The organism is Vibrio sp. MED222 (assembly GCF_000153005.1).
GTDB classification, from domain to species: Bacteria; Pseudomonadota; Gammaproteobacteria; order Enterobacterales; family Vibrionaceae; genus Vibrio; species Vibrio tasmaniensis_A.
Genome location: NZ_CH902608.1, coordinates 474,930 through 517,014, shown reverse-complemented (window position 1 = coordinate 517,014; position 42,085 = coordinate 474,930). Strand labels below are relative to the sequence as shown.

Genomic DNA, 42,085 nt, shown 5'->3' with positions numbered 1-42,085 from the left:
ATCGCTGCTGAAGAAGTAAACGTATACTCTTACCGTCAACCTTTCCTTGTTGAACCTATGTTTGATGAGTTCACAAAAGAGACAGGCATCGAGGTGAATGTTAAGTTTGCTAAGAAAGGTTTAGCAGAGAAGCTAGCTCAAGAGGGCGAATACAGCCCAGCAGATGTGGTATTAACTGTTGATATCAGCCGTCTATCTGAGCTAACTGAAAAAGGTTTAGTTCAAGCTGTAGAAAGTGATGTTCTAGAAAAGAATATCCCAGCTCAGTACCAAGACACAGCTAACGAGTGGTTCGCTCTAACAACTCGTACACGTAGCGTATACTCTTCTCGTGACCGTGTTGGTCGTCTAGGTGAAGATTTCACTTACGCTGATCTAGCTAAGCCAGAATTCAAAGGTAAAATCTGTACACGTAGTGGTAAGCACCCATACAACGTTTCTCTAGTATCTTCGATGATTGCTCACAAAGGTGAAGCTGAAACGAAAGAATGGCTAGAAGGCGTAAAAGCAAACCTAGCACGTAAGCCTCAAGGTAATGACCGTGCACAAGTTAAAGCGATCAAAGAAGGTCTATGTGACGTTTCTCTTGGTAACAGCTACTACCTAGGTAAGATGGTTAACGATAAAGAGCAAAAAGCTTGGGCTGACGCTGTTTACCTTAACTTCCCTAACCAAGAGACAACTGGTACTCACGTAAATATCTCTGGTATGGCAATGGCTAAATTCTCTCCAAATAAAGAGAACGCGGTTAAGCTAATGGAATTCCTATCTGGTGACGTGGCGCAAGGCATGTACGCAGAAGTGAACTACGAATACCCAGTTAAAGCTGATGTTAAACCTTCAGAGCTTGTTGCTTCTTGGGGTGAATTCAAAGCTGATACAATTTCTCTAGACCAGATTGCTGACCACCACGCAGCTGCAATCAAGCTACTAGACGAAGTTAAGTTCGATCTATAATTTTTTACTGTAGGCTTCGGCCCAAGTAAAATGACAGCCTCAAGTCGCCATTTCGGTAACTTGGGGTTGTTTTGTTTTGGAAAATCACTTTTTGATACAAAGCTCCCCGTTAATCCCCAGAGTTATGAGCATCTCACCTTGAAGTCATTACAGTATATGGGTATAAATAACCCCCCATTAAAAGGACATGAGATGTATTTGCAAATGCATTTGTGTTTCATTAAGCCTCGTTGTAGTTAGGCGATGAAAGAAAAGAATTATTTATGGAACACCAGTAGCTGCATCATTGCTGTATTGCTGGTTTTACCGATTTTAGCGATTTTTACGACTGCTGTTGGAGAAACTGATGAGCTATTTTCTCATCTTATGTCCACAGTAATGCCCACCTATACTTATAATACGGTGGTTTTAGTCATAGGAACCTTATTCCTGTCTTTGGCTTTTGGTATTCCGTCAGCTTGGATTATGGCAATGTGCCGTGTTCCAGGAGAGCGCGTTTTACAGTGGGCGTTAGTGCTGCCATTAGCAATGCCAGGCTATATTGTCGGGTATATCTTTACCGATTGGTTCGACTTTGCAGGTCCTGTTCAAATTCTGCTACGAGATTTAACAGGTTGGGGGCCCGGAGAGTACTGGTTCCCAGACATTAGAACCTTGTTCGGAGCTATTATTGTTCTGTCACTTGTTCTCTACCCCTATGTTTATTTGCTATGCCGCGCGGCTTTTATGGAGCAAAACGTCTCCTTATTGCAATCCGCTCGGTTGTTAAAGTGTTCACCTTGGGAAAGCTTTCGTCGTATTTCCTTGCCGCTTGTTCGTCCATCAATGGCGGTCGGGCTATCACTGGTTGCAATGGAAACCATTGGTGACTTTGGTACCGTAAGTTACTTTGCAGTCAATACCTTAACGACTGCGGTTTACGATACTTGGTTAGGTTACTCAAGCTTAACGGCTGCTGCGAAAATATCGGCGATTATGCTGATTATCGTGATCCTACTATTGAGTTCAGAGCGCTATAGCCGTCGCAAACAGAAATTATTCCAGAATCAATTCAGTAGTCGTGAAGATTTTCGTTACGACCTTTCCGGTTGGAAGAAGTGGTTAGCATTGTTTTGGTGTTGGGGGTTGGTGTGTGTCGCATTCTTGTTCCCTCTTGCCCAGTTAATGATTTATGCCTACAAATATTTTGCTCAAAGCTGGACCCCTGAATTTAGAGAGTATGCCGTTAATAGCCTTTATGTTTCGGTAGTTGCTGCAATTATTGGTGTCGTTATTGCTTTGATTGTGAACTTCAATCAACGTGTTAGCCCAAGTAAGAAAAATCAGGCTTATATGCGTATCGCTTCCATGGGCTATGCCGTTCCAGGCACCGTGTTAGCCATTGGTGTGATGGTCCCAGTTTTGTTTATGGATCACTTAGTCAACGATATTGCAAAAGTGATGGAATGGACAGGACCAGGTTTGATCTTCTCTGGTTCTATGTTTGCACTTATCTTTGCCATGGTCGTGCGTTTTTCAGCGGTTGCAATTGGCAGCATTGAAAGTAGCTTGAGTAAAGTTTCTCCTTCATTGGATATGGCATCTAAAACAATGGGCTGCAATACCAACCAGATGTTACGTCATGTTCATTTACCTTTGATTAAACGAGGCGCATTGATCGCCGGATTATTGGTATTTATCGAATCAATGAAAGAGTTAAATGCAGCATTACTGCTACGCCCTTTCAATTTCGAAACATTGGCGACTTATGTTTATAACTATGCCTCAGATGAGCACCTAGAGTTGGCGGCGATGCCTGCTGTATTATTGGTGTTAGTGGGCTTAATTCCTCTGATTATCGTAAACCGTTCCTTGGAGCAGAAACACTAATGAGTTGTGCATTATCAATTAAAGATCTGACTTGTAAGTACGAGTCCCAAACTATTTTGGAATCTCTTTCTTTAGAAGTTGAGCATGGTGAAATTGTTTGTCTGCTTGGTGCCAGTGGTTGTGGTAAGACTACGCTGCTGAAAGCGATTGCCGGCTTGCTTCCATTGAGTAGTGGCGTCATGAGCTTGAACTGTCAAACCATCGACGATGGAGACAACTGGTTACCACCTGAGCAGAGAAACATCGGAATGATCTTTCAAGATTACGCCCTGTTTCCGCACTTGACGGTAAACCAGAATATCTGCTTTGGCCTCAAAGGTCTTTCTGAACAGCAAAAGAAAGAGAAAGTTCAAGAGATGTTGGAGCTAGTTCACTTAGATGAATTCGGTGACCGATACCCACATCAACTTTCTGGTGGTCAACAGCAGCGCGTAGCGATTGCTCGTTCTTTAGCGTACAAGCCGGACTTATTGTTATTGGATGAACCCTTCTCAAATATTGATACTCAAGTTCGCCATGAGTTGATCTCTCAGATTCGTAAAATATTTAAAAAGCAGGGTGTTACTGCTATTTTTGTAACGCACAGCCGTGAAGAAGCATTCGCTTTTTCAGATAAAATGGCGGTAATGAACCATGGTGTGATTGAGCAATATGGTTCTGCATCTGAGTTGTACTTCCACCCATCGAGTAAGTTTGTTGCTGATTTCTTAGGTGGTGGTAGCTACTTGAATGCAAAGCGTATTTCAGATAATGAATTTGAAACGAGCTTGGGTCTGATAGAAGCGAAAGCACAAACTCAGATCGAAGTGGGAGCGGAATGTGCGTTGTTACTAAGACCACAGCATATAGTGGCGAGTCATGATGTCGACAGTAACCTGTCAGTGTTGGAACAACAATTTATGGGCGACCACTGTCGCTATGTGATTGAAGCTAACGGTCAGAAACTGTTAGCAACGTCTTCTGAGGCTCTAGGTGTTGGTATGCCAGTCACCGTCAAAGTAGATACCAAAGGTGTGTTGGCGTTTTAATGATACGCAGTAAGTATCGTTCTGCCGAAAAGTAAAATGCATTCGTAAAAAAGCCCAGCACTTTGATACAGAGTACTGGGCAAGAGTTCTTCACCTATAGGCTTTAACAAGGCAGTGGTTTGTTAAGTCCCATTCAAAACTGCTGCACTCTATAAGTCTATAGAGAGAGGAAGTCTTTCACTTTTTGAAGAACACGTTCTGCAGTGTCTTTATCTTCCATTTCTGCGAAGATTCGTAGTAACGGCTCTGTTCCTGAGAAACGAGCGATCACCCAGCCGCCATTCTTGAAGTACACCTTGGCACCATCTTCATAGCTAACTTTTTCAATTTCGTATTCAAATTCAGGCAGTTGTTTCTCTACGTAAATCTTGGTGTAGAGCGCTTCTTTCTCTGAAGGCTTAAACTGGCAATCTCCTTCTGCCGTGTAGGCATAGCCATACTTAGAGTAGATTTCATCAAGTAACTCAGATAATTTTTTACCTGTTACACTGATCATCTCAACCAGTAAGCTTGAAGCAAATACGCCATCCTTACCTTTGATATGACCTCGAATGGTTAAACCTCCCGAACTTTCACCACCAATCAGTGAATCATCTGCTTCCATTTGAGAGCTGATATGCTTAAAGCCTACAGGAACCTCAAAGCTCTTCTCACCATGATCTGCCGCTACTTTGTCGAGTAGATGCGTGGTGGCGATGTTACGAACAACAGAGCCCTTCCAGCCTTTGTATTCCAGTAAGTAGTAGTAAAGTAGGAGTAGCACTTCGTTAGGGTGAATGAAGTGACCTTTCTCATCAATGATGCCTAAACGGTCGGCATCGCCATCAGTACCAATACCAATGTCATATCCTTCTGCTGCCACCAAGTGCTTCAAGCGATAGAGCGTAGCGGCATTCGGAGAAGGCATTAGACCCCCGAAATCTGGGTTCTTACCATCGTTGATTACGTCGACATCACAGCGACCGTTGATCAGTACGGTTTGCAGAGCATTTTTCGCAACACCAAACATTGGATCAATCAGTACGCGCAGGTTGGCTTTCTTAATCGAATCGATATCGATGAAGTTGATGATTGAATCAACAAAGTCGTTCATCGGGTTGATGATCTCGATTTCTTTGTCGTTTAACGCTTGTTCAAAATCGACTCGTATAACATCTTCGTTGGTCAGTGTTGCGATTTGCTGTTCGATCTTCTCTGTGATGATCTCGTCAGCATCGCGTCCACCTTCAATGAAGATCTTTATGCCGTTATAGTCCGCTGGGTTGTGAGAAGCGGTAATACACGCAGAGTAAATACATCCCATCTCTTTTGCTTGGAACATCACGATAGGTGTTGGAACGAACTTATCAATGAAGCTTACTTTGATGTTGTTCGCCGCAAGTACTTCTGCAAACCAGCATGCCGCTTTATCTGAAAGGAAGCGACGGTCATAGCCAATAACGAAGCCATTCTTGGCTGCATCTTCATTATTGATGATGTTAGCGAGCGCTTGCGCTACAAGGCGAACATTGTCTCTGGTGAACTCTTCACCAATGAAAGCGCGCCAGCCACCTGTACCAAATTTAATCATTAGAAAATCCTTTTAGTCTCATTGCCTCAAGTCGATAAAGACTTGAGGCAAGAGCTGTTCGTTAAATTAAGTGACTAGCCTAGAACAACGACAACATCGTTCACGCTGCCTTCTGCTTGTACTGGGATTGCACCTTCAACTGACTCACCGTTGATAGTGATAGAGGTAACCCCTTTGCTTACTGCATTCGGGTTTTGCACTGTGATGTTGTAAGTCGCGCCACGCCATTGACGAGTAACCTCGAATTCCGGCCAATCAGTCGGGATACAAGGATCGACTGTTAATCCTTCAAAGCCTGTGCGAACACCAAGAATAAAGTTGGTTACCGCGAAGTAAGCCCAACCAGAGGTACCCGTTAACCAAGGGTGGTTTGCACGACCATGGTCTTGATGATCTTTACCCATGATGAACTGCACGTACGAGTATGGTTCTGCGTAACGTGTTTCAATCATGTCGTTTTGGTTGTACGGGTTCAGTGCGTCGTAGAACTTCATCGCACGGTCACCACGACCTAGCTTCGCTTCTGCTACCCAAGCCCATGGGTTCGGGTGAGAGAAGATTGCGCCATTCTCTTTTACGCCTTGATAAACGCGAGTCACAAAGCCGATATCATCGTTTGGTGTTGCGAATGAAGGAGAATTTAGGTGCAACCCGTATTCAGAGAATAGGTTCTCATCAACAGCGTCCATCGCTTTCTCGCCACGCTCTTGAGAAACCGCGCCAGATAGAACCGCTAGCGTGTTTGACTCAAGGTGTACACGACCTTCAGCTTGTTGAGCGGTACCGATCTTGTCGCCATTTTTTGTTAGACCACGGATGTACCAGCCACCTTCGTCATCCCATAGGTGTGTTTCACACGCTTCACGTACGTTCGCGGCCATTTCTGTGTATTTAGCAACGTCAGCATCGTTATTACGGAACTTAGCAAGATCTAGGAATTCTTGTAGAGCCCAGAAGTGCAAGAATGAAACCATTGAAGATTCACCGCCACCAAGGTTTAAACAGTCATTCCAGTCTGCACGAAGACCCTTACAGATACCGGTTTGCCCCACGTATTCTGCAGAGAAGTTCAGTGCCGCTTTCATGTGTTCATAAACGGTCGCTTCGCCACCGTCTGCGTATGGAATTACTTCATCAAAGAAGTCGTGTTCACCGGTTTCCATTACATACTTGATGATAGTCGGAACGATCCATAAGTGATCATCAGAACAGGTGTCTTCAATGCCGTGGATCTTGTCGTCATCTGACGGTGTTGGAACAACCGTTGGTGATTTTGAAGGTTCAACGTCTGCTTTTTCTGGATCGAACCAGTCTGGATCGAACAAGTGTAGACCATAGCCCGCTTTCACTTGGCCGCGAAGCAGGTCGATAATACGTTTCTTGGTCATTTGTGGGTTGGCATGAGGTACTGAGATTGCGTCTTGCGCAGTATCACGGTAACCAAGGCCAGTACGACCACCCACTTCAATGAAGGATGCAAAGCGAGACCAAACAACACAGGTTTCCGCTTGGTATAGCGTCCATGTGTTGATCATGGTGTCTAAGCCTTCGTTTGGAGACTTAACTTGGAATTTGTTGCAACGCTCGTCCCAGTGATCTTTGATGCCTTGGAAAGCGGCATCGACGTTGGCTGTGTCTTGGTACTTTTCACGTAGGCGCTCGCCGTTTCCTTTACCGATACCGAGTACATAAGCAAAGCGAACTTCTTCACCCGGCTGAATCGTAAATTGCTTGTGCAGAGAACCACAGTGGTTGTAACAGGTTTGAGCGCTGTTAGAACATTTACCGTTCTCAACGGCAATTGGGTTCGCTTCATCACGGTACATGCCAAGGAAGTTATCACGTTGGCCGTCGTAGCTGTCTGGTGAGAAAGTTGAAGCTAGGTAGTAGAAACCTTCAAAGTCGTTAGTGTTGTAGTACAGGTCGTATTCAAGAACACCTTCTTGGTAAGACGTCCCCGCAGAGTACAAAGACATCTGATGGTTCTGGTTATCCGATTGAATATGGCTGAACGAGAACTCAACAAATGAGAAAGTACTGATGGTTCTTGGTTTGTCAGTGTTGTTTTTCAGCACGACGTCCCAAACTTCCGCATCTTCACCCTTAGGAACGAATAACGTTTTGGTTGCTGTAATACCACTGTATTCACACTTGAATTTTGAGTATGACAGGCCGTGACGAACTTCGTAGTTCGCTTCATCTAGGTTCTTTGCCACTGGCTGCCAAGAGATAGACCAGTAATCGCCCGTCTCATCATCACGCAGGTAAACATAGTGTCCTGGACGGTCGAAGGTGCCGTTTGGACGGAATTTAGTAACACGGTTGTATTCCGGAGAATTGTAGAACGAGTAGCCGCCAGCATTGTGCGAAATTACGGTACAAAACTTTTCAGTACCTAGGTAGTTGGTCCAAGGTGCTGGTACATCAGGGCGAGTGATGACGTATTCGCGATTATCGTTATCGAAATAGCCGTATTTCATTGTCATTTCCTTTTTAACAAACTGCATCTATGCAGCTAATTTTTAAATAATGATGCTGAGTCGAATCTGACTGAGCACCTTAATCAGGGAAGCAAGCACTCGACTTGAGTGTGCTTTGGCTTCGTTTTATTCAGCTTTCCAAGGGTTGCGATAATCAACATTGAGTCTGTCGAGTAATGGCAGGTGACCCTTTAGGCGAGATAGGTAATCTAGCCAGTTTCGGTTGTTTTTATGTGTCCAACATCCTTCAGCTAAAGCGCTAATTCTTGGAAATACCATGTAATCCATGCGCTTTTGATTGGTAACGATCTCACACCATAGAGCACACTGAATTCCGCGGATCCGCTTACGAATTGGATCGGTGTCGGATATCTCAGCGAGGGCTTCGTAGGTATAAGCTTGTTCTAAGGGGATAACGGCAGCCCAATCTACGCCCGGTTCTTCCGGTGCATAATCTTGGGTCATGTCGAGATAGGTAAACTGTGCTGGTTGCAGCACCACATCAAAGCCTTGGCGAGCGCAATTGATAGCAGCTTCTTCACTGAGCCATGAATAGATGATGGTCTCTTTGCTCACCTTGTCGCCGTGCTGTGCTTCTTCCCAGCCCACCATGCGCTTACCGAGTTGTTTGAGTTTGTTTTCGGCATAACGGAATAGGTGGCCTTGTAAATCTTTGCTGTCTTGATATTGATGTTCTTTCATCAGAGCTTGAGCAGCAGGGCTGTTGGTCCACACACCGGGTGGTACTTCGTCTGCGCCCATGTGGATCAATTCGCTAGGGAAAAGCTCTGCAACTTCTTCAATAACGGCATCTAGGAACTGATAAGTACCTGGCAAGCCTGGATTTAGTACGTTGTCGTTGTAGTGCTGAATACTCTTGTATTGTGTGGTGTCTGCTTGCTCAACTAGCATGTCAGGCAGTGACTTTATTGCGGCGCGGCAGTGTCCCGGGATATCGATCTCTGGGATCACCGTGATGCTACGCTGCTCTGCGTATTCAATGACTTCACGAACCTGTTGTTGCGTGTAGAAACCGCCATAGTTATCCGCAATGTGGGTGTATTGCGGTTCTAATGCATGATCAGGACCGCGCCATGCGCCGACTTCAGTTAGCTGAGGTAGGCTCTTGATCTCGATTCTCCAACCTTCATCATCGGTTAGGTGCCAATGAAAAACGTTGAATTTGTAGTGCGCTAGTTGATTGATTAAGCGCTTCACTTGCTCTACTGAATGGAAGTGGCGCGCGCAATCCAACATCATGCCTCGGTACTTAAAGCGAGGGTGATCGGCGATTTTGCAGCATGGAATAGAAAAATTTTCGACATCCAGTTGTTGAACCAATTGAATCAGACTTGCCACGGCGTGTGTAAACCCAGACTGGCTACCTGATTCAACAATTATTTGTTGTTCAGTAATGCGGAGTTTGTATTCTGCTTCGTCTAATGTTGGATTGCTGCGAAATAGAATGTCGCCGCTTTCGTTTTTTGAAAGTTCAGTTGAAAGCTCATTCGAAAGAGATATTTCAAAGGTAGAAAGTAACTCTTGCTGCAACCAAGAGACGGCTTTATCTGCAAGGTGAGATTGAACCTCAACCTTGCATTCACAGCTTAGCGCGAAGCTACCTTGCTTGAGTTCGATCTGATTTGGTTGAGGAATCAATGCAATTTCAGCAGCGTTAACTTCAGGCATTTGATTACGTTCACGGTACGGCGAAGCCAGTACTATGGGTGATATCGCGACAGGCAGTACCGATGTTTCTCCATCATGATGTGATTGGATAAAGGCATCATTAAGGCCATCAGAATAGAAGCGGAATGGGGCGCTTTGAATACTGAATTCAAGGTAGTAATGGTTATTGGCCTTTAACACGGGCGCACTTGGTTTGAACGTGCAATAGCTTCCAACTTGAGTCAGTTCACCTTGCGATAGACTCTCAGGAAGGATGAATCGGTCAAATGCAAAATGCAGAGACCAATCTTTTACGTCGAGGTCACTTAAATTATGTACCGTAAGGCCAAATCGGCAGTTATTTTTTTGTTCAGAAAGAACAGCTAAGTCGATGCGATAATTCATATAACTTCCCTGCTAAGCCTGTTGATACAAGTTGTGTTGTGACTTGCCGGCAAACATCAATGCGCCTTCGATAGCGTCAAATTGAGGTTTAACGATCCATTGTTGTACTGGTGGTGATAGCCAGTTGAGAATACGCTCAGCGATACTTCCCATTAAGCACACCTTGTCAGCGCCTTTTCGATGCAGCGCTAATACAAACATTTCGATATCGGCTGCAGTCTGCTTAAGCATCTCTATAGCCAGTTCATCGCCTTCATTTGCCAGTTGAAAAATGACGGGTGAGAATTGACCGTAATCCTTTGGAATCGCGCCTTTTGACCACGCCACAATCGCATCCACATCATTATTAAATTGATTCATAACATGTTGAGTTAATGGGGTTTTACTGCGAATACCATCTTCAGCGAGTAGGACTTGCTGAATTAAACGAAGGCCCATCACTGCGCCGCCGCCTTGGTCAGAAATTGGAAATTCACGACCGCCAACCACATGTTGTTCGCCGTTGTTTAGGTAGATACCACATGAACCTGTACCACCAATCATGATCGCGCCATCTTGGCCATTATGTGCACCAATACATGCACCATAGGCGTCTGTATTGAGTGTCATACTTGCGAAAGGGTGTGCTTGTGCCATGAAGTCGAGCCATGCTGACTTCTGTTCAGCACCAGCTAGCGCCAAACCAACATGCATATTAGAAAAATCGTTAGAGTTGAGTTGCCCTTGTTGTGCGGCTTTAGTAATCGCATCAACAATTGAACTCATTGCAACATCGACACCCAAAAGGATGTTGGCACTGCCACTTTTCGCTTCACCAATGAGTTTGCCTTGGTTATCACGAATGCGAGCACGGCAAGATGTACCGCCACCATCAATACCTACGTAGTAAAGCGTCATGATTATTGCTCCTTACACTGTGCTAAATGATTGAACTGTGCTGCAGTCGCCAGTAAGTACCACGCCCCATGAGGGATCCATTGTTCACCCCAGCGCCAGTTTTGAAGCATGTCGTCTTTCTGTGCTGGTGGGTTGAATGCGATGTCTTGTTCGTCTTCGAACCCTGCCGTGATGCCATTGCAAATCCCGCCTTTGGCATTGAAGAAACCAAGTTGTGGTAGATAGTCTGGGTTGTTATGACCGTGGCCATCAAGCATGCACATGTGGTATGGGTTGAGGCCCAAAATCCAGTCAAGGCTATTTTGTGAAAGTTGGATTAGACGCTGCTGAAGGTCATTATCTTTAATGTGCGGTTGAACTAGGTAAGCCATGGTCGCAATTGAGCCAAGACGCGCGTTTTCGCCTTGCCACCAGTAGCCAGTTTCGTTTTGTTGAGCGACGAAGAAGGCATCACGTTTATCACCATCGACAGATTTTACGTATTGTCTTGGGTAGCCAAATGGGTTGATGACTTTGTCGGTAATGTTGATTTCGAACTGACAAGCTTGCTCAACAACCACACGTGCTTGTTCTTTCAACTCAGTGTCAGTTTCATTATCGATGTACTCGCACAGAGCAATTACAGGAAGGCCAGCTTCAGCTGCATGGAAATAGGGGCGAGAGCCATCAGCATTAGCTGACCAAAAGTGCTCAACTGAATCATCAGATTGCTGACGTGCGATCAAGCGACTAGCCCAAGTTCTTGCTTCTAATAGGTATTGATCGTCCTCTGTTACTCGGTACAGTTCATTGGCAGCGAGTAGGGCACAATATTCATCGATGATGTTTTCTTCGCCATCGTTTAGGTACTGCAGGTTATGTTCTTTTAGGTGCCAATAACCGCTAACGGCAGTTTCAAGATAAGTTTGGCTCGAGTAACTGCCCGAGGTTTCAAGTTCAGATGCAGCAGTTAATGCGGCGATAGCAACACCTGCACCTTGTCGGTAGCCCGCTTGCAAGTCCGTTGATTTGTTACCTTCTTGAGTGGCGTATGCGCAGATGTCACGTTGATTGATGTCTTTACTCCACTTGTCGAATACCGTCATGTAAAAGTATCCGTCAGCGTCTTGCATACGCACTAAGAAATCGGCACCGAATAGGGCTTCTTCCACTAAACGAGTCATAGAGAATTTAGGAAAGTCTGAGTTATTGCTAGTCAAGCGCACGCTTTTTAGCATGTTCCAAACGACCATTGGAATTTGTTGTGGGTTAAGGTAGTTACCATAAGACAGGTGGCTAAAATACTTACTTACATCACCTGATGCGTCATACCATCCACCGTGGACATCGACGTATCTGTCAGTGCCCATAATTTGTGCTTGTCGATCTTTTTTGTCGAAACTACCGCCACAGCGTTGTGACTTAAAGTAATGAAGCACATCAGAAAACGTGTGGTTCATTAATAGGTTGCTACCAATCTCAAATACTTCAGAGCGTAGGTTGTCAAAACGTAGGTAGTAGCGACCTGATTCAGTGAATGAACTGAAATCGATAGTGAAGAATTGCCCTTGATGCCAATTTGCTACGCGGCCTTGTTTAACCACATCAAAACTTCCGACAGTGATATGGTTGTCGGCACACACCAAAAGTGCAGTCGTACTTGATAAGCGAGCTTTCTTCGTTTGCAGAATAGCTTGCTTTGGAGCCGTGGATTCGTAGCCAATATGGTTGGTCAATAACAGCATCAATATTCTCCGACAGTCCTAGTTTCTATTGGCTAGGTACTTGAATGTTTTGGATATAAAATGTTTTGTATATAAATAGTTAGGGCCCGCAGACCCTAACTTGGTTTTATTGCTTAGCTTTCGTGTAGGTAACAACGCACAAAGTGGTTATCAGCTAACTGCGTAACCCCTGGTAACTGCTCTTTACACTTGTCCATTGCATGAGTGCAACGGCCTGCAAATGGGCAACCTGCTGAGACTGGTGTCCAAAGAGGGATCTCACCTTTGTTGCCTGCGAGTTGTTCGTGGATCGATTTTTTAGGATCTGGAACCGCAGAAACAAGCAGTTGGGTGTAAGGATGCTGAGGGTTAGCAATCACATCATCGGTATCGCCCCATTCCACCATGTGTCCTACGTACATCACTGAAAGATCTTCAGCAATGTAACGAGCGGTTGCGATATCGTGAGTGATGTAAAGTAGAGACATTTGTTTCTCAAACTTCATTTCTTCCATCAGGTTCAAAACACCAGCACGAATCGATACATCAAGCATCGATGTTGGTTCATCGGCTAATACAACTTCTGCACCAACTGCAATGTTACGGGCTAGGTTGACACGTTGACGCTGACCACCAGAGAGTTGATGAGGGTACTTCTCTGCCGTTGCTTGTGGTGGCACTAAGCCAACTTGCTCTAGAAGATCGTACACACGTTCCTGTAACTCTTTCTTGTTGCCCGGAGATACTTTTTTGTGGATCAACAATGGTCGAGCTATGTGGTGAAAGATGTTATGTGTTGGGTTCAGAGAACCAAACGGGTCTTGCCATACCATCTGCACGCCTTCACGGTAGTGCATAAGATCTTTTCTGCTTGAGATCTCTTGGATATCACGACCTTTGTATTCGATCGTACCGCCCGAAGGTGCGTACATTTTTGCGATCATTTTTGCTGTTGTTGATTTGCCTGAACCTGACTCACCAACCACAGCTAGGCCGCGACTTTTATACATCTTGAATGATACGTCGTTAATCGCACGCATCATTGGGGTTTGAATTGTGGTACTGCTTATTGGGAAGTCTTTTACGACATTCTTGCCTTCTACCAATAATTGACCGAAATCTTTGCTCATAATTGTCTCCAGAATCCTTATTCGCTTTGCTTGCATTTCGGCGGTCGAGCCGCCTTATTCGTTATTCACGCTGAATCAGCGTGCAAGCTATAGCTTCCTTTGTACTATTGGGTCACCGTACAGGTGGCAGTTAGACAAATGTCCCGGGTCGATAGAACGCAGCTTGGTTGGCACCTTGGTACACGTTTCATGTACACGATCACAACGAGCTTGGAAACGACACCCTTCAGGGATCTCTAACAGGTTCAGAGGGTTACCCGGAATGCCTGCTAGTTTTGTCTTTGGCCCTGTTAGTGGAGGGAAAGAACTTCCCAGCCCTTTGGTATAAGGGTGGTAAGGGTTTTCTAGAATATCTTGAGCATTGGCAACCTCGATGAGCTCACCTGAGTACATGATGCCGATACGGTCAGAGAACTCGACCATCAATGACAAGTCATGGGTGATGAACAGAATCGAGAAGCCAAACTCTTCTTTTAGTGCATAGATCTTTTGTAGGATTTCGCGTTGAACAACCACATCAAGTGCGGTCGTTGGCTCATCCATAATGATAAGCTTTGGATTCAATGCTAAAGCGATAGCAATAACCAAGCGCTGACGCATGCCGCCAGAGAATTGGTGAGGGTAGTCACTCAATCGGCTCGGGTGAATATCTACGATTTCAAGTAGACCTTCTGCGCGTTGCTTAGCTTGCTCACGAGTCATGTTGGTGTGACGCATAATTACGTCACAGAACTGCTCTTCCATTGGTAATACAGGATTGAGTGCGTTCATCGCACTCTGGAATACCATCGACATCTCGCTCCAACGGAACGCTTGCATACGGTCATCACTGTATTCAAGGATGTTCTCACCATTGAAGATAACCTCACCACCACTGATGTAAGCGGGCGGCTTATGCAGACGCATAAGAGAGAAAGCAACAGTTGATTTACCACAGCCAGATTCACCAGCTAGGCCGAATACTTCACCTGGAGCAATGTCGAAACTTACGTTGTTACACGCACGTACATCGCCAGACTCTGTGATGTAATCCACGCATAAATTGCGGATAGAAATTAGTGGTTCAGACATGATTATTTATCTCCGCTCCAAAGTGCATTTTGTGGTGGTAGTTCAGGTTCACGTTCTTCTTTGTCTTGTGCTGCTAATTTCTTCCAACGCTTCATGCCTTTGTGAGAACGCAGTTGCGGGTTGGCAATTTCATCGACAGCGAAGTTAAGTAGAGCAAGACCAGTTACAAGTAGTGTCAATGCGATACAAGGAGCCAACAGTTCCCACCAAGCGCCAATCAGCATTGATGAAGAGGTTTGAACGTTGTAAAGCATGATGCCCCAGCTGATTGTGTTCGGGTCACCAAGACCTAGGAACGAAATCGTTGCTTCCATCATGATTGCGTACATCACCGAACCGATGAAGCTCGCGCCAACGATAGAGATAAGGTTTGGAAGAATCTCTACGAAGATAATACGGAATGAAGATTCACCCAGAACTTCAGCGGCTTTTACAAACTCTTTTTCACGCAGTGCTAAGGTCTGGGAACGAACAACACGCGCGCCCCAAGCCCAGGACATAAAGCCGATAACCAAGGTTATGGTGAGTGGCCCTGCCTCACCGATAAAGGCTGCAACTACGAACAGTAATGGGTATTGAGGAATAACCAGCATGATGTTCATTGCGGCTGTCAGAACATCATCGACACGGCCGCCAAAGTAGCCTGCGGAAACACCAATAACCGTTGCTAGTAAACATACGGTAAGACCCGCACCAAAACCTACAGCAAGAGATACGCGTGCGCCGTATACCACTTGTGACCAAACGTCACGACCCATACGAGTTGTTCCCAGTACGTGGTCTGCCTTCTTAGACATTATCAACGTACGACGATCGTCTGCTAGGTTTTGAGCAACCCAGCCATCAGGGTTAGTTTGTGCAGACTTAACCACGAAGCCAGGGTATTCGTGTGGATTACCTGTACGTTTGTCTGGCACATGTTTTGTGATCAATGGAGCCGCAATCGCACCAAGAATAAAAATACTTAGGATGATGACGCCGGTTAAGGCCATCGGGTTACGCCAAATGAGTTTTAGAATATCTTTCATGATTATTTACCACCCTTACGAAGACGAGGGTCAAGAACAACGTAAAGCATGTCTGCAACTAGGTTAAAGAACAGCATGAATAGCGTCATGATAAGCAGTTGACCTTGCAGTACTTGGTAATCACGAGCGTTAATTGCGTTGAAAAGTACGCTGCCAAGGCCTGGGTAGTTAAAGATGATTTCGATAATTAACTGACCACCGATTGCCATACCTAGCGACATAGAAAGTGCTGTCACACTTGGTAGCATCGCGTTACGAGCTGCGTAATTGAATACCACTCGGTTTTCGCTAAGGCCTTTGCCTTTCGCCATGGTGATGTAATCTTCAGCTAGCAGGTTGATCATGTTGTTACGCATGTTTACTAGGAAGCCACCAATTTGAACAATAGATGCACATAGCAAAGGTAAGAAGGCGTGGTAAGCGACATCTTTAATGAATGCCCAGCTTGTCCAATCTGGAATCGTACCCGCGGTATAGGCGTAACCTGTTGGGAACCATTTCAAGCCGATTGCGAAGGTAAACAGCGCAATCATGGCAATAACAACCTGAGGAACGGCTTGTAAAATCAGCATCCCGGGAGTCACAAAGGCATCGTATTTGCTGCCACGTTTCCACGCTGCAAAAATACCTAGGATTGAACCAATAGAGAAAGAAAGAATAACGGCGGTGCCTGCTAAGAATAGCGACCAACCAAATGCTCCACCCAACAGAGTATTTACAGAAAGTGGGTAGAATTGAATTGATGTACCAAGCTCCCAGCTTAGAATGTTCTTCATGTATGCGCCGTATTGAACCAGTAAGCCGCCATCAACGAAGCCTAATAGTTCTTTCATTGCAGCAATACGCTCAGGAGTAACTTGTACAGAAGCGTTCGCAAACATCATGGTAACTGGGTCACCAGGCATTGCTCTTGGAATAATAAAGTTTAACGTCGCTGCAACTAATAGCGCGACAAAATAAAATGACAAACGTCTTAAAAAATAACCCATAACTCACACCTTACTCACCCAGATTGTTTCCCTGTTTCTGGATTCAGGTCGCTCCTAGCGAAATTTGGAACGAAAAATCCCCTGACGACTAGCGCCATACTTTCAATTGATAGTGTGGGGATTTTTATAAGCGGCGTAAGAAGTTACGCCGCAAAGATTGAACGATTACTTATTTAACTGGTTTTAGGTCCAGTACATGAAGTAGACGCTCTGGAATACCAGCCCAAATGTTTGGACGGCCTTTTGGATTTTCTTCGTTCCACCAACCAGTGAATCGAGTTGTGTTGTATTGGTACATGTAAGCACCAGACATCACAGGGATTGTCACTTGGTCTGCAGCGATAATTTGCTGGATACCATGTGCAATATCTAGCTGTTCGTTCTTGTCAGCTGTTTTGTAGAAGCTGTTTAGAAGACCATCTAGCTTGTCATTTTTGTAGAAGTGCATAGCGAAACGAGGCATACCATCACCAGATTGTAGTGATGAGTTGTAAGCACTGTTCCAGTACGTGTATGGATCCGCACCGTGGAAGTAGTTTGTGTATGCTACGTCGTATGTACCTTCAAGCATTGCTTGATTGTAAACAGAGAAGTCAGGTGTACGAGCTTTCGCTTTAATGCCGATTTCGTTTAGTTGCTCTACCGCAAGTTGAACTGTGTTGTTGAAGTCAGTCCAGCCGTTTGGCGATTGAATCATTAGTTCGAAAGATTTGCCTGATGGAGTGTCAACAAAACCATCTTTGTTTACATCTTTGAAGCCAGCGTCAGCAAGAAGCTTCTTCGCGCCTTCAGCGTTGTAAGTGTTGAAGCCTTTGTATTTGTCGTGAGTTTTTTCATCAGACCAAGCTTCAAACGCGTAGCCAAGACCCGATGCGAAATCGTTCACAGTACCGCCACCGTAGAATGCGATGTCGATGATAGTTTGGCGGTCAAGAGCCATAGAGAAAGCACGACGGAATTCAACGTTGCTCAATGCTTCATGCTTCGCAGCATCAGGGTGTTTGAAGTTAACGATGAATGCTTGTGTACCTGCTGGCGGGTACCAGTAGTGGTGTTTAGGGCTTGCTGCAGCGTATGTACGATCGATATCAGGAACGAAAGAAGACGTCCAGTCCATTTCACTGTTTACAACTTTACCTAAGAACTGGTCGTTGTTCGCAATTTGTGGAACACGTAGACAGTCAACATCTAGGTTGTCTGCATCCCAGTAGTTCGGGTTTGCACACTGGATGTACAGTTGCGCTGTAAACGTATCGATTTCTGTAAATGGACCAGAACCTACAGGGTTCTCATTGGTAAACGTTGATGGATCTTTAACGTCTTTCCAGATGTGCTTAGGTACTACAGGTACTTTAGCAATCTCGTAAGGTACGTTTGAGTTTGCTTCTGTTAGTGTGAACTTAACTTGGTTGTCGTTCAGTTTTTCTACAGAAGTTACCCAAGAGTTGATACCAGATTGGTCAAGCTCTGGCTTCTCTTTTACAAGGTTGAAAGAAAAAACAACATCATCAGCAGAGAAAGTTTCTCCATCAGACCATTTAACACCCTTACGAATGTCGAAAACAACGCTCATCAGATCATCTGACATTTTGAAGTTTTCAGCTAGACGGAACACCGGAGTGTTACCGTGCATTTCGTTAAATACTACTAAAGGCTCGTACATGAAGTCAGTTGTAGTATGTAGGTTAGTAGCACCAAGGTACGGGTTAAAGTTACGTACGAATGTAGTGTACTCTTTCGGGTGAACGGTCAGTTCGCTGCGCTCTGCAGCTGTTGCTACTGATGCAAAACCTGTTGTAGCAGTTGCAATAATTGCTGTTGCTATTGCTGTTTTTTTTATATTGGCAAGCATAGCTGTTCCTTACTATTTGCTTTCATTTCACTAATGGATTGAATGTTATCTGTCGCTAATTAGTTAGTAGATACACACTCTAGTTAAAGGCCTACCTCTTCTTCGTTGCTCCAGATTCATCTTTGATTCTGAGAAGTGGTAAGAGTGGCCTGTAGGCCTTTGGCAGGAGTAAGAAAACACCTTATCGATGAATTAATCAAACTCGTTTCCCGTCAAAAACGTTAAAAACACACAGCACCACGTCATTAACGTCAAAATAGCTTGCTTTGGTGGTTTTTTGTGCGTAATTGTTAAGGTGATGTGACTCGCATTTGGTTTTGTGGTGGTAGCTTTTTGTAAGTGGTCACTAACCTTTTCGGCTTTTAATTATAGGGGTTTATCTTACGGTGATGTAATTGTAGATCTCGGTCACTTACCTGTTTTACGTTAAATTTTTCTAGAAAATTAAATCTGCCGTTCTGTTGTGACTCGCTTCTCAAACTGCAACAAAGAGCCGGAGGAATGTGAAATTCAGCCAAGAATAAGGCTCAAAATAGTAACTGAACTGGTGATTGTTTAAGATTGAGTAACGTGTCATTTTGCTTGTTTAATGCCGTAAAAGAAGTGTGTTTGAATCGACGTCATTGTCCTTTGGTCGCGTACGATATTCACAAAAAAGCCCACGCTAGGTGGGCTTCATTATTTACAGTAGCTTGAGCTTACTTCAGAGCTAACTGGTCAGTAGTTTTTGTAGCTTATCCCTTAGGGTCTCAATATGAGTTCTTTCAGGTGTCTGTTCTTTACAGTGCTCAAGTATAAACTCGATAGAGCTCAGTACCGTTCGCCAGCGAGGCGTTTTCGGTAGAGTTTCTACACGTAGATATTTGTCTAGCGTTCTAGTTTGCAGGGTACTGCGGTCTAGGTAGACGCGCCACAAGCCACTCTTCTCTGCGAAGGCAAACTTGGTTTCCCCTGTAACAGACTCCCAGTAGATGATGGCATTGGTCATGACATCGACCAGCACTTCACGCATCAGCTCTTGTTTGTTTTTACCTTCACCGGTTGCTTTATCTGCGAGGCGAGTAAATTCACCGCCAAGTTCTTTCAGTTGTTGAAGTTTATCTTTGTCACCCTCAAAGGCGTAGCTTGAAAGTGCCTCAACCGCCGTTTCAAGGTTATTGACTCGGTTTGAGTTAACCCCACCACCAACATTAAAGATATACATGGTGTCGAGCCCTGAGCCTTCAGGTAGCTTAAGGATATCACTTGGTATTCGCTGACGAGTGTCGTCTATATAGATGTCAATATCACCACAGTAGTGAGCTTGTTCCACCTTAAGGTATTTAGGCGCAATGATCTCATCGGCCATAGAGCGTTTAAGCTGCTCTTGCCCGCGCCTAAATAGTTTTGCTGCAGCTTCGTTGGCAAATCGAATTCGTTGGTCATCACGAATACAGATGATGGCCTCAGGGGCTGATTCTAGCTGCTCTAGCAAGCGCCCTTGAGTTTCTAGCAGGTTCGCTTCAACCATGGCTCTGTGTTTAAGCTCCAGTTGCAATTGATCATTCTCAAGACGTCTTTGCTCAGCTTTACTTGCTGATAAGTGAGCCGTAATTCGCGCCGCCAGCTCTTGTTTGTTGAACGGTTTAGACAAGTAATCGTTGGCACCAGCTTCAAAGCCACGAACACGGTCTTCTGCTTGATTAAGAGCTGTGAGCATGATGATTGGCAACTGTGCATGATCGTATTGCTTACGCAGTGCTTCACACACCTGATAGCCACTCATACCTGGCATCATAATATCGAGCAGAAGTAACTCTGGCTTCTCTTTCTCAATCAGTTCAATGGTTTCTGGGCCGTCACATGCGGTGCGCACTCGATAACCTTCCAATTTCAAGAAACTGTCTAGCACGCGTAAATTTACTGGTTCATCGTCGGCGATAACCAGTAACGGACCGTCTGGATCTTCACTGATAACACTATTTTCTTGTTGGCTGTTATCAATTAAATCTGGCGCTTGGAAGTGCGAATAGCTTCCTGAATCACTGTAGTTATCCAATTCTTCTTGGGTGGCTAAAGGTAGGGTAAAGCTGAACGTCGTGCCAAGCATTGGTTGGCTACTTACGTACAGTGAACCGCCCATCAGTTCAATCAATTGACGACTTATGGACAACCCAAGCCCTGCACCTTGGCGATAGTTACTTGAGTCCTGTCCTGCTTGAATCAGTGGCTCAAAGATGTGTTCTAAGTATTCAGCAGGTATGCCTTGGCCTGTATCAACAACTTGTACACGAATGTTGTCGTCGATAACGCTTGCTGAGATAACAATTTTACCTTCTGATGTGTACTTGATGGCATTGCCCACCAAGTTATACATCACTTGTTCTAATCGTTGAGGATCGGACGAAACCAACCCTAAGTCACTGGGTACTTGGTTAATAATTCGGATTGGCTTATTGCCCAACAGATGATGTGACAATTCTAGTACCAAGCTGGTAGCAGCAGATAAATCAACAGCAGATTTATTTATGTCTAAACTGCCGTAGCGCATTTTGTGGTAATCAAGTAGATCATCGACCAGTGTTGCCAATCTCTGGCCACTATTGATGATGATATCCAACTGGTACTTCTGGTTGGCAGGAATAGGACCGTTTGCACCAGATATTAGCGCTTCAGCGATACCTACCATGCCATGTAATGGCGTTCTCAATTCGTGTGATGTTGTTGCTAAGAATTCATCTTTAAGTTTGTTAGCCAGTTGCAACTCTTCATTTTGTTTTTGAATGGTCTTAAGGTTGTCCTCAAGCTCATCATTTTGGCTCTTAATGAGCAGCATCTTTTCACGAATCGAACGTTGCATTCTTTCGAAGCTTACCGCGAGGCGGCCTATCTCATCTTTTCGTTCGGTATTAATCATGGTTTCATCAAGGTCACCCGCAGAGACTTTCTCTGCTGCCCATGTGAGCTTGAGTAACGGTGATGTGATGAAGTTAGACAGATAATGGGATGCGACAAATACAAGAATAATCGCCGTCAACATCACGATCACAAAGATCTTTTCTAACTGATGAATACGGGCAAACGCTTCTTTTTCTGGAAGCTCGACGACGAGTGCCCAAGTCGCATATTTGAGCTCAATTGGAGTATATGCAGCGATGATCGCTTGATCCTGAGCGTTGTCGAAGGTGCCAACGGCCGTTTCTCCTGCCAGAGCTTTATCAACAACATCTAAACTCAGATTAATCGACTCTTGTGAATGGGCAAGGCTACGTGGCAGATGATCATCGCCGACAAGCAAGGTTTGAATATTCGAACTCTTGTTGAGATCGGCAATAAGCTTAGTAATACCATTGATGGGCAGTCTAAACATGGCGTAACTGTGTAGGTAGCCCTGTTGAACGATAGGTGCGCCTAACCATGCGGTCTGTTTACCATTTTCGTCTTTAAAGTCAGAAACGATAACCGGCGTGTAGTCTTCGTTGGATTTGCGTTTGTCTTTTACGTCCTTTTCCAGGCGTTGAAAGGTTTTGCCGAGGTTTGCATCTTTGTACTTACCTGTCAGCAAGTTGGTGCCGTAGTCATCGCGCTTAAAAACTGAATAAGCGATGTTGCCGTTAATGTCGACCAATAAAATGTCGTCAAAATCAGAACGCTTAAGCAGCTCCAAATAAGAGTTGTGGTAGCGCTTGTGCAATAGGCGATAGCGCTCGCTGCCAATAAAGCTGCTGGATTCAGGGAGAATCGATGTTTTGATTTGATCGCCCGATCCTTGAATGTAGCGTTGCTGCGCATTAGCGCGTGCTTCGTCAATGTCTAACCCTAGGCGTTGGAATGCATTGATCAAACCATAGAATCGTCCGCCACTGGCATTGGCAAGCTCTGAGCGAACAAAACCCATCACTTGGGATTCTTGAGCTTGTAGGTAATCGACAATTTGCTGCTGTTTAGTATCACGGACGGAAACAAGGTGCGAAGTACTTTGTTCCTGAAGATCCTGACTGTGCGATTGGAGGAAAAATATCGCGATAAGTGTTACTGGGGTAATACTAAGGACAAGAAATGCCAGCATTAGGGTATTTTGAAGGCGCTTAAACTTCTGCTTACGATAGAATCTAAACATAAATTGGGTACTACTTTCCTTTGATGTACTGCTTGAAAGGGATGAAAACAAGTACAGAGAATAGAATTAACGGGTTCCAATTTAACGAAATTAACGAGTTTTTTTACTTTGACAAGTAAGTGGTATTTAAAGCGTGTGCAAAAGCTCATTTTTATGGGCTTTTGATAGAAATATGAACAGACAGCGCAGATATTGACCCTGCGCTGTGTTAGATAGGCTATTTGCTTGCGTGATAGATCGCGAATTTGGTGGTCTTATTTAGAGTCGCGCATTTTCCAAAAGCTTGCTCAATAATTGGAATGTATTTTAAAAAACTGTTCGCAACAATAATCATCTCACCAGAACGCTTCATGTGGTTAGGAGCCTGAGCAAGTAAGGTTTCAGTCGCACTGTAGCTTGTATCCAAACCAGAATGGAATGGTGGGTTACTGATGATGAATTGGTAATCTTTTGATGTGTCAGAGTAGACATCTGAGGCGAAGACATTACCTGTTAAACCATTGGCTTCTAGCGTTGCTTGGCTAGACGCCACGGCAAATGCACTGATGTCGCACATTTCCAGTTCGATATCAGGGTGACGAGATGCCATTACCGCGCCCAATACGCCTGCACCACAACCGAAATCCAGTACTTTACCTTTCAGTTTTGGCAGGGTATCAAGTAATAGTTGGCTACCAACATCAAATTGACCATGACTGAAGACGCCTGGAAGACTTTTCACGGTCAGTGATTGCTCACCAATGTTAACCGTGTAGGTTTTAAACCAGTCTTGTAGGTTGAAGGCTGGTGGTTGCTCGAAGCATTGACCCCAGTAGAAAGAACAACGACGCGCTGAATCGTATTTCACGACTTTTCCGTAAGGAGCAAACATCTTCTCGATACTTTTAACACCAGAACGATTTTCGCCAACTACGACAATCTCGGTATCTTTACCTAACTTGGCAAATAACATCGCCAACAGAAATTCCGCTTCCGCTTTGGCCTTTGGCCAGTACAGCATCACTAAGTCGGCTTTGGTCTCTTCGGTAAACTCCGCACCATAAAAACGTTGGATGGTGCTGCAGCCTTCTAATTGACGGTAGTAGCTGTAATTAGAAGTAAACACGGTGACTGATTCACAATGTTTCGCTAATTCAACAGGGAATAAGTCTTCTGCCTCACCTGCAACTAAAACATGTTTGCCTTCAAAGTAGGCGAGTTGACGTTGAGCAATTTGGCTTGGGGCAATATAAGCTGACATAGGACACTCTATTGAATCGTTAGCAAAAAATGAGGGCGGATTTTCGCATAATCCGCCCAAAGCTTGAAGTGTTTAATACGGGTTCGGCAACCAAGTTGCTGAACAGTTGATCAACTCTTGTCTTGCTGGTTTAAAAAGTCTTTAAACTCTTCATCGTAAATATTGAAAAGAACGATAGTAATAGCAAAGATCAGTGGGCCGTAGATAAGACCAATTAGGCCAAAAAGTTGAATACCACCCAACAGTGAGAAGAAGATCATTAGGGTATTCATGCCTGCACTACCTTGCATCAGCAGCGGGCGCAGTAGGTTGTCAATTGAGCCAACAATCGCGACACAGTAAACCGTTAGGAAAATTGCCCACGTGGTATCACCGGTTAGGAATAAGTAGGTTGCGGCTGGGATCCAGATTAGAGCGGTACCGACCACGGGGATGAAAGAGGCAAAGCCCATCATAGTGCCCCAGAACAACCCAGGGAAACCAGCAATCCACATACCTAAACCACCCGCAAAACCTTGCGCTATTGCGGTTAAGAATGAGCCCATAACGGCAGACTTAGAAACTTGCTCAATCTCAGTGAGGAGCTTGTCTTCTTGGCTACGAGATAGCGGAAGAATATGACGAACCACACTGATGATTTTGTCGTGATCTCTTAATAAGAAGAACAGAACAAACAGCATCAAGAAGAAATCCATTAAGAAGTTGGTCGCATCACCAAGGATTTTCGCACTGATACCAACCAGTTTAGAACCAAAACTTGTCGCGAATTCTCCGACTTTCTGTGCGATGGCTTGGGGCTCAATGTTGTCGAAAGGCAGGTAGTTATTCACAAACGACAGCGCTTTGACCACAAGTGGGTGTGCAAACAGAGTCTGAATACCGCCGTGTGTCACCCATTGGTACGTGTTCTGAGAGAACAGAGAGCCTTGCTGAACAATTGCTGCAAATACTGCCAATAAAGGGATAACAATAATGAAAGTCAGGATCACACAAGAAAGTAGAGAGACTACGTTCTCTTTATTCGGTATCTTCTTTTCAAGCCATTCGTGAATTGGAAACATCAGCAACGAGATGATGAATGCCATTACTATGGAATTTACATAAGGCTCGATAAGCAAGTAACAAGCATAAGCCGCCGCAAGTAGGGCAATGATGATCACCCAGTGGCTGGTGTTGATTTTGAGTTTTTCTGACACGTTAATGGTCTCTATATTTGCGTTCTGAGTTTATAATGGCTGCAAAACAGAGAGTTAGCAATGAGGAGTTTTGATAATGGGATGCTGTAATAAAGATAAGAAATGCCAAGACGAAGAACAGCAAATAAAAAAAGAGATCCCTTGGTTCAGAATGTTCCTAGGTACGCTGATGTTGTTGGTTTTTCTTTTCTGGGAACGTTAGACGTTTTTCGTTAGGTTTTCGAATAAATTGACGGGTAATTAAGCGGAAATACTCGAGTTTAATTTAGTCGATGCATTAAAAAGGGCTGCGTTAATGCAGCCCTAAATTCAATCGGTTAGCTACTTATAAAGTGCTTTCGATTATTTGCTTTCAGCAGCAATGATCGCAAGAGATCGGTCAGCAGCTTCTAGTGTTGCATCCAGTTCTTTTGAACCATGAGCAAGAGAAGTAAAGCTTGCTTCGAATGCTGAAGGTGCAAGGTAAACACCGTGATCTAACATTAGATGGAAGAAGCGCTTGAAGCGTTCTACATCACACTTAGTTACATCTTCGTAGCACGTCACCGTTTCTTGGTCTGTGAAGAAGAAACCAAACATACCGCCAACTTGGTGAACTAGCATAGGGATGCCGTGCTTGTCAGCAAGTTGCTTGAAGCCATTTGCCAACTGCTTAGTTTTAGACGCTAGACGCTTTTCGTTGCCTTCTTCTCTTAGAAGATTCAAACATGCGTAGCCAGCAGCCATTGCAACAGGGTTACCTGAAAGCGTACCTGCTTGGTAAACAGGCCCCGTTGGTGCGATGTATTGCATCACGTCTTTACGACCACCAAAAGCACCCACTGGCATGCCGCCGCCAATCACTTTACCAAGACACGTTAGGTCTGGCTTGATGTTGTAGTAAGCCTGAGCACAACCTTCAGCAACGCGGAAACCTGTCATTACTTCATCAAAGATTAGCAATGCACCTTCTTGATCACAGATCTCACGTAGACCTTCGTGGAAGCCTTCTACTGGTGGGATACAGTTCATGTTGCCCGCGACAGGCTCAACGATGATACACGCGATCTCACCTTTGTTTGCTGCGAAGATTTCACGTACTGAATCTAGATTATTGAAAGTTGCAGTTAGCGTTAGTTTCGCAAAATCAGCCGGTACGCCTGGAGAGCTTGGTTGACCTAAAGTCAGTGCGCCAGAACCTGCTTTTACAAGTAGGCTGTCTGCGTGACCGTGGTAACAACCTTCAAACTTAAGGATTTTGTCACGACCAGTAAAGCCACGAGCGAGACGAATCGCACTCATTGTTGCTTCTGTACCTGAGCTCACCATACGCAGCTGTTCCATTGATGGAACCATCTCAGATACAAGTTCAGCCATCTTGATTTCAGTTTCGGTTGGAGCACCAAAGCTAAGGCCGCGTTGAGCTGCTGCAGTAACAGCGTCACGAATAACAACGTGGTTGTGACCAAGGATCATTGGACCCCAAGAGCCAACGTAATCGATATATGCTTTACCATCAGCATCAAAAATAAGTGGGCCATCAGCGCGTTCAACGAAGATAGGAGAACCACCTACGCCATTGAATGCACGAACTGGAGAGTTTACGCCACCAGGAATAGTTTGCTGTGCTTTTTCGTACAGCTCTGCTGATTTGGTCATTGATATATCCTCTTTTGACTGTCGGACCAATTGGCACGCATTGTACCTATCCGGAATCCAACTAGGAATGCCTTCGCTGATATAATCACCCGAATCTGGTTGTTTTGTGTGGTTACGCGTTTTAATTGTCAGATATTAGCGAGTTTACAGCAGTAAAAGGAACGATCCTGTGGTGAATACTTGAACGTTTCAGTCAGGTATTAGATAATCACCAGAATATAAGAAAATACTCAACAACTATGGTCTCGATTTAGATTTGTATCATGTTGTTTTTGACACAGGTAAGAGAGGTTGTCGTGAGCGAAGTAAATATCCCATTGTCCTTTTCTGATGCAGCAGCTACCCGCGTACAAACGCTAATTGCTGAAGAAGAAAACCCAGAGCTAAAACTGCGTGTATACATTACAGGCGGCGGTTGTAGTGGCTTCCAGTACGGCTTCACATTTGATGAAAAAGTAAATGATGGCGACACTACCATTGTAAATAGCGGTGTGACGCTGGTTGTTGACCCAATGAGCCTACAGTACTTAATGGGCGGCATGGTTGATTACACTGAAGGCCTAGAAGGCGCACGTTTCTTTGTGAACAACCCGAACGCGACAACAACATGTGGTTGTGGCGCATCATTTAGCGTTTAGCGTGCACGAAAGGTAGCTTGAACGGAAAGCTACATTAGAAATATTTTAAACGCCGAGCCAATGCTCGGTGTTTTTGTTTGTAAAAAATACACCATACAAAACAGACAGTAAGTCGACTTATTCTAGGCATGTACGCCAAGGTTATTTTGGGTGGTTATACTTAAGCTTTCACTTTATTCATTTGCTTTATAGTAAACGCCATATTTTTTAAACTGTCGATAGCGTCCAACTTCGTTGGGTGTGGGTCTGTTAAAGTTACCTCTGTGCATCAGGATGTTGCATATGACGGTGTTAAGCTAATTAGCGCGCCTTAATCACATCGGACAAAAGGATTTGCTATGCCCACTCTATTTTCTAACTCTCCATTTTTTCAGAAACTGAAGCAGCCGTGGTTGGTTTCTCTGGTTCTAGTTGTACTGTTGTCGATTTGGCTTGGTTTAGGAGTGGGGCAAGCGGAAGAGTCACCAGCAAAAAAAGCGACAGAAATTCCGCTGGCTAAGGTTTCCTTTCAAACATTCACTTCATCCCCCACCTTTAAAACCATAGATCTTTATGGTCGCACAGCTCCCGATAGGCATGCTCGATTGGGAGCGGAAGTCGCGGGCAAGATTGTTAGGTTGAACGTTGTGAAAGGCGATACGGTTAAAGTAGGGCAAGCCATTGCTCAGATAGATAAAGGTGACTTAGAGATTCAGCTAGAGCGAGCTTCGGCTTTATATCGATTGAAGCAGAAAGAATTTAAGGCGGCGCAGTCGCTGAAAAAAAGAGGGCTGCAAGGCGAGATAGCCTACACCACAGCTGAGGCTTCGTTAACTGAAGCGAAGGCTATGAAGCGTAATGCTGAACTGGCTCTAAAAAATACAGTCATCACATCGCCTTTCTCCGGTGTGGTTCAAGATTTGATGGTGGAGATCGGTGATTTCGTTGGTGTTGGCGATCCTGTTGCTGGCGTGATTGACCTCGATCCTTTGGTTATTGAGGCCGATGTCAGTGAGCGTCATATCCAGCATTTGCTAGTCAATCAATCAGCTTTGGTTCGCCTGTTAGGGAGGGAAGAAGCGGAAGGTCGTCTGCGCTATGTTTCTCGAATCTCTTCTGCCTCAACCAATACCTTCCCTATTGAGATTGAAATCGACAACTCAGATGGCCTGTTACCTGCGGGTGTTAGTGCTGAAGTCACCCTTAATCTAGAAACAAGAGACGCTATCAAAGTGACGCCTGCCATGTTGGCACTGGATGAGGCCGGTAATCTTGGGGTCAAAACTTTGGTTTCAATTGACGACTCACCAATCGTGAAATTTGTCGGCATTCAACTGGTGAAAGCTGAGCAAGATGGAGTGTGGCTGACGGGGTTAGGTCAGCGTGTCGATATCATCACTGTGGGGCAAGGTTTTGTTCGTGATGGTGACTCGGTGATTGCTGTTGAGCAAGGTGTTGAACTCTCTAACGTAACTGCAGAGTAGGAGATAACCGATGTATTCAATTATTGATGCAGCCTTGTCTCGCGCTCGAACAATGCTCTCTCTTTTGGCACTCATATTGGTCGCAGGTGTCGTTACCTATATCACGATCCCCAAAGAATCGAGCCCCGACATTACCATCCCGATTATCTACGTTTCTGTTGGGCACCAAGGTATTTCGCCAACCGATGCAGAACGCTTATTGGTTAGACCGATAGAACAAGAGCTGAGGTCGATTGAAGGCGTAAAAGAGATGACCGCAACCGCAGCAGAAGGCCACGCCTCAGTTGTGTTGGAGTTTAATGTTGGCGTTGATCTCACCAAAGCGATGGCTGATGTGCGTGATGCTGTCGATTTAGCCAAACCAAAATTACCAGAAGACAGTGATGAGCCGACCGTGAATGAGGTGACGCTCGCGTCTGAGCAGCCAGTGTTGTCAGTTGTTCTGTTTGGTACCGTTCCTGAGCGCACCATAGTGCAAATTGCTCGAGAGCTTGGGGATAAGCTCGAAAGCTATCGCCAAATTCTAGAGGTCGATATTGCAGGCGATCGCGATGACATTGTTGAGATCATTGTCGATCCGCTGTTGATGGAGAGCTACAGCTTAGATCAAGCGGATATCTATAACCTGATCGCTCTGAACAATCGAGTGGTCGCCGCTGGTTTTGTTGACACTGGCTACGGACGTTTCTCAGTCAAAGTTCCTTCGGTGTTTAACTCTTTAAAAGACGTACTTGAGTTACCTATCAAAGTGGATGGTAAACAGGTCGTAACCTTTGGTGATGTGGCCACGGTTCGTCGAGCGTTTCGAGATCCTGATAGCTTTGCCCGTTTAGATGGTAAATCTGCGGTGGTCTTGGATATCAAGAAGCGTGCGGGTGAAAATATCATCGAAACCGTAGAGTTAGTTAAAGCGGTTATGGCTGGTGCTCAACAACAAGCGGAATGGCCCAATAACTTATTGGTTAAATACACCTGGGATGAATCTAAAGATGTGAAGATCATGCTCAACGATCTTCAAAACAATATCTTGTCCGCCATCATTTTAGTGGTGATCGTTATCATCGCCATTCTTGGTGTTCGAACCGCGTTATTGGTTGGAATTTCAATACCTGGATCATTCCTCACGGGATTGTTGGTGTTGTCTGTGTTTGGTCTAACCGTCAACATTGTGGTTCTGTTCTCTTTGATCATGGCCGTTGGTATGTTGGTCGACGGCGCGATTGTTGTTACCGAGTTTGCCGATAGGCGAATGCAAGAAGGTGAAGGTCGAAAAGAAGCTTACCGAGACGCAGCGAAACGGATGGCGTGGCCGATAACCGCATCGACAGCGACAACCTTAGCTGCATTTGCTCCGTTACTGTTTTGGCCGGATGTGACAGGCGAATTCATGAAGTTTCTGCCACTAACACTGATTGCAACGCTAACCGCTTCATTGATTATGGCGTTGTTGTTTGTACCGGTATTAGGTGGCTTGATTGGCAAACCTCAATACGTATCGCCCAAGAGCCAAGCTCGAATGGTGGCACTGCATAATGGTGATTTTTCACAAGCAACGGGCTTAACCAAGGCGTATTACCACACGCTTTCGATTGCGATTAAGCATCCCTTTAAGATTCTGTTCAGTGCGATATTGCTCGCGGTTGCAGTTGGTTTTACTTACTCCAAAGCGGGCCTAGGTGCAGAGTTCTTCCCTGAGGTTGATCCACCATTCTTTAATGTCAAAGTTCGCTCACATGGTGATCTTTCTATTCAAGAAAAAGATGACATCATGCGCGATATTGAGCAAATGATGCTTAATCATGATGAGTTCGATACTGTTTACACACGCACGGGGGGGGACGACCAGATTGGCTTGATCTCGATTACTCCTGTTGATTGGCAATATCGTCGTAGTGTTAAAGCGATTATTGATGAATTGAAGGTGCAAACCGATCAATACGCTGGTGTTGAGATTGAATATAAGTTTCCAGATGCAGGGCCTCCGGTTGAAAATGATTTAGTGATTGAGCTGTCAGCAACAACACCAGAACAGCTGAATCAGGCTGCAAAAATTGTAAGAAACTGGGCGGATGGTAATCAAGCTCTGACTAACATCAGTGATACAGCAAGCAAAGATGGCATTGATTGGAAAGTGGATATTCGCCGAGACGATGCCGCACGCTTTTCCGCTGATGCGACCTTGGTGGGTAATACCGTTCAATTCGTTACCAATGGTCTCAAGATTGGTGATTACCTGCCTGATGACTCATCAGAAGAGGTCGAGATCTTGGTGCGTTACCCTAATGATAAAAGAGATATCGGACGCTTTGACCAGTTGAGAGTCAAAACACCTGCTGGCTTGGTGCCGATCACCAACTTTGCTCAGATTGTTCCCGACCACAAGCAAGATACGATTAAACGCCTCGATGGTAAGCGCGTAGTGAACATCATGGCGGATATGGAAGAGGGCTATAACCTTGCCCTCGAACTGCCAAAGATTGAGCAAGCGTTAAGTGAATTGGGGCTACCTAATAGCGTAGAATTTCGTATCCGTGGTCAAAATGAAGAGCAAGAAAACTCTTCTGCCTTCTTACAAAGTGCATTCATGGTTGCACTGGCGGTAATGGCGTTGATTTTGATTACTCAGTTTAATAGTTTCTATCAAGCATTCCTGATTCTTAGTGCGGTGCTGTTCTCTACGGTTGGTGTGTTTGTTGGTCTGCTTATCTTCCAACGTCCGTTTGGTATCGTGATGTCCGGTATTGGAGTGATTGCACTGGCAGGTATAGTGGTGAACAACAATATCGTGCTGATTGATACCTATAATCAGTTAATCAAAAGAGGCTTAGATAAGCGCGATGCAATTCTGAGAACCGGTGTTCAGCGTTTAAGACCAGTGATGCTTACTACGGTCACTACCATATTAGGTTTGATGCCGATGGTGTTAGAAATGAACATCGATCTGATTAATCAAAAAATAGAGTTTGGCGCGCCGAGTACGCAATGGTGGTCGCAACTCGCTACGGCGATTGCGGGAGGTTTGGCATTTGCGACAGTACTAACCTTGGTGCTGACGCCTTGTTTGCTGATGCTAGGGCGAGATAAGAAGCCTGAAAAATAGTAGATACAGTGGTTCGATGAACATAAAAAAGAGCGCCTTGGTGGGCGCTCTTTTCGTTGGTTTATAGGGCTCTTAACCTAATTGGTATCTAGTTGCCTAATTAGTCGCTAGCAACTGGCCGTATCGCTCAAGGTTATTCAGTCGAATCTCTGAGTTGGCAATAAAGGTTGCTTTTGCTTTACCGGTTAACGACTTAGATTGCGGTAATTTCACGGTTCGCGCATTTTTATGTACGCCATTGACCAAGAATTCATAGTGTAAGTGCGGGCCAGTCACACGGCCTGTACCGCCCAAAGTACCAATGGTTTGGCCTTGTTTTACGCGCTGACCTGTTTTCACCATACGTCGCTTCATATGCAGGTATTTAGTGATATAGGTGTTGCTGTGGCGAATGAACACGTAGTTACCATTGAATTGGTTGTAACCCGATTTCTGAACAATACCGTCACCGGCTGCCCAGATAGGTGTGCCAACAGGGGCTGCGTAGTCGGTGCCTCGGTGAGCTCGAACCTTACCGGTTACTGGGTGTTTTCTACGAGGGTTAAAGTTCGATGTTACACGGCGAAAATCAATCGGTGAGCGCAAGAAGGCTTTCTTCATAGCACGACCATTTTCATCGAAGTAGTTGCCGCTTCTATCATCTAATACCGCGGTAAATGAATCACCTTGGTTTTTGAATACTGCCGCCATGATCTTGCCGCGACCAATCACTTCGCCTTCAACGACTTTCTCTTGGTACAAAATCTTAAAGCTGTCGTTGTTGCGAATATCCAACGCAAAGTCGATATCCCAACCGAAGATGCCCGCCAGTTCCATAATTTGGTTTGCAGTTAGGCCTGCATTGACGCCGGCGTTCCAGAAGTTAGACGTGATGTTGGCTTCGGCATAGTTGTATTGGTAGGCCACTTCCTTTTTGTCGAAGCTAGAGGAGAATGAATCGCCAGACTTAGTGATTTTGAAGCTTTCAAACGCACTAAGTTGTCGCTTCAACTGAATAAGGTCGTTGTTTTCATCAAAGCCGAATTGTAATACGTCGCCAGGTCTTAGATTGGACAGCTGCTTTTTAATATCGTTGTTGGTATTGAGTAGAGTGATCAGTAAACGGTATGAAAGGCCAATACGTTCAAATAAAACAGAGGTGCTTTCGCCAGAGCGAACGGTGTATTTCTCCCATTTGAGTACTGCCGTCGGTGGTGCGTCACTTGAGCTAACAAGTGCTGATGCACTGATCGTCAGTGGGTAGTGTTTTCCAACGACTAAAGCTCCCGTATCGTCACGTAAGCTGTTGACGTCGGGGAGTAAGAAAATAGCGATAAAAATTACGGCACTAAAAAATGCGATAAATGCCCGGTGCAAAATGGGAAGGCGTGCAAAAATAGACAACATGTTCCGGTTCGTTCTGTAAATATTATGAAAATAGACGACGGAATAGTGTAACTGGTTTCAAAATACATCGCTATTCAAGTAAGATGTCTAATTATTATATTTTTGCCAAATCTGTGGGAGTGAACAAGAATGGCGAGTATTGAAGCTGCACTAGCCGAGATCAAACGTGGCGTAGAAGAACTGATTCCAGAAGACGAACTGATTGCGAAACTAAAAGAAGGTCGTCCTTTACGCATTAAACTGGGTGCCGATCCAACCGCTCCAGATATCCACCTAGGCCATACGGTTATCTTTAACAAGCTTCGTGCTTTCCAAGAGCTTGGTCATGAAGTGACGTTCCTTATCGGTGATTTCACAGCAATGGTTGGTGATCCATCAGGTAAGAACTCAACACGTCCACCGCTAAGCCGTGAAGACGTATTGAAGAATGCTGAAACTTACAAAGAGCAAGTATTCAAGATTCTAGATCCTGCGAAAACGCAAATTCGTTTCAACTCTGAGTGGTTATCTGAGCTTGGTGCAGAAGGCATGATTCGTCTTGCTTCTAACCAAACTGTTGCTCGTATGCTTGAGCGTGATGACTTTAAAAAGCGTTACGCTGGTGGTCAACCGATCGCAATCCACGAATTCATGTACCCACTTCTTCAAGGTCACGACTCTGTTGCACTAGAGAGCGATGTTGAGCTTGGCGGTACTGACCAGAAGTTTAACCTTCTTATGGGTCGTGAACTGCAAAAAGCAGCAGGTCAAAAACCACAAGCGGTACTGATGATGCCACTACTTGTTGGTCTAGACGGCGTTAAGAAGATGTCTAAGTCTGCGCACAACTACATCGGTATCAGCGAAGCACCAAGCGAGATGTTTGGTAAGATTATGTCTATCTCTGACGATTTAATGTGGAGCTACTACGAGCTACTGTCTTTCCGTCCTCTTGAAGAAGTTGCGGAACTGAAAGCTGGCGTTGAGGCGGGCAAAAACCCTCGTGACGTGAAAGTACTTCTTGCTAAAGAGATCATTGCTCGTTTCCACAGCGAAGCCGATGCTGAAGCGGCTGAGCAAGAGTTCGTTAACCGTTTTGCTAAGAACCAAGTTCCTGATGAAATGCCTGAATTTGAATTCGAAGCCGGCCTACCGATTGCGAACGTTCTAAAAGAAGCGGGTCTTGTAAACTCGACTTCTGATGCGATGCGTATGATCAAGCAAGGCGCTGCTAAGCTTGAAGGCGAGAAGATTGAAGACAGCAAGTTTGTACCTGAAGCAGGTACTGCAGTTTACCAAGTAGGTAAGCGTAAGTTTGCTCGTATTACTATTAAGTAATAACACACATCAATAATTGAACAAAAGGCATCCACGGATGCCTTTTTTATTGACACAAAGTTGACGAAGTTTTTGAACGTGCATTGCTACACTATGCGCGCTGTCATATTGACAGTAATTTTGGAGATTTTTATGAACAATACCGACCATCCTCCTAGTTTGAATGGAGAAGAATAACCTGTCTCGGTATTGATCTATTATCCTGCCGTTCGGGTAGGGTATCTTTGTTTTCCCCCTCATTCTTTTCCACACTCTAGATTCTAACAAGTAGACACATCAGTGCTTTAAGCTCTTGGTGCGCTTAGTTGTATGTTCTTGATGTATATAGCTATACGCTCTTGGTGTACACCGCTTTATACTCTCGGGGTACTCTCTATAGGCTACTTGTTTTGATGGTCGTTACCTTTGCCAATCGGGAGATTCGCCATGACGGTAATGAACAACACTTTTTTATCTATTGAAGCTCTGTACTCAGAGCAAGACATCCAAGCTGTATCGAATGCTTTTCAACAGTACGGACGTGAGCAACAAATTAACCTTTTAAACCGAATGCCACTTGAAGATGCGGTGTTAGTGCTTGGGCAATGCTCTCTTAGTACGATTCAGACTTTACTTAGTGAGCTAGAAGAGCAGGGCTTTGAGAAGCGCTCTCGACATCTAGCTCACCAATTAGGGCTGATCTACTCAGAGGTTGAACCACAACAGGGTTACCTTTCAACTGGAGTGCTTAGCCATGTTAGGCAGCGTATCGGTTGGATTATTGCCTTAGCACTGCTGGGCATTGTCTCTGGGCTTATCATTGCTCAGTATGAAGACATTCTTAGCCAGCTAGTACTTCTGGCGATCTATATGCCGGTAATCGCTGCCGCGGGTGGCAACACAGGAACACAAGCTGCGACTTTGGTCATTAGGGCCTTAGCCACAGGGGAATTGAAGAAACGCCAGTGGGCCAACGTTCTATGGAAAGAGCTTAGAGTTGCTATCTGTTTAGCTCTTGCGATCGCCTTAGTGATGATTGGCCGAATCTTATTATTCAGTGACAACCAGTCAACGGGGGGTTACGACATTAATATGATTGCTTACGCGATTGCTGTTGCTCTGTTTATTCAAGTGACCATATCAACTGTACTCGGCGGCGGGTTACCGATAGTCGCTCGATTCTTCAAACTTGATCCTGCTGTGTTAGTGAGCCCTGTACTGGCTTCGATAGTGGATATCTCTGGAATGTGGATCTACTTCACTGTGGTTAATTCATTCTTAGGGATCGCTTAGCGTTTATAAAAATAGCTAAAAACACCTTAGAGAAAAAAATGGCGCTGAAGATTCAAGATCTTCAGCGCCATTTTATTGCTTAAGTAGAAGCTTAAACAGAGTTGAACATTACTTAGATTTGCTCTGTGTTTGACTGAATTCAACTACATCTGTGTAGAAAGCTCGTTCAAACTGGGTGATGGGTGCTTCTACTGGTTTTTCTGGATCTGGTGTGTCAGGAAAGTAATCACGGACAAACTGTACAAATAGAGAGTTCGGTTTTCCCGCTTTATCTAAACCAAAGCCTGCCATGTTGTAGCTCCCATACAAAGAACCACTTTTGGCAATAATGTTGCCTTGGATTGGTGCTTTTCTCATGCTTTGACGGTATTTGAGCGTGCCATCAGTGCCAGATGTAGGCATAGCCTCAATCAGGTTGAGCTGTTTATCGTTCTCCCAGATATAACGAAGTACCTGAGCCATGGTTTGCGAGGTCATGCGGTTATTTCTGGATAGCCCTGAACCATCGACCAACTGTGCTTGGCTTAGGTCAATATTGGCTTTGGTCAGTAATATCTGCTTTATCGCTTCAGTGCCGTTATTAAAGCTGCCCGGTTGAACATAAAATGTCGCACCCAGTGTTTTGGTTAGGTTGTCTGCTATTAGATTGTCTGATTTCTTGAGCATGATATTAATCAGTTCGGGAAGTTTCTCTGAGCTGTGACTTGCGATTAACGTGCTTTTGCCTGCTTTAGCTTTTTTGCCAACGACCACATTGCCTTTTACTTCAATTCTCAGTTCTTTAAGAATCGATGTAACGACTTGATAGGTGTAAAGTTCTGGACTTTGAATCGCGAACTTGAGCGGCAGTGGTTTCTTACGTTCAACTAAGCAACCAGAGAGCTTGTAAGTGTTATCTGGGGTAGTAATAAGCTCCAAGTCGCATTGCGTTGCCTTTTGGCCAGAGCGAGTTACCGTGGCTGCTGAGGTTGTCACGTCTATCGGATAGTGAGCTGGGATATATACGCGTGTTGTACCGTTATCTTTTGTATAAATAGAGGCTTGTGCGCAGTTACTGTCTAAGGTCATTGCACTAGAGGGAGCGCTGTAACAAACGCCTAAAATGTCCCAAGGCCAACCAACCGCTCGTTGATAGCCAGTAAAAGCTGAGTTATCGAGGTATAAGTTGCCCTTGATTGTTTTAGATTGCGATTTAGCATATTGATCTAAAAGATTTTTTAGATGCTCTCTTTGTAGTGTAGGGTCACCACTGAATGCGATCACGACATCTTTATTAGAACGCGCAATGCTGGTCGTGTAGTTAAAATTATCTCCTAACTCCAATTTGGCTGCCAAAGCGGTGACTAGCTTTAACGTACTGGCGGGAGGGTAAAAGCCATCGCTATTGGTGTTCAACTCACTCGAATCATCACTCAATGACTTCAGTATCAAGCTTGTGCTACTGCCATCGGGCAGTTTATCTAGAGGGAGGTATTCGAAAGCACTAATTGAATAGCTACACAGTGACAAACCACATAGGAGTAAGCGGGATAGAAGGCGCATAGAAGGTTTTCTTGGATGACTGATGTTTTCAGTATACAGATATAAAAAACGCCCGCTATAGAGCGGGCGTTTTGATTCTCAATTAACTAATTAATCAATTAGATAATCAGAATTAGAAGTCGTAACGTAGACCTAGAGCTAGCTCGTCTTCAGCTTGTGCTGAAGTTGCAGCAAGGTTGCCGCCAGCAGTACCGAACTGGTCACCCGCTGAGATTAGGTTGAAGTTGTACGATACATAGCCACGGAAGTTAGGCTTGAAGTAGTACGTTGCATCAACAGCGATATTGTCAGCAGACGTTTCACCATTAGTTTCAGCGTTGTTGTATGTAGATGAGAATACTGTTTGACCTAGAGTGTAAGCCGCTGCTACTTCGTAACCAGTGTAATCACCGTCGTTCTTAGCAACTTGACCATCTGTAAATACACCAGCGAAGTATAGGTCGCCCATAGTGTAAGAACCAGAAAGCATGTATTCGTCTTGTGCGTTGTTACCAGAGTATTGACTTGCGTAACCTGCACCTAGTTTAACACCAGTTTCACCGATTGCGTAGATACCAGATAGAGAGTAACCATCAGCACTGTTGTCGCTGTAAGAAGCAACAGCATCGCCTTCGCCTGCTGGAGTACCGTCAGCTTTTAGTTCTGTACGGTCAGCAAAACGGTAGCTTGCTTTAACGCTTAGGTCTTGGAATTGACCTTTGTAAGAAAGCATGTTGTCAGCACGGTCAGCAGCATTGATTTTCATTGCTGCAGAGTTACCGTGGTAAGCCATGATATCGGTAAAGTCAGTGATTACGCCTAGAGCGCCGTCGTTTTTACCGTAAGTTACTTCACCAAATGTACCGCCAAGTCCAGCGTAAGCGTAACGGTTAGTTAAGCTGTCGCTGTTTTTGTCAGTGCCTGCGCCGTTTTCAGCCGTTGTGAACTCGCCTTCGTAGAAACCAACACCGTATAGGCCATCTTGGATTTCAACTTGACCTAGGAAGTTAAGACGGATACGAGAGTTGTCTTGAGCGTTACCATCTTTCATAGATAGACGAGCTTCCGCACGGCCACCCATTTCTAGAGAAGTACCGTCTTGGTTGTATAGTTCTGAAGCGTTAGCACCAGTAGCAAGAGCTGCAGCAGATACAGCAAGCGCGATCATAGTCTTGTTCATGTTATTAATTCCTAATTACTGTCCATAAAGGTATTTATCAAGGATTTGAATCCTTTTTGTATATTGCTCGTATTAATCAAGCTTCATAATCATGCTTAGAACAAAAGCGTGAAACTTGCCAGAGCAATCCGTGGGGTACTTTTTACCCCTAAAGTTCCACCATCAGGTAGTAAAATGATATCAATAAAAATTATGAACACTGTTTTATTGAGTTTGCGTGTGTTTAAGTATTTGTTTTTATATGATTTTTATAAAAGTGTGATCTGTGTTTATTTGGTTTATTTTTGTTTTTTTTAGATATTTCATCGCTAACTTATTGATGGTGAGGTTATTATTCATTTTTGTGATGTCTGTAATTTAGACCTAGATAAAGCTTTTATAACGCAAAGTGGAATAAAGGTGATTTAGCCATAAAGTTTGTTTACACTAAGCCAAATCGTTTTGTTTCTATCACCCAATAAGTATGTTGGGTGGATTTATGTTGGCCAAAGAAAGCTTTGGCATAGAGGTAAAAAATGGAAAAGGTTCCAATGACAGTACGTGGCGCTCAGCAGCTACGTGACGAATTAGATCGCCTACTTAAGCTACGTCCTATTATTTCAGCAGCTATTGGTGAAGCTCGTGAACTCGGTGACTTGAAAGAGAATGCTGAATACCACGCCGCTCGTGAAGAGCAGGGTATCTGTGAAGCTCAAATTCGAGATATTGAATATAAGCTATCACTGGCTCAGATCATCGATGTAACGCAGATGGATAACACAGGTAAGATTATCTTTGGCACGACAGTGACTTTGATTGACGTAGATACGGATGAAGAATTCCGCTACCAAATCGTTTCTGAAGATGAAGCCGATATCAAAACGGGTCGCATTTCTGTGAAATCCCCAATTGCACGTGGCCTTATCGGTAAGATGGAAGGCGATGAAGTACTGATCTCTACCCCAGGTGGTGATAAAGACTTCGAAATCGACAAAGTAGAATACATCTAATTGAATTTTCTTTGTTTTTGATAAGTAAAAAGGTCGCTAATGCGACCTTTTTCGTTTCTCACGCTACACTAAAAGCTAAGCGCAGTGGCTTTCTTTTAATGAAGTTAGCTTATATCAAGCTCGCTTACTTGCGTGGAATCTCGATTTTACGTGCTTCTGACTGACGGAACAGTACTAGAACTTTACCGATAGTCTGTACTTTCTCAGCTTTAGATTCACGTACAATTGCATCGATAATCAGTTGCTTAGTCTCACGGTCTTCTGATGCAACTTTAATCTTGATCAGTTCGTGGTGGTCTAGAGCTAATTCGATTTCCGCTAGAACAGCTTCAGTAAGTCCATTTGCGCCCATTAGCACAACAGGTTTTAAACTGTGAGCTAGGCCCTTTAGATGCTGCTTTTGTTTGGTACTTAGGTTCATTACGCGGCCAATTTTATTTAGTATTAGGGTTGAAAAAACCTATTTTAACGCCATCTAAAGCTGAAGACTATAATTTATTCAGCAATTAGTACTTTCCTCCAATTTAGGTATCCAATGAGCAAACAGAAACACTCGGCCAGTTCGGGCCGTTGGTTGAAGGAACACTTCGACGACAAGTACGCAAATGAAGCCAGAAAAAAAGGCTATCGTTCGCGTGCTTATTTCAAAATGGAAGAGATTCAAACGAAAGATAAATTGCTGACTCCAGGGATGACCATTGTGGATTTGGGTGCAGCGCCTGGCGGTTGGTCTCAATATGCTGCTAAGATTATCGGAGACAACGGTCAAATCATTGCGTGTGACTTGTTACCAATGGATCCGATTGCTGGAGTGAGCTTTTTACAAGGCGATTTCCGCGAAGAAGCTGTGCTAGATGCGTTGCTGGAACGTATACAACCAAACATGGTTGATGTCGTGATGTCTGATATGGCACCTAATATAGCAGGCAACAATTCTGTGGATCAGCCAAGAGCTATGTATTTAGTTGAATTAGCTTTGGATATGTGTCGACAAGTTCTAGCTACCAATGGTAGTTTTGTTGTAAAAGTATTCCAAGGCGAAGGGTTTGACCAATATGTTAAGGACGTCCGTGAGATGTTTAAAACAGTCAAAGTTAGAAAACCCGACTCTTCTCGAGCTCGCTCTCGTGAAGTGTTTATCGTAGCAACTGGTTACAAAGGTTAACGATTCTCTTCCAAGAGTGAGAGTTAACAACATGGCTACAGGTTACAAACTGTAGTACCCTACCTTTAATTACAATTAGTTATCGAGAGGCTTACACCTTGAGTGACATGGCAAAAAATTTAATTCTGTGGCTTGTTATCGCGGTAGTGTTGATGTCGGTATTCCAGAGCTTCGGCCCTGGGGAAAGTAACGGCAGAGCAGTAGATTACACCACGTTTGTACAGGAAGTTGGCCAAGGCCAGATTCAAGACGCACAGTTCAATAACAGCGAAATCACTTTCACACGTCGTGGTGGTGGCTCTAAGTATGTAACTTACATGCCTGTTTATGATCAAAAGCTACTTGATGACTTAATTAATCAAAACGTAAAAGTTCAGGGTACACCACCTGAAGAGCAGAGCCTGCTTGGCACTATCTTCATTTCATGGTTCCCAATGATCTTACTGATTGGTGTGTGGATTTTCTTCATGCGTCAAATGCAAGGCGGCGGCGGCGGTAAAGGCGCAATGTCTTTTGGTAAGAGCAAAGCTCGAATGATGAGCGAAGAACAAATCAAAACGATGTTTGCTGATGTTGCTGGTTGTGACGAAGCAAAAGAAGACGTGAAAGAGCTTGTGGATTACCTTCGTGACCCAAGCCGCTTCCAAAAGCTTGGTGGTAAGATCCCGACAGGTATCCTGTTGGTAGGTCCTCCTGGTACGGGTAAGACATTGCTTGCAAAAGCGATTGCTGGTGAAGCGAAAGTACCGTTCTTTACTATCTCTGGTTCTGACTTCGTTGAAATGTTTGTTGGTGTTGGTGCATCTCGTGTGCGTGACATGTTCGAACAAGCGAAGAAAGCAGCGCCTTGTATCATCTTTATCGATGAAATCGATGCGGTAGGTCGTCAACGTGGCGCTGGTGTTGGTGGTGGTCACGATGAACGTGAGCAAACACTTAACCAAATGCTGGTTGAGATGGATGGTTTCGAAGGTAACGAAGGTATTATTGTTATCGCTGCGACTAACCGTCCAGACGTACTAGACCCTGCATTACTTCGTCCTGGTCGTTTTGACCGTCAAGTTGTGGTTGGTCTACCTGATGTACGTGGTCGTGAACAGATTCTTAAAGTACACATGCGTAAAGTGCCACTGTCAGGTGATGTTGAACCATCTCTGATTGCTCGTGGTACTCCAGGTTTCTCTGGTGCAGACCTTGCGAACCTTGTTAACGAAGCGGCTCTTTTTGCTGCTCG

General features: G+C 44.6%; 30 protein-coding genes. 12 read left to right on the top strand and 18 right to left on the bottom strand.

Annotated features, from left to right (window positions below):
• The 3 genes from MED222_RS08315 to MED222_RS08325 form a co-directional block, all read left to right on the top strand.
• Nucleotides 1–957: Fe(3+) ABC transporter substrate-binding protein (locus MED222_RS08315; protein WP_009847573.1), on the top strand; the 957-nt coding region annotated here is incomplete at its 5' end.
• 243 nt (nt 958–1,200) lie between these two features.
• A complete protein-coding gene (locus tag MED222_RS08320; protein ID WP_009847572.1) occupies nt 1,201–2,826 on the top strand; it encodes an ABC transporter permease in 1,626 nt (541 codons plus the stop codon).
• The gene (locus MED222_RS08325; protein WP_009847571.1) at nt 2,826–3,854 is read left to right on the top strand and encodes an ABC transporter ATP-binding protein; all 1,029 of its coding nucleotides are present in this window, start codon (nt 2,826–2,828) and stop codon (nt 3,852–3,854) included. Before MED222_RS08320 ends, MED222_RS08325 begins: the two co-directional genes overlap by 1 nt.
• 157 nt (nt 3,855–4,011) lie before the next feature.
• Here the strand turns inward: MED222_RS08325 and MED222_RS08330 are convergent, their stop codons facing one another.
• From MED222_RS08330 to MED222_RS08390, 13 genes are all read right to left on the bottom strand, one after another.
• Nucleotides 4,012–5,424, bottom strand: coding sequence for a phosphoglucomutase/phosphomannomutase family protein (locus MED222_RS08330; RefSeq protein ID WP_009847570.1), 1,413 nt, complete (start codon nt 5,422–5,424; stop codon nt 4,012–4,014).
• Between the two features lie 74 nt (nt 5,425–5,498).
• Nucleotides 5,499–7,904: a GH36-type glycosyl hydrolase domain-containing protein gene (locus tag MED222_RS08335; protein WP_009847569.1), complete on the bottom strand. Its 2,406-nt coding sequence runs from the start codon at nt 7,902–7,904 to the stop codon at nt 5,499–5,501.
• Between the two features lie 126 nt (nt 7,905–8,030).
• The gene (locus MED222_RS08340) at nt 8,031–9,977 is read right to left on the bottom strand and encodes a beta-N-acetylhexosaminidase (RefSeq protein WP_009847568.1); all 1,947 of its coding nucleotides are present in this window, start codon (nt 9,975–9,977) and stop codon (nt 8,031–8,033) included.
• Between the two features lie 12 nt (nt 9,978–9,989).
• Nucleotides 9,990–10,874, bottom strand: coding sequence for an N-acetylglucosamine kinase (locus tag MED222_RS08345; protein ID WP_009847567.1), 885 nt, complete (start codon nt 10,872–10,874; stop codon nt 9,990–9,992).
• A gap of 2 nt (nt 10,875–10,876) precedes the next feature.
• Nucleotides 10,877–12,598, bottom strand: coding sequence for a glycoside hydrolase family 9 protein (locus MED222_RS08350; RefSeq protein ID WP_009847566.1), 1,722 nt, complete (start codon nt 12,596–12,598; stop codon nt 10,877–10,879).
• A gap of 113 nt (nt 12,599–12,711) precedes the next feature.
• Entirely contained in the window at nt 12,712–13,707 is a 996-nt protein-coding gene (locus tag MED222_RS08355; RefSeq protein ID WP_009847565.1) for an ABC transporter ATP-binding protein, read from the bottom strand.
• A gap of 87 nt (nt 13,708–13,794) precedes the next feature.
• Nucleotides 13,795–14,778, bottom strand: coding sequence for an ABC transporter ATP-binding protein (locus MED222_RS08360; RefSeq protein ID WP_009847564.1), 984 nt, complete (start codon nt 14,776–14,778; stop codon nt 13,795–13,797).
• Between the two features lie 2 nt (nt 14,779–14,780).
• Nucleotides 14,781–15,806, bottom strand: a complete 1,026-nt coding sequence (locus MED222_RS08365; protein WP_009847563.1) for an ABC transporter permease — start codon at nt 15,804–15,806, stop codon at nt 14,781–14,783.
• A 2-nt stretch (nt 15,807–15,808) separates the two neighbouring features.
• Nucleotides 15,809–16,795, bottom strand: coding sequence for an ABC transporter permease (locus MED222_RS08370; RefSeq protein ID WP_009847562.1), 987 nt, complete (start codon nt 16,793–16,795; stop codon nt 15,809–15,811).
• Nucleotides 16,796–16,964: 169 nt separating this feature from the next.
• Nucleotides 16,965–18,647 (bottom strand): ABC transporter substrate-binding protein, encoded by a 1,683-nt coding sequence (locus MED222_RS08375; protein ID WP_009847561.1) that lies wholly within the window; start codon nt 18,645–18,647, stop codon nt 16,965–16,967.
• Nucleotides 18,648–19,356: 709 nt separating this feature from the next.
• Entirely contained in the window at nt 19,357–22,746 is a 3,390-nt protein-coding gene (locus MED222_RS08380) for a response regulator (protein WP_009847560.1), read from the bottom strand.
• Between the two features lie 217 nt (nt 22,747–22,963).
• Entirely contained in the window at nt 22,964–23,986 is a 1,023-nt protein-coding gene (gene rsmC, locus MED222_RS08385; protein ID WP_009847559.1) for a 16S rRNA (guanine(1207)-N(2))-methyltransferase RsmC, read from the bottom strand.
• Between the two features lie 110 nt (nt 23,987–24,096).
• On the bottom strand, nt 24,097–25,182 hold the full coding sequence (locus tag MED222_RS08390; protein WP_009847558.1) for an AI-2E family transporter: 1,086 nt from the start codon (nt 25,180–25,182) through the stop codon (nt 24,097–24,099).
• Between the two features lie 76 nt (nt 25,183–25,258).
• Here MED222_RS08390 and MED222_RS22745 point away from each other — a divergent pair, with 76 nt between their 5' ends.
• Nucleotides 25,259–25,384 (top strand): hypothetical protein, encoded by a 126-nt coding sequence (locus tag MED222_RS22745; protein ID WP_009847557.1) that lies wholly within the window; start codon nt 25,259–25,261, stop codon nt 25,382–25,384.
• Nucleotides 25,385–25,524: 140 nt separating this feature from the next.
• On the opposite strand, the gene hemL is transcribed toward MED222_RS22745, so the two are convergent.
• A complete protein-coding gene (hemL, locus tag MED222_RS08400; RefSeq protein WP_009847556.1) occupies nt 25,525–26,820 on the bottom strand; it encodes a glutamate-1-semialdehyde 2,1-aminomutase in 1,296 nt (431 codons plus the stop codon).
• Between the two features lie 296 nt (nt 26,821–27,116).
• On the opposite strand from hemL, the gene erpA reads away from it, so the two are divergent.
• From erpA to MED222_RS08415, 3 genes are all read left to right on the top strand, one after another.
• Nucleotides 27,117–27,458, top strand: coding sequence for an iron-sulfur cluster insertion protein ErpA (erpA, locus tag MED222_RS08405; RefSeq protein WP_004734539.1), 342 nt, complete (start codon nt 27,117–27,119; stop codon nt 27,456–27,458).
• A gap of 338 nt (nt 27,459–27,796) precedes the next feature.
• Complete coding sequence (locus MED222_RS08410) at nt 27,797–28,921, top strand: efflux RND transporter periplasmic adaptor subunit (RefSeq protein WP_009847555.1); 1,125 nt, start codon at nt 27,797–27,799, stop codon at nt 28,919–28,921.
• Nucleotides 28,922–28,931: 10 nt separating this feature from the next.
• The gene (locus MED222_RS08415; protein WP_009847554.1) at nt 28,932–32,021 is read left to right on the top strand and encodes an efflux RND transporter permease subunit; all 3,090 of its coding nucleotides are present in this window, start codon (nt 28,932–28,934) and stop codon (nt 32,019–32,021) included.
• A 96-nt stretch (nt 32,022–32,117) separates the two neighbouring features.
• Here MED222_RS08415 and MED222_RS08420 read toward each other — a convergent pair whose 3' ends face one another.
• Nucleotides 32,118–33,407, bottom strand: coding sequence for a peptidoglycan DD-metalloendopeptidase family protein (locus MED222_RS08420; protein ID WP_009847553.1), 1,290 nt, complete (start codon nt 33,405–33,407; stop codon nt 32,118–32,120).
• 129 nt (nt 33,408–33,536) lie between these two features.
• Between MED222_RS08420 and tyrS the strand changes: the two genes are divergently transcribed.
• Both tyrS and MED222_RS08430 read left to right on the top strand, forming a co-directional pair.
• Nucleotides 33,537–34,724 (top strand): tyrosine--tRNA ligase, encoded by a 1,188-nt coding sequence (tyrS, locus tag MED222_RS08425; RefSeq protein WP_004734518.1) that lies wholly within the window; start codon nt 33,537–33,539, stop codon nt 34,722–34,724.
• Nucleotides 34,725–35,150: 426 nt separating this feature from the next.
• On the top strand, nt 35,151–35,996 hold the full coding sequence (locus MED222_RS08430) for a magnesium transporter (protein ID WP_009847552.1): 846 nt from the start codon (nt 35,151–35,153) through the stop codon (nt 35,994–35,996).
• A 108-nt stretch (nt 35,997–36,104) separates the two neighbouring features.
• Here the strand turns inward: MED222_RS08430 and dacB are convergent, their stop codons facing one another.
• Together dacB and MED222_RS08440 are read right to left on the bottom strand one after the other, a co-directional pair.
• On the bottom strand, nt 36,105–37,538 hold the full coding sequence (gene dacB, locus MED222_RS08435) for a serine-type D-Ala-D-Ala carboxypeptidase (protein ID WP_009847551.1): 1,434 nt from the start codon (nt 37,536–37,538) through the stop codon (nt 36,105–36,107).
• Between the two features lie 112 nt (nt 37,539–37,650).
• Complete coding sequence (locus tag MED222_RS08440; RefSeq protein ID WP_009847550.1) at nt 37,651–38,697, bottom strand: porin; 1,047 nt, start codon at nt 38,695–38,697, stop codon at nt 37,651–37,653.
• Between the two features lie 515 nt (nt 38,698–39,212).
• Between MED222_RS08440 and greA the strand changes: the two genes are divergently transcribed.
• On the top strand, nt 39,213–39,686 hold the full coding sequence (gene greA / locus MED222_RS08445; RefSeq protein ID WP_009847549.1) for a transcription elongation factor GreA: 474 nt from the start codon (nt 39,213–39,215) through the stop codon (nt 39,684–39,686).
• Between the two features lie 124 nt (nt 39,687–39,810).
• Here greA and yhbY read toward each other — a convergent pair whose 3' ends face one another.
• On the bottom strand, nt 39,811–40,107 hold the full coding sequence (gene yhbY / locus MED222_RS08450) for a ribosome assembly RNA-binding protein YhbY (RefSeq protein WP_004734509.1): 297 nt from the start codon (nt 40,105–40,107) through the stop codon (nt 39,811–39,813).
• A gap of 114 nt (nt 40,108–40,221) precedes the next feature.
• Here yhbY and rlmE point away from each other — a divergent pair, with 114 nt between their 5' ends.
• The gene (gene rlmE, locus MED222_RS08455) at nt 40,222–40,851 is read left to right on the top strand and encodes a 23S rRNA (uridine(2552)-2'-O)-methyltransferase RlmE (protein ID WP_009847548.1); all 630 of its coding nucleotides are present in this window, start codon (nt 40,222–40,224) and stop codon (nt 40,849–40,851) included.
• Between the two features lie 107 nt (nt 40,852–40,958).
• Nucleotides 40,959–42,085: ATP-dependent metallopeptidase FtsH/Yme1/Tma family protein (locus MED222_RS08460; RefSeq protein WP_009847547.1), on the top strand; the 1,127-nt coding region annotated here is incomplete at its 3' end.

Bases quoted from the DNA above. Each gene is read 5' to 3' on its own strand.
- MED222_RS08365 (WP_009847563.1), bottom strand. From the start codon at position 15,806: ATGAAAGATATTCTAAAACTCATTTGGCGTAACCCGATGGCCTTAACC.
- MED222_RS08420 (WP_009847553.1), bottom strand. From the start codon at position 33,407: ATGTTGTCTATTTTTGCACGCCTTCCCATTTTGCACCGGGCATTTATC.
- MED222_RS08350 (WP_009847566.1), bottom strand. From the start codon at position 12,598: ATGCTGTTATTGACCAACCATATTGGCTACGAATCCACGGCTCCAAAG.
- greA (WP_009847549.1), top strand. From the start codon at position 39,213: ATGGAAAAGGTTCCAATGACAGTACGTGGCGCTCAGCAGCTACGTGAC.
- MED222_RS08410 (WP_009847555.1), top strand. From the start codon at position 27,797: ATGCCCACTCTATTTTCTAACTCTCCATTTTTTCAGAAACTGAAGCAG.
- MED222_RS08345 (WP_009847567.1), bottom strand. From the start codon at position 10,874: ATGACGCTTTACTACGTAGGTATTGATGGTGGCGGTACATCTTGCCGT.
- rsmC (WP_009847559.1), bottom strand. From the start codon at position 23,986: ATGTCAGCTTATATTGCCCCAAGCCAAATTGCTCAACGTCAACTCGCC.
- MED222_RS08375 (WP_009847561.1), bottom strand. From the start codon at position 18,647: ATGCTTGCCAATATAAAAAAAACAGCAATAGCAACAGCAATTATTGCA.
- MED222_RS08430 (WP_009847552.1), top strand. From the start codon at position 35,151: ATGACGGTAATGAACAACACTTTTTTATCTATTGAAGCTCTGTACTCA.
- MED222_RS08340 (WP_009847568.1), bottom strand. From the start codon at position 9,977: ATGAATTATCGCATCGACTTAGCTGTTCTTTCTGAACAAAAAAATAAC.
- MED222_RS08355 (WP_009847565.1), bottom strand. From the start codon at position 13,707: ATGAGCAAAGATTTCGGTCAATTATTGGTAGAAGGCAAGAATGTCGTA.
- MED222_RS08330 (WP_009847570.1), bottom strand. From the start codon at position 5,424: ATGATTAAATTTGGTACAGGTGGCTGGCGCGCTTTCATTGGTGAAGAG.
- MED222_RS08380 (WP_009847560.1), bottom strand. From the start codon at position 22,746: ATGTTTAGATTCTATCGTAAGCAGAAGTTTAAGCGCCTTCAAAATACC.
- MED222_RS08320 (WP_009847572.1), top strand. From the start codon at position 1,201: ATGAAAGAAAAGAATTATTTATGGAACACCAGTAGCTGCATCATTGCT.
- dacB (WP_009847551.1), bottom strand. From the start codon at position 37,538: ATGCGCCTTCTATCCCGCTTACTCCTATGTGGTTTGTCACTGTGTAGC.
- MED222_RS08415 (WP_009847554.1), top strand. From the start codon at position 28,932: ATGTATTCAATTATTGATGCAGCCTTGTCTCGCGCTCGAACAATGCTC.
- tyrS (WP_004734518.1), top strand. From the start codon at position 33,537: ATGGCGAGTATTGAAGCTGCACTAGCCGAGATCAAACGTGGCGTAGAA.
- MED222_RS22745 (WP_009847557.1), top strand. From the start codon at position 25,259: ATGGGATGCTGTAATAAAGATAAGAAATGCCAAGACGAAGAACAGCAA.
- MED222_RS08360 (WP_009847564.1), bottom strand. From the start codon at position 14,778: ATGTCTGAACCACTAATTTCTATCCGCAATTTATGCGTGGATTACATC.
- MED222_RS08370 (WP_009847562.1), bottom strand. From the start codon at position 16,795: ATGGGTTATTTTTTAAGACGTTTGTCATTTTATTTTGTCGCGCTATTA.
- MED222_RS08335 (WP_009847569.1), bottom strand. From the start codon at position 7,904: ATGAAATACGGCTATTTCGATAACGATAATCGCGAATACGTCATCACT.
- MED222_RS08440 (WP_009847550.1), bottom strand. From the start codon at position 38,697: ATGAACAAGACTATGATCGCGCTTGCTGTATCTGCTGCAGCTCTTGCT.
- MED222_RS08325 (WP_009847571.1), top strand. From the start codon at position 2,826: ATGAGTTGTGCATTATCAATTAAAGATCTGACTTGTAAGTACGAGTCC.
- yhbY (WP_004734509.1), bottom strand. From the start codon at position 40,107: ATGAACCTAAGTACCAAACAAAAGCAGCATCTAAAGGGCCTAGCTCAC.
- hemL (WP_009847556.1), bottom strand. From the start codon at position 26,820: ATGACCAAATCAGCAGAGCTGTACGAAAAAGCACAGCAAACTATTCCT.
- rlmE (WP_009847548.1), top strand. From the start codon at position 40,222: ATGAGCAAACAGAAACACTCGGCCAGTTCGGGCCGTTGGTTGAAGGAA.